The organism is Capnocytophaga sp. HP1101 (assembly GCF_054772415.1).
Genome location: NZ_BPUU01000012.1, coordinates 1 through 53873, shown reverse-complemented (window position 1 = coordinate 53873; position 53873 = coordinate 1). Strand labels below are relative to the sequence as shown.

The window sequence follows — 53873 nt, the reverse complement described above, 5'->3', positions numbered from 1 at the left end:
CATTTTTTAACTAACTTGCCCGTTGTGCTACGACCGTTTTCTTTCGCCTCGAAACCCTATTTTTGGCATTTTTAGTATTATTGTATTACAGTATTAATCAATTACTTATACACCCTTTGTATAACAATCGTCCAAGATTCGTATAAGCTTCCTATAAGCTTTGTATAAGCTAACCATGCCCATTTTACCTTTTATCTTTTACCTAAAAACATCCTTCCGATATTCTTCGTTATCTTTCTGCCTCTTCATCTCTCTTTCTCTTGAGCCCCCTCAGAGTTTTCCAGAGTTTCTCCAACAAGTCCAAAATATCCGACTTGTCCGAACAAGTCCAACCAATCTCCCCTTTCATCGCTATTATTACTGTATTGCTATAATTATAAATTCTACATTAAAATTGGTAACATTTGGTTTATAGTGAGTTATGATGAGCATCCTAATTCCCCCTCTCTGAGGGGGCTAGGGGGAGGTTATCCCCTTTGGAGGGTTGTCCGCTATAGCGGAGTAAGTGAATTAGGGGGATGTTTATAATCAACAAACTTGCTAATTCCCTAATTTCTTCAATCCTTTCACTTGTGCCTTGTCGGTTACGGGGTACAAGCTAATGGCATACCCTCCGCCTTCTACTGAGTGTAAACTCAACTTACTTTTATGGGTTACCAATACTTTAGTAATGGTATAGGCTTGAGGGTTGGTTTTGTAATTCGCGTCCTTAGCATCGGCGTAGATGGTGGCTACGTAGGTAATTTTAGGGTCTAAGAAACTGAAGTTTACCTTAGAAGTAAAATCCTTACCTGCGGTATTGCCTACAAACCAATTGCGGGTGCCTTTGGCTTTGCGCGCCACGGTTACATAAGCCCCTGGTTCGGCTTCTAAATACCGACTCTCGTCCCAATCCAAGGCTACATCCTTGATAAACTGAAAAGCATCAGGGAAACGGCGGTAGTTCTCAGGCAGGTCGGAAGCCATTTGCAACGGACTGCTCATCGTTACGTACAAGGCTAATTGGTTCGCCAAAGTAGCGTTACAATGCGAATGGTTGTTAGGGTTATTTTTGCTGATATCCATTTCAAACACCCCAGGGGTATAGTCCATAGGACCGCCAATAAGTCGGGTGAAAGGCAATACACACACGTGGTTGGGCTTGCTACCGCCAAAGGCTTGGTATTCACCCCCGCGCGCCGATTCGTTGCCTATAAGGTTCGGATAGGTGCGACAGAGTCCTGTAGGGCGTACCGCTTCGTGAGCATTGACCATAATGCGGTAATCAGCAGCTTTTTTAATGGCGTAGAGGTAGTGATTGTTCACCCACTGACTGTAATGATTTTCGCCTCGCGGAATGATATTGCCCACATAGCCACTTTTCACCGCAGGATAGTCGTATTTATTCATCAACTGATAGGCTTTATCCATAAAACGCTCATAATTGCGAATAGAAGAAGAGGTTTCGTGGTGCATAATCATCTTTACGCCTTTGCTTTTGGCGTATTGGTGAATGCCTTCGAGGTCGAAATCAGGATAAGGGGTTTGAAAATCGAATACGAAATCCTTAGAATGTCCAAACCAATCTTCCCAACCGATGTTCCAACCTTCTACTAACACCCCATCAAAACCATTTTCGGCAGCAAAATCGATGTATTTCTTCACATTTTCGGTAGTTGCCCCGTGTTTGCCGTGAGGTTTCACTTTAGTGTAATCCGTCTGACCGATATGCACATTTGGCAAATCGTAGGTATACGACCATTCTTTCATACCAGTAATCATTTCCCACCACACCCCAACGTATTTCATCGGTTTGATCCACGAAGTATCGGCAAGTGCGCAAGGTTCGTTGAGGTTCAAAGTGATATCCGAAGCCAAAATATCGCGAGCATCATTACTCACTATCACGGTGCGCCAAGGCGTTTGAGCAGGGGTTTGCAAATAACCTTTAGCCCCATTGGCATCGGGAGTAATCCACGAACGGAAAGTAAAGGTTTTGTCGTCTAAATCGAGGTGCATCGCCCCGTAGTTTACCAAAGCCGCTTCGTGCAAACTGATGTATAAGCCGTCATCGGTTTTGAGCATCAAAGCCGTTTGTACGCCAGTATCTGAAAAACCTGTCTGTGCTAAATTTGCTTGGCGACCTTGCTGGTTGATCGCGCGAATTTCGGAGAGGCGTGAATGGTGATAATCGTACTCTTGAGTGTCGTAATCGCCAGGAATCCACCACGCTTGGTGATTGCCTGTGAGTGCAAAGGCAGTGCGTTCTTCTTTAATCACAAAGTAAGGCATTTCCTTTTGTAAGGGGAACTCATAGCGGAAACCTAAGCCATCGTCAAACAAGCGAAAGCGCAAGTACATTTGTCGGTGAGAGCCTTTTTGTTTGAGGCTTACTAAGAGTTCGTTGTAGTGATTGCGAACAGTTTTGCTTTCGCCCCATACTGGTTGCCAGGTTTCGTCAAAAGAGGTGTTTTGGCTACCAACCACTTCAAAATCGCTGTATAAAGACGTGTTTACGCCTTCTTTTTTAGTAATTTCAGCGCCGAATTTCACTTCGTTGGAACTGAACAACTCCAAACCTAACTGACTCGGTTTTATCACCTCTTTGCCTTTATACGAAAGGGTATAGAGCGGAGTACCTTCAGCATTCAATGAAAACGAGAGCCTCAGCGCTTTGTTAGGCGAAAATAGCTCCTGCGCCACAGTTGTGGCACAGGAGAGGATAGTTATTGTTATGAAAGTAAGAAATCTCATAGGCTTAATATTCAATCACCACCATATCCCAATAGGTAAGAGAAGGGAGGGTGAAGGTTACTTGGTTATCGCTATAGGTAAATTCTACGGCGCGAGGGGCACCGCCAAAAAGGTCGGGGGTAGCGAACCACACTTTTTTAGGTTGGGCAGTTACGGCAACCGTAGTTTTAAGATCGGATAGTACGGTAGGTTTCTTTTGAGTACCGTTAGTATCGCGCCAATCCATAGAGGTAACGCCATTGAAATTGATGAGGTGCACCACTTCTTTGCCATTTACGGTTTTGGTGAGCGCTGCTACTTGATCTTTGGCAGCAGGCCAAGCCGCTACAGTAGTGTTTTCGGCAGTTACCTGTTGGTTAGTATAGCTACCGCCGTCGCGCAATAGGTTCTGGTAAGCCACCAAAAAGTCGTAATAGGTGATGAGTGCTTTTTTGAGTTCGGCTTTCATTTGGAGGTTTTGATTAGGGAAATACTCATTGGCGAGGTAGTGTTCGCCTATCTCCAAATGTGCGCCTCCAAAGGCAAAAATTACGGCATTGGCGAGCAATACCCCCGGTTGATTTACGTAACCTGCATTCTTAGATTTTTCGTAATCCATATAAGCAGCGAGCACCGTTTTGAGTTGGTTATTGCTGCGGTTGTAGTTGTCGAGGATAATTTTAGCCAACTGGTCATACGTTTTTTCGTCCCATACTTCAGTATAGAGAAAGTCCACTTTGTTAGTGCCTGCAATTTCGGTTTGACCGTACTGACCTACTGCATTCATCACAAGGCGTTTATCGGGGTGAGCGGTTTTCATCGCGTTGATAAATGAAGCGTACTGAGGCAAGAGGTTCACACTGTTGCCGTTGTAGTCGTACACCGCACCACGACCACCGAGCTGGTCGATGTGGTAACCGTCAAAAGGAAATACGGCGTATACATCGCTGTTTTGTTTGGCTAAGTAGTTTTGCCAATTCGCATTACCAGGATTGGTGATATAGATGCTACTGCGAGCAAAGTCGCCTAACTTATGAGCGTCTTTTTCTTTATGCTGATTGTCCTTGTACAAGAACCATTCGGCTGAAACGCCTTCGGCTTCCGCATTTTTGAGTGCGCCGAAAGCCAAGTTGTAGAACATTGCTTTCATTCCTTTGGCGTGAGCCGCATTGATATAGCCGCGCACGGTGCTGAGGTAAGTAGGGCGTTTGAAAAGGTCAGGCCATTCAGCGGCAGGACTTTGTACGGTTCCTGCCAATGGTTTGTGGTGGTCGTACATCCAGTCGTAGAACTGAATGCCATTGATATGACAACGACTCATAAAATCGATATTGCTTTGTACAGGGTCGTTTTTGCCATAGCTTGACAAGAAACCATAGCGAGGGAAACGCGTCCAATCGGAAGAGACATCTACGGCGATACTGCCGTAAGTATCTTCTTTGCCATTGGCCACTTGATAGATTTCTACCAAATAGCCTTGAAAATCATCGGCAGGAAGTGTCCATTGCCAAGATTGACTGCTAAGAGGTTCTTCTTTAATCACTTCGCCTAAATGAGAGTAGCGCACTTTGTAGCTACCTGAGGGCATACTCGCCAAGGTGAATTGTACCGTACTACCAGGGGTGTAGACCGCCTTATCGGTACTGATATCTATTTTCAAATAGGTTTCGCCATAAGTAACGGGGTTGTTGCTCGGCGTGTCGTTCTTCTCACAGGAGAACAGACTGAGCGTAGTGGCGAAGAAAAGGGTGTATAAGGTTTTCATTACAATGAACAATTAAAAATTGACAATTAACAATTCCTCTCCCCCGTTCCCCCTCTCCCAAGGAGAGGGGGGCAAGCCATAAAGGCGATGAGAGAGGTTATTAACATTTATAAAGACAAGTTTTTAAACATTACTGTTTCTTAATAATCACGGTTTGGGTGAGTTGGTTAAGGGTAATTTTATAAGTGCCTACATCGGTGATTTTCCACTTGTTATCGGGTTCAGAACCACGTGGACTGAAGAGCATTGGCTCTTTTTCACCTGCAGGAGCTTTATCGCCTTCGGAAGCTAAGAACCAAGCGCCTCCCCAATCGCTTTTCTTGTCGCAAGAGAATTTGAGTTCGCCTGCTTTCAAGTCGCCTTCCCAAGTGAAAATATTAGGGTTTGCGTTATCGGCGGTCATCACAACAGGGTTGCCGATGTCCCAACCTGCATCGGTGGCACTACCTATCATATACATTGCTGTATAAGGAGTGAAAGGTACAATGTCGATTTTCATCGTGCGGGTGTTAAGGGTAATCTTGTAAGTACCTGCCGATATTTTCCATTTGTTATCGGGGTCTCCTGCCCATTTTTTCACGGGGAGGTCGGTACCTTCAGGAGTATTTGCTGTTTCAGGGCGGAAGAATACTGCTGACCAATCGCCTTCTTTAGTGCCTATTTTGAACTCACCACCATTGCCTAAATCGGCATTGTAGTGGAATACAAATGGGTCGAGAGGGTCTACAGTCATCTTCTTGAAACTCCAACCTGTAGGTTCGCCTACGAACCACAATTCGGTATATTCAGGGGCTTCGCCTTTTTCTATACTTACACTAAGGTTAATAAGGTTTACTTTGATAGTATAGACACCTCCTTTGTCGATAGTGAATTTATCATCGCTGGTATCGGCGTCCGTTTTGCGGTAATGTAACTCACTATTGTTACTACCTTTACCATACGATGGGACAAATTTGCCTTTGGTAGTGATAAACTTGAGTTCGCCCGCTGCCAATCGGCCTGACCAACTAAAGGTTTTAGGGGAGCCATCTACCGCCTTCATTTCTTCAGCATTATCGGCACTCCATCCGTTAGGTGCTGCTGACCCGATGATATAGAGCGTATTGCTAATAGGTTCGTGAGTTTTGAACACGACAGTTTGCACATTGGTATGCTGTTTCATTCCTTCACCTGACGAAACTTGAGCGATGGTGCGCACTTCCATAGTTACTTCGGTGCCTACAGCCACATTGAACGTATTGAGTAAAAGGTTGTTCAATTCTTCGTTCTTATAGCTGCGTTCATATACTTCCCTGCCTACATTTTCGGAAATACCCCCTGCAAAGTTATTACCTTGGATATCCATTTGGAAGGTATAGGTAATGCCTGCATTGGTACCGTAGTTAGAGCCTGCTGTCCAAGTGAACTTAATAGCTTCTTGTTCAGGATTGGCGGCATCTAATGCTACGTGCTGCTTTTGAGCCTTGATTTCAAAGGGTTTACCTTCTTTGAAAAGCTCCATATAGTCCTCTTTTCTACAACCCGTAAGGAGCAAGAGGAGCGAGATGATTAAATAGTATGGTTTCATTTTAGTTAAAAGTTAAGAGTGAAAAGTTAGTGGAACGCCCGTGTGGCTCACACTGCCCGTGTGGCTCACACTGCCTGTGCGGCTCGCACTACCACCCTGGGTTTTGGGTAAGGTTAGGGTTGGCATCACGGTCTTTTTGAGGAACGGGGAACAACAGGTGTTTCTCGCGGGCGTTAGTTTTGCCGATAGAGTGCAAGAAATTGAGCGCATACTGTCCGTTGTCCCAGCGAATCATATCAAACCAACGATGACCTTCAAAAGCGAGTTCTATGCGACGTTCGTGGCGTATTTTCTCACGCATTTGCGCTTGAGTAAGTCCTTGTACATCGGCGTGATTGGTAAGCCCTGCACGGCTACGCACTTGATACAAAGGCGCTTCAGCTTCAGTAGTACGACCGAGTTCATTGAGAGCTTCTGCTTTCATTAGGAGCACATCGGCAAAGCGGAGGGCTACGAAATTCGCAGGGTTCGTATTATAATCGGCTGACTGGCTAAGAGGTACTAAGAACTTGCGTACGTTGTAACCTGTGGTCGACATATTAGCGCGGTAGGCATTGCCTTCAAAATTCGGACAACCTTCATAAAGAATGGTTTTATCCTTGCGGAGGTCGCCTGCTTCGTATTGGTCAACAAACTCTTGTGTAGGCTGATTCCAACCGTAAGCACCACCTACCCAACCGCTATTGCGAGGCCCCATAAAGGTACTGAGCCAAGAGGCTTGGTTTTCTTCACCCCAGAAATCGGCTTTGGTAAGTCCGTAATACTGAATTTCAAAGATAGATTCTGCGGTGTTCTTGTTGCGTTCGGCAGCGCCAAAACAATCGGAATAATCAGGGTTCAAGGTATAACCAAGGCTTTCTACCATTTGACACATTTCAAGCGCTTCGCTATAGCGACCTAAGGTGAGGTATACTTTGGCGAGCATACCCGCAGCTGCCCCTTTGGAAGCACGACCTTTGTCGGCATCGCTATACTGTTCGCGTGGAGGCAAGAGGTTGAGCGCATCGCGAAGGTCAGGAATGATAATCTCGTTGTACACCTTCATTTTATCTTGGCGGTAAGGCATAAGGTCTTCAATGCTCTCTTTAGGTGTGAGCTTGATAGGCACATCGCCAAAGAGCTGTACCAAAAGGAAATAGTAGTGCGCGCGGAGGAATTTAGCTTCCCCTATACAGCGGTTTTTGATGTTTTCGGGGATATTGGCACTGGGCAAACTCGCCAAAGCAGTGTTGCAGTATAAAATACCAGGGTTACAACCGCGCCATATCTCAAGCGCCAAAGGGTTATCGGCAGTGGCATTGAAGTTGGACATTGTGATGGTTTCAAGACCATCGGTACCGCCACCCGCACCCACTACGCTGTTGCCTGCTACAATATCAAGCGTCCAAAGGCGCATATTGTAGAGGTTAGAGCGTTGCAAAGGTTTGTAGGCCGAATTGGTAAGGGCAATAGCTGAAGCCGCATCGCCTATATTTTCAGAGCTCGAATCTTCATAAGGGGTCTTGTCTAAGAAGTTAGAACAAGCAGTGAAGAATGGGAACGCTAATAAGGTTATGTATAATATCTTTCTCATAATTGTTGATTTTTAGACTTTGACAAAGTGTATACTAAAACTGTACATTGAGTCCAAAACTTACAGTGCGTGTTACGGGGTAAGTACCGCCATCTACGCCCCCTGTACCTACTTCGGGATCCATACCGCTGTATTTGGTAAAGGTGTAGAGGTTTTGACAAGAGAGGTACACGCGCACCATATCGGTGTGGAATTTCTGACTGATATCTTTAGGAATGGTATAGCCCAAAGTTACGTTCTTAACGCGCAAGTACGAACCGTCTTCCACAAAGCGGGTGGAGTGGCGTGAGTTCTGGTTAGGGTCGTTGTACACAGCGCGCGGAATACTGTTGCTGGTGCCTTCACCTCTCCAGCGGTCTTTTACTTTAGCAATTTGGTTTTGTGGTACCGACATACCTTCTTGCCATATACGGTTGGCGTTGTAAATATCGTTACCTGCTACGCCTTGCAAAAAGATTTGCAAATCAATGTTCTTATAGTTGAAAGTGTTGTTCATTGAGAACGTCCATTCAGGGAACGGATTACCTATGTAGGTACGGTCATCGGCATTTACTACCCCGTCGTTGTTCAGGTCGCGGAACTTCACATCCCCAGGAGCCGTACCGTTTTCCACTTGGGTAGCGTAGTTATCTACCTCAGTTTGGTTTTGGAAGAGTCCGTTCATTACATAGCCGTAGAAGGAGTTCACAGGGTGACCTTCGGAGAGGATTTGCAATTTGGTAAGGAATGCCTCAAAGCCAGTGAATAATGGCACGCCGTCGTTCATCTTCACAATCTTGTTGCGGTTGTACGATACGTTCAAATCGGTGTTCCATTGGAAGTCTTTTTGGTTTACATTCAATGACGAAATAGTGAGCTCCATCCCTTTGTTTTCCACCTTACCCGCGTTGATGCTCGGTACAGCTATATCCGAATATCCTGAACTTACTGATACTGCCATTGGCACCAACATATCGCTGGTGTTCTTGAGGTAAGCATCAAAAGTGAGGTGCAAACGGCTTTTGAGGAGTGCTAAATCCAAACCACCGTTGAATTGCTCTACGGTTTCCCATTTCACATTAGGGTTGGGCATTACGTGAGGATAAAGGGTAGAGACGAGATTGTTGTTAAACACATATTGTCCTGAGCGCAATTTGGTGAAATACGCATAGTTGTCAATACCGCCTTGGTTACCAGTCATACCATAGCCCACGCGCAATTTCACATCGTTCACCCAGTCGTTTTTGGGGAAGAAACTTTCGTTGGAAGCGCGCCACGCCAAAGAGAAAGAAGGGAAAGTACCCCAGCGGTTTTCTTTGGAGAAACGCGAAGACCCATCGCGACGTACGGTAGCGGTAAGCAAATACTTGTCGTTGTACGTATAGTTGAGTCGCCCGATGAAGGAGAGGATAGCCCAATCGTTCATAGTACCGCCTACGGTAGGGTTTTCCAAACCGTTGCTGAGTTGGTTTTGCTGGTCGCTCAAGAAGTTGCTCACACTTGCATTGATTTTGTTGTACACGTTGTTTTGCGCACTGGTGCCTACCATTACGTTGAGGAAGTGCTTTTTAGCAAATGTATTGGTGTACGTAAGGGTGTTATCCCAAAGCAGGGTGGTACTCTTGTTAGCATCTTGATAGAGATTGGACAGCGGATTAGGTATCGGTTTCCAATCGTATTTAGGAGAAAAACTGCGGTTGTCCCAGTATTTAAAATCGAGACCGCCAGTAGTCTTGAACACTAAATGTTGTACAGGAGTAATTTCGGCAAAGATGTTACCCAACACGTTGTAACCACGGGTAGTGTTTTGTCCGTTGATAAGGGCAGTACCCACCACGTTGCGGATATCGCTGTACTGGTAAGCAGGTGAATCAGGACCTGAATAGCTACCGTCCTCGTTGTAAATAGGTTGGGTAGGGAGGGAAGCCATCGCCATACGAATGTTGTAGTCGCCCGATTTCTTCTCGTCGTGGCTGAGGGTAAGGTTGTTACCGAATTTAATCCACGGTTTCACGCGCGATTCGCTGTTGAACTGCACGGTGTAACGGCGGTAAGAAGTGTTGAGGATAATCCCGTCTTGGTCAAATACCCCACCCGATACGTAGTAATTGCTCTTGTCGTTACCACCTGAGTATGAGAGCGAATAGTTACGCATAAACGCCGGACGGAAGAGCGCTCCCAGCCAGTCGGTGCCTTCACCCCAGGCACCAGGGTCGGCAAAGTCAGGGCGTTGCAAGAGGGGAGTAACCCCAGGAGTGCGGTTGTAGTTGGCGATCATCTCGTTGTGATAAGAAGCAAACTCGCGAGCGTTGAGCATTACGGGCAAGTTGGTCGCCTCTTGAAGGGCAACGTTAGTGCTGAATGAGAGTTTTCCTTCTCCACTTTTACCTTTTTTGGTAGTGATGAGCACCACGCCATTGGCACCACGCGAACCGTAAATAGCGGTAGCCGAGGCATCTTTAAGCACATCGATATTCTCGATATCATCTACATTGAGGGCGTTGATACCCAAGTCGGTAGGCACACCGTCGATAACCAGTAGCGGTTCACTGTTGTTAATAGTGCTAATCCCGCGAATGCGAAACGACACGTTGTCACCTGGTTTACCTGCTGAGGTTACTTGCACCCCAGCGGCACGACCTTGCAAAGCTTCCCCCGCATTGGCAAGCGGTTTTTCTTTGAGGGCTTTGCTCGATACCGAAGTAACCGCACCGGTAAGGTCTTTCTTGCGCACGGTACCGTAACCCACTACCACTACTTCATCAAGCTGCTCCTGTTCTTCTTGAAGCACGACAGTGAGGTGTGTTTGGTTACCTACCACCATATTCTGAGTGTGATAACCGATGAACGACACCGAGAGGGTCGCTTTGGCGGGTACCTCTAAGGTAAAATTCCCATCGAAATCGGTGGTAGTACCTTTGGTAGTACCTTTTACGATTACCGAAGCCCCCAGTACAGGTTGCTTTTGTTCATCGACGACCTTTCCGCTAATCTTTTTGTTTTGGGCAGAAAGGGCGGTAGAAAGCAAGCTAAAAAGCACCAGCAAGCTGAGCTTGCAAATGCTGTTTAATAAGGTTCTTTGTTTTCCTTTCATAATGGCTTTTATTTAGGTAAGAGATAAAAGGTAAGAATTGCGAGCGCAAAAGTAATACTTTTTTTACCTTTCATCTGATTTCGTCGCAAAGATAAAATGTGAATCGTTTCTTAAAACATCAGATAGTAAAAATATAGATACTTAAAAACACAACCTTTTCATAAACAACACAATAAAAAGAAAACAAGCGTAAAAAATATAAATCAGATGTAATGTTTTTTAACTCTTTTTGTTTTCTATATCATTCGTAAAGATATGTATTTTGTATCAAATAAGTTTCTTTTTACTCCTTTTTACCACTTTTCTAATCTGCTAATTTTTTAATCCCTCCTGCCCGTTCAGCTCACACCATCTTTGCGTTCCTACACTTCCCCCTTTGGAGCTTGCCCACAAGAGTAGAGTATCTGAATAGGGGGAGGTCTTCTCCATTTTTTCTCGCATCCTCTCCATCGCATCTCCCCCTTTGAAGGGGGCAGGGGGGATGTTTTTTCAAAGGATATATTTTTTTCCGTCCCTACAGTTCTCCCTCCACGAGGGGGCTAGGGGGAGGTTGTTCATACCCTTTGCGCCAAATTTTCCACCCACCTGCCCGTGCGGCTCGCACCGTGCTACGACCTCGCACCTCATTTTCTCAATTAAAACAACCCTTGTACCTGAAACACACAACCCTTGTACTAAAAACTTACAACCCTTGAACAACAATTTGCCAGTAAAAAAATATCACCGGAATTTTGCACCGTAAAACTTGATAAGGAGAAAAGACAAAAAGAAAAGGTAAATAAAGTCGCGCGACGCCTGATATCTTTTAGTACTTAACTTCTTATCTTAAAAATCATTTTATTATGGCAAAAAGTAAGGATAACGTAGTAATCAAAGGATTGAGCGGTATGTTAGCCCGCCAACTCGTGTTCCGCCAACGCGCAGGACAAACCATCGTAGGGAAAGCCCCTGTTCGCTCCCAAAAGGCAACCGAAGCACAAAAAGCACATCAGCAAAGGTTCGCCCGAGCAGCTTTTTATGCTAAAAACGCTTTGCAAAATAGTGCACTCAAGCAAAGTTACACCCAGGAAGCCAAAAAGCACGCAGGAACTACCCCCTATAATATGGCAATTGCCGATTATCTCAAAGCACCAGTCATTGAAAGCGTAGATACCTCAGCTTATAGTGGAGCTTCTACCGGAGAAAAGATTGTCGTACAAGTGTCCGACACTTTTAAAGTAACAGCCGTGAAAGTCAAAATCACCGACCACGATGCTACACTCGTAGAAGAAGGTAATGCTACCTTTGAAGAAGGTAATTGGGTATACACCACCACCGTGGCAAATGCTTCCCTTACCGGTGATAAGGTAATAGTAACTGCCACCGACCGTCCTGCCAATGTTACCACGAAGGAAATTACCCTTTAAAAGTAGGTAACAATAAGAAAGAGGTTTTTTAAGAAGGAATAATTCCGGATTGTCCCCCTTTGGAGGGGAAAGTCTGCGATAGCAGAGTATGTGAGGGGAGGTTAGCATAAAACCTCCCCTTATTTATTTGCCAGTCGCAACACTTTGCCAAAGTTAAAGACTTTGGCAAAGTCTATTACTCTAATAGTCACTTGCTTTTTTGCTATGTCGTAGGGGCGATTTGTAAATTGCCCTTACAAAACAAAACTTTTTCGGGCAACCTCTTCTTTTTTATCTAAAAAACCACTGCAATATTATTCGTATTACAAATTAATTCGTACCTTTGCATCGTTTGTTACCTTTTACCTAAAAGGTAATCATTTGTATCCTGTACTTTGTTGTACGTTTCACTCTTTAGTAATATGAATCAAGAGTTAAAAAATAATGATATTTGATTTATAGTGAGTTATGATGAGCGTCACTAATTCCCCCTTTGGAGGTTGTCCGCGATAGCGGAGTAAGTGAATAGGGGGAGGTTTATAATCAATAAGCTTTCACATTATATGCTCTTTAAATGAGTCATTTTCTTTGTAATCTAATTTTATTTAACTGAAAAAATCAAACTAACATTAAATAATCATCAATATTATGGAACATTCACACCACCATCACGACCACGAACATCATCACCACGACCATCATCATCACCATACGGTAACCGACCTCAGTGCCCTCAATCGCGCCTTTTATATAGGTATTGGGCTCAACCTGCTCTACACTATCATTGAGTTTGTAGTAGGTTTCCGTGTCGATTCCTTAGCCCTTATCTCCGATGCAAGCCATAATTTAAGTGATGTTGCCAGCTTGGTAATTTCACTCATCGGTATGAAACTTGCCCATCGTACGGCTACTCAGCTTTATACCTATGGCTACAAAAAAGCATCTATCCTCGCATCGCTTGTCAATGCGGTACTACTGATGTACATTGTGATAAAAATCTTCATCGAAGCTTTCGAGCGTCTGGCTAATCCACCCGAAATGGTAGGTTCAGCCATTATGATTACAGCTTTCATAGGGGTGATTATCAATGCCCTTTCTGCATTTCTCTTTTATAAAGGACAAAAGACTGATATCAATATCAAAGGCGCTTTCTTGCACCTAATGCTTGATGCCTTAGTGTCAGTAGGCGTCATTATCTCAGGGGCAATCGTCTATTTTACCGGTTGGAACTTAGCCGACCCTATCAGCAGTTTTATGGTAGGCATCGTCATTCTCTTCTCCACTTGGGGGTTGCTCAAAGAAAGTGTGAAGCTCATCTTAGACGGTGTGCCTCACGACATCAATAAAGATCATATACAACACCTTATAGAAGAACATCCAATGGTAGAAAGTGTTCACCATTTGCATATTTGGGCACTCAGCAGTGCACAAAACGCCCTTACCGCTCACATCGTACTCAAAGAATGTATTACTTTAAAGGAATTTATGACTATCAAAGCCGAATTAAAGCACACCCTGTCTCACGAAGGGATTACCCACAGCACTTTTGAAGTAGATACTGAGAATTGCCATTGCCAAGAAGAAAAATGTGATTAATTGGTATTATTAGTATTAGAAAGGATACCGCCACTAAGGGCAAACTCCATTGCTTTTTGGGCAGTAAAACCTTCAGCAGGTTTTACGTTGTCTTTAGAAGTAACAATCACCCACCCAGAGATAGCATAGGAGTGTGGAAGGTAAACACTTACCATTTCGCTCAGTTCAGCAAAATCCATAGAAGGCTGGGTGAGGAAACCAATACGCCATATTTCGGGCGTTTCATTCACTCGCACCCACACAGGGTTCGTAAACTTCCGCTTATCACCTACAAACGATGCTAATATATCTTTAATTGAAGAATAAATGATTTTTACACCGGGAATATGCGCTACTAAATAATCTAATAGCCCCACAAACAGTTTCCCTAAAATAAGTCGGCTACCAATAAAACCAACGATAGCCGTGCCCAACAGTACCAATACAAAAACCAACCCTGGGTAAGCCTCAGATATATGAGGAACAAGGTTATCTACACTCTTGAAAATCGACCAGATAATCCAAATAGTAGCACTCAGCGGACCTACGATAAGTATTCCCTGAAAAAAGTATTTGATAAAGGTACTGAAATAATGCTTTGACATATTCTTTATTACTAAAAGATAGAAGTATGTGTTTGAGCAGTAAATTCCTCTAAAAACTTCATTCCTCTGTACGAATTACCTTTGTTATTCAGCTTAGGGCTCCACACCCCAATGCAGTAATGATTAGGCAAAAGCGCAACAATACCCCCTCCTACGCCGCTCTTCCCAGGTAAACCTACCTTAAAAGCAAATTCACCCGACTCATCATAGAAACCACAAGTTTGCATCAAGGCATTTACGCGTTTAGTGCAAGTTTCAGTAAGGATTTGTACCCTATCGTGCATACGGATACCATCATTGGCAAGAAATGAGAAGATATATGCCATTGATTTGCAAGTAAGCTCTAACGAACAGAGCTTGAAGTAGAAATTGAGTACCTCAATCGGTTCATTCTCAATATTCCCAAGTGATTTAATGTAATAACATAAAGCAAAATTGCGATAACCCACTGATTTCTCCGATTCCGCTACTAATATAGAGTAATTTATGCTATCATCATTAGCTAATTCTCTCACAAAGGTTAAGAAATCGGCTTCAGCATCTTCCAAGATAGAGAGAAGAATATCACAAACTACAATAGCCCCCGCATTGATAAGAGGATTACGCGGGATACCGTTGTCAGCTTCTAACTGTACTAATGAATTGAAGGAAGTGCCCGAAGGTTCTACATCTACACGTTTCCATAGTTGGTCTCCTATGATACTATAAGCCAATGAGAGGGCTAATACCTTAGAAATACTCTGTGCCGAAAACTTTTCATCGCAATCTCCAATCCCATACGATTGCTTGTTCAGGCTATAAAAATACACTCCAAACTTGTCTGGGTTTACTTGTGCCAATTCTGGAATATAAGTAGGCACAGTTCCTAAATTATCAGCAGATAAAACAGATTGATATATAGAATCAATAATTTTAGAATATTTCATATGTACTTATTGGGGATTGTTCGTCCTAATAATCTTGATTTGCTTGATACGCTTTTTGTCGAAAGCCTCTACAATGAACTTGTAGTTGCTAAATAGAAGAGGTTTCCCTTTTTGAGGGAAATTACCTGAAATCTCTAAAAGGAAGCCTGCGAGGGTTTCCGCATCACCGCGGTTTTCATCAAAAAGAGCTTCTTCTTCATCGCTAAGGTCAAGTATGCGATAGAAATCTTTAAGTACTGTTTTCCCTTCAAAAACAAAAACATTATTATTGATTTTCGAATGAGTTACATCGTCGTCGTCAAACTCGTCGTTGATGCTGCCTACAATTTCTTCAATGATATCTTCCAAGGTAATCACCCCACAAGTACCGCCATACTCATCAACCACTACCGCGAGGTGTATTTTCTTCTCTTGGAACTCGCTGAGCAAGTCATCTAGTTTTTTGTTTTCGGGCACGAAAAAGGCCTTGCGCTTCACACTATTCCAGTCGAAATCGGTTTTTTCTAAATGCGGCAATAGGTCTTTGATGTAAATCACGCCCGTAATATGGTCTAAATTCTCTTGATACACAGGGATGCGCGAGTAGCCTATTTCCACAATTTCTTTGAGCAATTCCTCAAACGAAAGGTCTTCGCTTAGGGCAAAGATATCCACACGGGGCACCATCACTTCGCGGGTTTCGGTATTGCCAAAGGAGACGATACTCTCGAGGATTTTCTTTTCCTCGTTGGTCGTGTCCTCTTCCGAGGCAAGTTCCAAAGCCTGAGAGAGTTGGCCTACGGAGATATTGCTCTTTTGCTTGCCGAGGCGTTTCTGTATCCACACGGTAAAGCCTTTCATCGGCACGCTGATAGGGGTAAAGAAAGTATCGAGTGCATAGATAAAGTAGACCACGCGATGTGCGAACTGTAGGTTGTTACGATTGGCGTAGATTTTAGGTAAGATTTCGCCGCATAGCAAGAGCACAAAGGTAACCACCCCAATATCGAGCACGGCGCGCACCCAAGGCGTTTCGATACCACTAAAGAGGAAATCGCCGATATCCACAAACAGTAGCACAATAGAGATGTTCACCAAGTTATTGGAAATAAGCACCGTTGCTAAGAGTTTTTTAGGGTTGTCCACTAATTTGACGATGAGGTTGCCTGTAGGTGTATTTTCCTCTTTGAGGGTATTCAGCTCAACAGGAGTAATAGAAAAGAGCGCCACTTCGGCGCCAGAGATGAGCGCCGAGCACAATAATAGTATGAGATACACTGCGAATTGAATCGCGAGACTCAGGGAAATATCCATTTTGTTAGATGTTTAGAAAGGCGGTTCCGTACTCACGGGCGGTTCATACGGTTTTTGATCCGCGGTTTTTGGGGTAGGTTTAGGTTGGCCGTCGCGTTTAGGGTTTGGTAAGAAAGTCACATCAGTAGCGTGGATTTCAGTCATATAGCGCATAGCGCCGTCTTCCGTTTGCCATTTTCGCGTTTTGATGCGCCCTTCCACATAGATAAGGTCACCTTTATGGGTAAATTTCTCGACGAGTTCAGCGAGCTTGTTGCGCACAATAACAGTGTGCCATTCGGTACTGGTAACGCGCTCGTTGGTGGCACGGTTGGTGTACTCATCATCAGTAGCTAAGGGGAACTGACCGATGCAGTTGCCTTCGCTGAAATACGTAAGTTTGATAGCGTCGCCCATACGACCTATAAGAATTACTTTATTTAAAGTTCCGTTCATTGATAATATAATTGTATAAAGTTGATAATCTAAAATATTCACCAAAAGTACAACTTTTTTCGTATCTACCAAAATTTTGTGATGAAATTTGCGGTGAGTGCCGAGACGGGATAGTTGTGTATATCACTGATAAGTATTGCATTGTCAAGGGATTGGGGGATGGTGAGTATCCAAAATGAGGTGTAGAGGTGCTGATGGGTGAGCTTGTGAATCACAGGGGTTTCGTTGTACAAACTTACCGAGGCGGTGGGGTGGAGGGCAGCTATTTCGCTAAGCGTGGCAGGGGTGAGAGTTTCGAGTAGTGGAAATTCATAGAGTCCGTGCCAGATGTCTTTGCCTTGGCGCTTTTGCAAGCGGGTTTGCCCTAATGGGTCAAGCCATACGAGGTAGTTGAAATAGCGTTTTTTGATAGTGATTTTCTTCAGTTTTACGGGGAGGTCATTTACCTTATTGTGGTGGAATGCCCAGCAGTGGTCGCGGAGTACGCAGGTATTACAATCAGGAGACTGGGGGGTGCATTGTAGGGCACCAAACTCCATTAGGGCTTGGTTGTAGGTGCCAGGATTGTGGAGGTCTAAGCACTCGTGCGCTAAGGTTTTGAACTCTTTAGCGCCTTGAGGGCTGTTGATAGGGGTGCTAATGCCAAAAAGGCGCGAGAGCACGCGATACACATTACCATCGACGACGGGGCAGGGTTCGTTATAACAGAATGAGGCGATAGCACTAGCGGTATAGTCGCCTATGCCTTTGAGTTTGAGCAGACCGGCGTAAGTTTGCGGGAACTTGCCTCCCAGTTCGGCAGCGATGTATTGGGCGGTATGGTGTAGGTTTTTGGCGCGGGAGTAGTAGCCTAAGCCCTGCCAAAGTTTGAGTACTTGTTCTTCAGGGGCATTGGCTAAATCAATCACGGTGGGGTATTGAGCGATAAAACGCTCGTAGTAGGGCAAGCCTTGTACTACGCGCGTTTGCTGTAGGATGACCTCTGAGAGCCATACCTTATAGGGGTCGGTAGTGCCACGCCAAGGAAGTTGCCTTTGTGCGACACTATACCAAGAGATTAATTTATCAATAAGCCAATTTGTCAATTTGTCAATTGAAATGTTAAAAGTCTCGCACGGATTTCACGGATTTCACGGATTGAGACGCAGAGATTTTTTTTGTTATGTTTATTAGTTCCACGGATATTAGCCGCAAGCGGCTTGGATTTCACAGAATGTGATGGTGCACTACTTATTGGCAAATCTACTAATTTTCTAATTTTTCAGTGGGTTCTTTTTTCTTGTCGGTATCACTATTTTCTTTTTCTTTGGTGGCGTCCTTAAACTCACGGATGCCGGTGCCCAGACCACGCATTAGTTCAGGGATTTTTTTGCCGCCAAAAAGCAATAGCAACAATACTACAATGATGACCATTTGCCAGGGTCCTACGACCCCGAGGAATATATTTTGTATCATAGGTGTTAAGGTTTAAGTGTTAGGGATTAGGTGTTAGTGGGGCAAAGATAGTAAATATTTGTGAATTACAAAATATTTTTTCAAAAGGGTAGTTTTTCAGGATTATCTCTATTGTCAAAAAAGAAAACAATTTCTATCTTATCGTGGAAAACTTCATAGAATAATGAAAAATTGAGAAGTACTATTGCTCTGCGAATTTCTTTTTGAGGTGTTTGATATGCAATAGGATTTGAATAGGGGAACTGCATAATTCTTATTTCAGTAGCTTCAACTTCTGCTATAATTTTTTGAGAATAAGCAGAGGATTTATTGTGTTCAATCCAAAAATCTAAGGTAGAAAGATATTCTAACTCGGCTCTTGGAGCCCATACTACTTGTTTGCACATAACAATCTTGCTTTTTTGTGAACTTCAGCACTTGGAATGCCTCTTCCTTCACGCAATTCTTGCCAACCTTGCTCGATTCCTTCGATTACTTGCAAAGGCAAAGAAAGGGCTTCGTTTTTTTGCACGTCTAATCCTATGGCTTCTAATACACGAACTGCCATTTGGTATTGTTCAGTGGTGAGTTCTTGATTGAATTGTATGTTTCTCATATCTTTTATTTTTTTGGCAAAGGTATGAATAATTAGCAAATTAGCAAAAAAGGCTATTTCTTAAATTCAATTGACTTGATAATGGCTTCGAGTTCAAAGAGCATATCGCGTTTGGCTACACCTGGGGCGTATAGGAAACCTTCGGCTACTACCAAGCGGTTGTTAGGTTTATCTTCGATGATATAATTGATGTAGGGTCCGCCGAGGGCGAAATCTTTTACTTCCCACAATCCTTTGCTTTCAATTGTTTTACGGTTTTTTATTTGTACTTCGCTGATACTGGGAGCGAGATAGGTTTCGGTAACCATATACATACCTTCTTTAGGTCCTGGAATATATTTTTTGCCTATAGAGTCGCGCATCTTTACGATGGCTTTTGCGCGTCCTTCTTCATCGGTAGGGATACTTCCCAGAGGCATTTCGTATAGGATAATACTGGCTCTACCGCCTTTGATAGGGCGTTCTATCCAGAAGAAGTTATCGCCATACTTTCTCACTTCGTAGACGGCTGGCATCACGAATTTGAAGCCTAAGGTTTGTTCTACTTGTTTGTCTTTGCTGAGTGCATTATTAAAGCGGAGGCGTGTTTCTTTGAGGTCGTTGTTTTTGAAGGCGTACAAAAACTGGTCGTGGTATTCTTCGACTTTGCAGGCTATATCGCGTACTTGTTTTCCTTGTACTTGACATACTACCTGTGGTTTGGCGTATACATCGTTACTGATGGTTGCTTCGTTTTTATTACCGCGGTGCACAATAAGGATATTGCGGCTGTTGCGGGTATTGCCTTCAAACACTTGAGGGGGTATTTGATGTAGTGAAAAGATGGGTTCTTCGGTAGGTAGCCCATCGATAGGGGCGGCGAAGTAACGGCGAATGGTATCGCCTACGGCGCCTTCCCATAGGTCGTTATCGATGACTACGGCGAGGGTGTTAATTTGTCCTACGGAAGGGGGCAGATAAGTTTCTCCGTTTTTACTGTTGTTATTGTTACAACCGAATAGGAGCAGGGAGCATACGAGGCTCGCAAATAATATGCGTTTCATGAAAATAACTAATTATTTCTTTATAGGAAATGATACAGCTAAAATCGTTCCAAAGTTGTTTTTTCAGTAAAAAATGTTGTTTTTTGTTGTAATATGGATTCTTTGGATTTCTCAAGTGGGGGGGTGATTTTTCGGATAAGTCGGATTTTTCTGGAAATTCTGAGGAACTCTGAGAATAGCCTCCGACTCATTTACTTGACAAGTGCCGACAACCTTTGAAGGGAGATAACATCCCCCTAATTCACATACTCTGCTCTCGCAGACTACCTTCAAAGGGGGAAATGCGATGCAAAAGAGATGTATTAGAGCTTTCGGAAGATAGCGGAGGGGAACGGAAGGGACTTTTAGGTAAAAGATAAAAGATAAAAGGTAAAATGGGGATATGAGAGATATGGGGAGCTTATACAAAGCTTATAGGATGCTTATACGAATCTTGGACGATTGTTATACAATAGCTATATAAAGAGTTGATTCATAATATAATACAACAATGCCAAAAATGCCAAAAACAGGGTTTCGAGCCGAAATAAAAAGAAAGGAGAGTAGCGGATGTTGTGGTGATGATATATAGATAGGGGCGTTTATTACATTGCGAAAATTAGATTCCGGAACAGTAACAACAGAGAGAGTTGTGGTAAAACGCCAATGAGCCAACTAAAGAACATTAGCCAAGCGGACTTTTGGTTGAGGTAAGCTTGTGCTGAGATGGAGGCACCACTTAGGAAAAGGAAAAAGGCTACTGAGTAGGTCATATCTTTTTCTAAGGCGATACTGAGCAATACGGTGAAAGCGGTAAGGGCTCCCATTCCCATAGCGAACATATTGACTTGCAATCGCAGAAAGTGCAAAAATAAGACAATAAAACAGCTGATGGCTAAGTTCATCACATAGAAGTAGAGAATAGGGTAGGGGTCGATGGGGGTAATGCCGAAAGCGACTCCTAAGAGCATTACGATATAGCCGTACAAGAGCCATTTTTGTTTTTCTAACGAGATGATGAAGGGGTTTTGCAACCAGCCAACAACAAACAAAATAAGGTAGATGAGTGTGGGGACGGCAATGGTGACTATCAGCAATAATAGCCACGTAAACTTCATTTGTTCTACGGGGAGAGGGAAGGGGATATTAAAAAGCACCACCATAGCGCCGTAGATAGGGAGCCAGATGGGGTGGGTGAAAAAGGCTATGATGTAACTTAGAAAGCGCATTGTATTCTTCTTTTTTTGCAAAGGTAGTACATAATTGGCAAATTAGCAAATTTGAGAAGAATCAAAAAAAGCCCCTCGCGTGAGCGAGGGGCTTTTGAATTAAGGTGTGTAAATAATGTTTTCAACTAAATCGTTGTCGGCATTCTTGGCGAGAGGGGAGCTCTTTTCGCTGAAAGGGCTTGTGTAGAGAAATTCTTCGCTACTTAGATGTCCTGTGGGCATCTCGTCGGGGTTTGTCTCGGCAACTCTGTTGGTTCCAGACATTTCAATCAATTCTTCGGAGACAATTCCCTCAAAGAAATTGTCTTTCCTCTTTTTTTCATTTTTCATTTTGTCTGCTTTTAAATTATTATTAAACTTCTTTCAGGGGGTAGCTTTGAGGTTTCAAGGGTTGGACTTTGTCAAAGTCTGAGAACTTTGACAAAGTTTATACCTTAAAAATTACTTATTACTTTTTTCTTGCGTGGCTTTTTCCTTTTGCTACCTGTTTGGTTTGCACCTTTTTGTCCGTAGGGCTCGTACCTTCTTGCTTGTGCGGCTCGCATCTTTCGATGAAATCGCTGAGCACATTCATATAGTTGATGAAGGCTTCGTAGGGCGAATCATAAGGGAGGATGTACTTGTGATAATCGGCACCTGAGAACAGCTTCGTACGCATAAAGTAGAAGTGTTCACTGGCTTGCAAACGGCTGTAATCCTCAATGAGCTCGGCGTTCTTTTGCTTTCTCACTAACGGTTGAATCTTGAAGAGCTCATTAAAAGCTTCTTTTTGCAATTCATTACCCAGCCAAGAGGTGATGTCGCGCTCTTCGTCAGTCCACGAAATAGGATAAGGCACGGGCAACACATCTTTGGCAGGGTGCTTTTTGGCTACTTCCTTAGGCAAGAGGAATTGATAGTTGGGGTTTTCGGCCATTGCCTTGATGAAATAGCGCAAGAAATCAAAAATACCGCTTTGAGCGTTGTTGTAATAGCCTATCACCTCGTAGTTCATAAAGAGGTTGAGCACATCGGTATCCTGCAAACTGCTTTCTACCCAAGAGGCGTATTTCTCGGAAGTGAGGGGGTACTCACTCCAGTTGTGGTCAGAAAAGCGGATGGCGATATCATCGCTGAGTTTGCTGTTCTTGAGCAAGAGGTTGAGGTTCTCGTCGAGGGCATTTTTGTACACGAAATTCGGACTTTTCCAGCCGAGTACGTGTTTCGCGCCATCGGTGAGCATCGTTTTGAAACCGAGTTTGGCCACACGCTCGCCTATCGCATCCGAATAGATGAGAGAGGTGTTGCGGAAGGTTACTGGCTTTTTGCCAAAGAGCTGCTTGATGGCAGTGCTATGGCGTTTCACCTGTTGTTCAAACTCATCGGTATCCGCCGATAAGGAAGCCAACGAATGCGAATAAGTCTCGGCCAAGAACTCCACATTACCTGTAGCAGCGAGCTCTTGGAAACTGCGAATCACCTCGGGCGTGTGCATTTTGAGTTGGTCAATAGCTGAACCTGAGATAGAAAACGCTACTTTGAACTGACCTTTGTACTTGTTGAGAAGTTCGAGCAAGAGCGCATTAGCGGGCAGATAGCAATTTTCGGCCAAGTCTTCAAGCTCTGAGCGATTGGCGTAATTATCGAAATAGTTGTGCTTCTTGCCTATATCGAAAAATTGGTATTTTCTCAGGCGTTCAGGGTGATGGATTTGGAAATAAATACAAATTGACTTTTTCATCGTTGGTGCATTATATTAAAGATTCGTAAATGTTTTTAAGTTTGAGAGAGGCGTTTTCCCATTTGAGTTGGTTTACCTCTTCATAGCCTTCGCGCTGCATATAGTTTGCAAGCGTAGGGTAAGCCAAGATGCCGTATATTGCATCGGCTAAGGCGTTGATATCCCAATAATCTACTTTGATTGCGTGGTGGAGCACTTCGGCAACTCCTGATTGTTTGGAGATAATCGTAGGTACACCCGAGCGCATTGCTTCCAAAGGAGAAATTCCAAAAGGTTCGGATACTGAAGGCATTACGTACACATCGCTGTACTGGAACATCCGCTGTACATCGTTACCGCGCAAAAATCCTGTGAAGTGAAAGCGTGTGCCTAAGCCCAATTGCGCTACACGGCGCACCAAGGGGTTCATCTTCTCACCGCTACCCGCCATTACAAAGCGCACATTAGGCATACGCTTCATCACTTTGGCAGCAGCTTCCACGAAGTATTCAGGGCCTTTTTGCAAGGTGATACGACCTAAGAAAGTAACGATTTTATCGGTGATGCCGCGTTGTTCTTTAGCATCGGTTTCGGCTTTGAAATCCACGGCGTTGTGCACAGTGATTACTTTTTCGGCAGGGATGCCGTATTTTTCAATCACGATATTGCGCGTCCAGTTGCTCACGGTTACCACCCTATCAGCGGCTTCCATACCGCGTTTTTCGATGTCGTACACTAAGGTATTGCGGTTGTACTCGCCCCCACGGTCGTACTCGGTAGCGTGCACGTGTACGATGAGGGGTTTGCCCGAAATCTTTTTGGCGATAATGCCCGCGCTATAGGTAAGCCAGTCGTGAGCGTGAATCACATCAAAATCATAGCGTTGGGCAACGGTGCCCGCTACTAAGGCATAGCGGTAGACCTCTTCCATCAGGTTGGCGCCGTACTTGCCCGAAAATTGGAATTTGTTGTGATATGAAATGCGCTCGCGGTGTTCGCCCTCTTTGAGGTAAGCATCGCGTTCGCGGGCAAAGGTTTCGGGGTCGAGATAAGGCACGAGGTTTGAGCCTATCTCCATAAAGTTAATATGTTTCCAGAAATCTTCGATTTTTTCGGTGTTTTGCAACATCTCTACATCGCTGGCGTTGATAATTTTCGCCACGCTGCCATCCTCATCACCAGAGGCTTTTGGCATTACGAACAGCACTTTCACGCCGTTCTTGGCCAGCCCTTGGGCGATACCCAAACAGGCTGTGCCTAATCCCCCGCTGATATGAGGGGGTAACTCCCATCCAAACATTAATACTCTTGCATTCTTCATACGCTTTTATTTAGGTTGCTTTTCACTGAGAGTTGTCGCTTTTGCGGTATATACTTTGACAAAGTCTTCTCAGAGAAAAGCTATTTTTCTTATAATCTTTTAGACTTTGACAAAGTTTCAAACTTTGTCAAAGTGTGCGATACTAATCAAAATCAAATCTATAGAGACTTTCTTTACTATGGCAATACTCAAAGTTCTCAATTCCTCCAAAAAGGTTTAATACTTCTTTCCTTTGGATAGCTGTAGACGATTGAGATAAAGTGCTTTTATATGATGAATATAAATATCCTTTCATATCTTCACCAATATCTAACGGATTTCTATTGACATATACAATTACTTGTTGTAAATACTCGGTTGTGGTAATACGTTTGCGCTTAAAAGGCTTTTCGAGTAACGCTCCGTATCGCTCATAACGCTTATTAAAAGCTTGTGTGTAACTGCTCATCAACTTACCTAATTGTTTGCTCACCATACATTTATCAGAATGTAACCCTTTTTTGTTTTTAGACTTTGACAAAGTTTGAGACTTTGGCAAAGTATCGGGCTCTTTTACTTTTATCACTAAGTGATAGTGGTTAGGCATCAGGCAGTAAGCATAAACTTCAACGTAATCTAATAGATATTCTTTCATTTTCTTGCAGAAGAACTGTCTATCTCTATCATCTTTAAATATTTCACAGCCGTTAATTCCACGATTATAAATATGATAGAAACAACCTTCTTCTAAGAAATCAAGCCGTATATCCATAGTATTGTTATTCTTTTAGATTTTTATGGCTTTAGACTTTGTCAAAGTCCTAAGACTTTGACAAAGTGTGTGACGCACTCGCTGACGTTACTTCTTATCTTTTACCTGTTTCAAAGCCCATTGTGCGCGGAGAATTTCGGCTACGTTCTTGGCGTTGGAAATACAGCCGCGGGGGTTGAAAGGTGGATTGCCGTCGTAAATGGCGGAAATAAGTCCTACCCCGTGAGAGTTGAACTCTTCTTCAAAGGTTTCTAAGAAAGCTTCGCCGTCGGGGATATAGGCATTGCCAAAGAGCTTGAGGTTGGCTTCTACATAGAAACCTACAAACCAAGGGTGTACCGAACCGTTGAAAGTGGCTTTATCACGCACATACACAGGGCCTACGCTCTCTCCTTCGTAACGCGGACTCTCGGGTGACAAGCTGCGCAAACCGCGTGGGGTGAGCAACTCCTGAGTGATGATTGCCACTACTTTGCGTTGGCGCTTTTCACTGATAGGTGAATAGTCGAGTGCACAAGCGAGCAATTGATTAGGGCGCACTTCGGTGTTTTGGTGGGTGTGATTGGCATAGTCGGCTAAGTATTTTTCTTTTTCAATCCAAAATATTTGGTTGAAACTTTCGGCAATGGTTTCAGGCAACATTGCCCATTCGGAGATAAACTCTTTATCCTTTGCTTCTTCGGCCATTGCCAAAGCGTAGCACACGGCGTTGTACCATAGGGCGTTCACCTCTACCACATAGCCATTGCGCGGCACGATAGGACCATAATTGCCTTCAGCATTGAACCAAGTAAGCGGACGGCTGAGGTCGTCGCTCCATATCAATCCGTTGTCGTCCATACGCACATTCTTGTGGGCGCGGCTTTTATAGGCCGCTAAGATCGCTTTGAGGGTAGTGCCGTACTCTTTCCAAAGTTGTTTTTTGGTTTTAGAGGTCTCTTTTTCATACTGCTGGAGTGTCCAGAAGAACCACAAGGAGGTGTCGGCATCGAACACTGGATTGATTACGTGGGTGCTGATTTCGCGAGCAAACCGACCGTCATAGCAATATTTGAGTGCCGACTTAATCACCTCGTCGAAAATCTTGTCAGTTTTACCTGATAGGGCGATACCAGGGAGGGCGATAAAGGTGTCGCGGGTGGTGCTGTCGTACCAGTGATAGCCCGCTTTGATGCGCGTTTCACCCGCTTTCTGGATGATAAACTGAGAAGCGGTGTACTGCAAGCATTCTTCAAATGAATTGCGGTCGGCGCGTTCTTTGAGATATTTGGTAAAATCCTTAGCGAGGTTTTTGCTATTAGCTTCTTCCAAGCTGGCTGAAAATACGATGCTTTCGCCTTTTTTAAGGTTTACTTCAAAAGCGCCTACGCTTAGCAAATCCTCTTGGAAGTCGTAGCCGCGTTCTTTTTCTTTGGTGTAATAGATATTGTTATTCCAATAGGCAGCGCCACCAAAATCGGCAGGCTTGCTGAGCTGCATATATAGATAAGGGAACTCAGGGTAGAGTTTTACGCGCACGCCCCCATCTACGGGTTCCGCTTGGGTGTTGGCTACAGGATTTTGCTTGCTGAGCGAATGGATATCGCGGAACGCCAAGAGTGGGTTCAGGCGCAAGCGCGTAGCCGAATGTGCCTCTTCCAAAGTATAGCGGATGAGCACTTGAGGGGCGTTGTGCATCATCAAGATTTCTTTTTTGAGCACTACACCGCCCACTTGATAGGTAACGGTAAAGGCTTTTTCGTAAGAAATATCCACGATGTACTTATGGCCGCGAGGTTCATAAGTGCCTTCGTACTTGTGTACGCCGAAATTAAAATCACGGCCGTGTTGCAAGATGGTCTCATCGAGGGAGGAGAGCATCACGTAATTTTTGCCTCGGAATTTTTCGATAGGCACTACGAGTAACCCGTGATATTTACGGGTGTTGCAGAATACGAGGGTAGAGGAGCAGTAGCCTCCACCGCGGTTTGTACCGAGAAACTCTCTGTCGAGAGAATACTCAAGGTTAATTAGTTGATCTTTTTTAAATGAAAGGTATGACATACGCAATTAGCTATTAGTCGTTAGTAATTAGTCGTTAGGTCGTAGCGCGACGGGCGTTAAGGTCTTTGGTAAAGTTGATGTTTTTTTATTTTATTTCGCACGGATTCCACGAATTTCACAGATTGAGGCGCGAATATTTTTTTGTTGTGTGTATCAGAGCCACGGATTTAGACGCAAGCAGCTTGGATTTTAGACTTCATCTTCCTCATCTTCTTCCTCTAACGCCTCCATAAAGGGTAGGAATCCTTTTGTTAAATATTTGATAGATTTCTCTGTAAAATCTCCTAAATCTATCAATAACAAAACGATTTCATTTGTTTCCAAATCTATTGAAAAGAGATTTCCTCCCCAATCTATAGCAAAAGGAAGGTATTTATTAGGAATTCCTTTACTAACAAGATGACTATAGCTTGTAGCGACATCTATATTGCCTAAATCGGCACTTGGGTACTTTATGGGAATGAAAAAACTCACTTCTACATACCCATCATCATCTTCCACATAAAAATAAGTTTTATCTGCAACACCTCCATTGAAATGAAGGTATTGATTTATAAAGTCGGAGGGCAAGCTATATCCTACTATTTCTTCTAAGGATTTAATATCAGCTTGTGTTAATAGTTTTGATGATTTTGAAAACATAGTTCTGTTTTTAACTTTGTATTATTTTCCTATTGTATATTTCCTTTGATTCTTAAAAAACAGAGTTACAAGCTCGCGCTATCTTTGCTTAGGGCGCACTCATTTGCTAATTTTCAAATTTGCTAATCTGCTAATTTCAATACAAATCCTACTCTCGCGGGTATGTACAACGATAGTAAATTCTCTTTGCCAGTGTATTGGGTAAAGTGCTCTACGCTTTCGTCAATGCGGTTGTCGCCACCGAAAGTGGGGCTATCGGTGTTGAGTACCGTGATGTATTTACCCGGGCGCACATCAAACTGGTAATCGGTGAATGAGGTGGTGGGGTTAAAACTGAATACGAACAGATAGCCACCGCGTTCATACACTAAGAGTTGGCGCTCAATATCGCGCACCAATACGTGAGGTTCATAGTCTAAGATTTGGCTCTTAGTAGCAAAGTGAATCATCGCGCTATCAAAAGCGTTGAGAAAACGGAACTTCAGGTCGGGGTTATCAACCAAGCTCCACAAACGTCGAGCGTGGGCATAACTCCAATCATTACCCGCACGCGGAAAGTCTATCCACTCTGGGTGTCCCCATTCATTACCCATAAAGGTGAGATATCCCCCGCCTGAAGTTGTAAGTGTGATGAGGCGTATCATCTTGTGCAAAGCGATAGCACGATCGATGACCAGATTCTGGTCGAATACGCTCATTCCTGTATAAATTTCTTTATCGCCTAGCCAAAAGAAAATGGTTTTATCGCCCACGAGGGCTTGGTCGTGGCTTTCGGCATAGCTAATGGTGCGTTCTTCAGCGCGTTTGTTGGTCAGTTCGTAGTAGATATCGCCCACGTGCCACTGCTGGTCGGGCACTTCTTTGAGGAGTTTGATCCAGTAATCGGGGATGCCCATACTCAGTTTGTAGTCAAAGCCGATGCCCATTTGGGCAATAGGCGAAGCGAGACCAGGCAGACCGCTCATTTCTTCGGCAATGGTGAGCGCTTCGGGGTAGAGCTCGTGAATAAGTTGGTTAGCGAGTGCGAGATACACCAAAGCGTCATCGTCCTCATTGCCATCATAATAGAAACTATAATTCGTAAAGGCTTTACCCAAACCGTGATCGTAGTAAATCATACTGGTAACGCCATCGAAGCGGAAACCGTCGAAGCGGTATTCTTCCATCCAGTATTTGCAGTTGGAGAGCAAGAAGTTGAGCACCTGTGGTTTGCCGTAGTCGAAGCAGCGGGAATCCCAAGCGGGGTGCTTGCCGCGGTCGCCACTGTGGAAGTAGAGGTACTCGGTACCGTCAAAATTGCTAAGACCTTCTGCCTCGTTGCTCACCGAGTGTGAGTGCACAATGTCAAGCAGCACGCGTATGCCCAATCCGTGAGCCGCATCGATGAGTTCTTTGAGTTCTTCGGGGGTACCGAAGCGGGAGCTTACCGCGAAGAAGTTGGCCACCTGATAGCCGAACGAGCCGTAGTAAGGGTGCTCTTGGATTGCCATCAGTTGGATAGTGTTGTAGCCCAGCGCCGCAATGCGAGGGAGCACATAGAGGCGGAACTCTATAAAGGTGCTCACGCGCTGGTGCTCGGTGCTCATCCCTATATGAGCTTCATAGATGAGCGGGTGTGCAGGTGCTTTAGGACGCGGGTGTTGCCAGTGATAAGGGTGCTCGGGGCACCACACTTGAGCGGAAAACACCTTAGTATAATCGTCCTGCACAGCGCGGATGGTATGTGAAGGGATGCGCTCGCCGCTGCCGCCTTCCCATTCCACGAGGAGCTTGTAGAGCATTTCGTGGCGGAGGATATTAGCAGGAACGCGCAATTCCCAGTCTTGGTGGTTGATTTTAGTGAATGAAAAGTGATTGTTTTTTTGCCAGTCGTTGCTATCGCATAGAAGAAAGATAGCTGTTGCGTTAGGCGCCCACTCGCGTAGCACCCATTCTGTATTAGTACGGTGCAGACCGTAGTACAGGTGCGAATTACAAGCATCAGCAAGGCGCAGAGCGTCCCCTTGCACACGTCGTGCAACATTCAGGTAGTGCTGATGCCTCCCCTCAATGATAGGGAGAAATGGTTGCAATAGTGGGTCGTTCATAACGTTTAGTATTCTGGCTACGGAAAAGTCAATAAGTTGGCTTTTGAGTAAGTCAATTAAATTTGCGGTAAAATTAAAATAATATTTTGATAATTGCAAATTTTTTCGCAATTATTTTAAAATAATTTTATGGTATAACGCCATAAATACTCGTATTCCAAATAAATACAAGCACTTACAGAATAGAAGAAAATGTTAAGAAACCGAAGAATTCACTGTTAATACAGCCTAAAAACAACTTTTTTACTACTTTTTACCCACATAAATGTACCCTAAAGTGCCTATCAACAGTAAATGTAGGTAAATAGCATACATCACTAACTGTGGGTAATCTATCGTATCCGCAAACTTATAAAGCGCAATTACCTGTGCTCCATACGGGATAAGCCCCTGCGCATAACAAGAGAAAATATCCAATACCGATGCCGCACTGCGCAACGGGATCTTAAACTGTTCTGCAATCGTTTTGCTCGTCTTCGAAGCTATCAGTATAGCCACTGTGTTATTCGCCACGCACACATCGGCTACTGTCACCAAAAAGCCCATCCCTAAAAGTGCGGACGCCCCACTCTTAATGCGCTGGATAATCAAATTCATCAAAAATCGAATGCCCCCAAAATGCTCTACCAAAAACGCTAATCCACCTATGATAAAATATAAGAAGAAGGTGTCAGCCATTCCCATAAAACCTTTGTGAATGTCGGTGGCAAACTGCAAGAAATGAAACTTGCCATAGGCAAACCCTATCACCCCCGAGAGCACAATCCCTAAGAAAAGTGATACAAATACGTTTACCCCAAAAAGCGCAATCACCACTACAGCTATATAAGGTAAAATTAGTATTGCGTTAAAATCGCTATACGCCTGATTGTGAAGGTGATTTTCAGCCTCAGGATTACCTATTAGTAACAGTATAACAACCGTAAGTAAAGCCATTGGCAACGCTATCTTAGCATTCGCCTTCATCTTTTCGTTCATCTGGCATCCAAGCGACTGTGTAGCGGCAATCGTCGTGTCCGAAATAAGAGATAAGTTGTCACCAAACATCGCCCCCGAGAGCAACGAAGCTCCTATCAGTGCCGTGTTCGATTGGCTTTGGGTAGCAAGGTCAAACACTATCGGCGAAAGCGTCATTATGGTACCCACCGAAGTCCCCGTAGCAAATGAAAGAAACGATGCAATGATAAAAATCCCTACCGGGAAGTACTCCGGCGAGATGTAATACATACCCATATTCACAATACTCTGCGTACTCCCTAAAGCATCAGCCACTGTAGCAAATGCCCCAGCCAAAAGCGCAATCACGCACATTTGTAGCACATTGCTATCACCCGCCCCTCTGAAGAATAAGCCTATTTTCTCTTTGATAGGTGCTCGGTAAATAAGCAAAGCCACTACCACCGAAAAAAGCGCAATAATAGGCGCAGGTAGTGAGTAGAAGTTGTCGAAATACAACCCACTTCCTAAAAATAATGCTACGAATACGAGCAAAGGAATAATACTGATGATAGAGGTCTTCTGCATAGCTATTGCTTGTTTTATAGTAAATCAAAATCAATTTATTGCGTCGCTCTTCCCCCTTTGGAGGTAGTCTGCGAGAGCAGAGTATGTGAATAGGGGGAGGTTATCCCCCTTCAAAGATTGTTGTCAATTACCGAGTAAGTGAGTTGGTGGTTATTCTCTGACTTCTCCTAAATTTTCCCAAGTCCTCAGAGCCTCTCCTACTTGTCTGATTTGTCCGACAAGTCCCCTGTCGCTTTTCCGTCGCACTTCCCCCCTTGAGGGGGGCTAGGGGGATGTTAATCTCCCTTTTCCGTCGCTACATTCCCCCTCTCTGAGGGGGTTAGGGGGAGGTTATCCCCCCTTGAAGGTAGTCCGCGAGAGCGGAATATCTGAATAGGGGGGGGGGGTAAACCAAATTTCTTTAGAATTCAGCACCTCCTCCTCCAACCCTAAAAAATAAAAAAGCCTTAACTCACCCACTGATGAATTAAGGCTTTGTGCGGGTGAAGGGACTCGAACCCCCACGCCGTGAAGCACTAGATCCTAAGTCTAGCGTGTCTACCAATTTCACCACACCCGCAAAATGATGAACGTTCCAATGATTGACGGTGCAAAAGTACAACACTTTTTTTTAACTGCAAAATTTTTCTGTGTTTTTTTACCCTTAATCGCACCTTAGCCCACCAATACATTAATTATCAGTTAAATTTATCAACTAAAAATCATTCCTTCATCTTGCCTCCCTTTTTTTATCACTACCCCTCTCTTTTTCCCGTCGCCACATTCCCCCTTTCCCGTCGCCACATTTCCCCCTTTGAAGGGGGCTAGGGGGATGTTTATACAATACTAAGGGGATATTTTCATCACATTTCCTTCGTTATTCGTCCCTCGTAATTCGTCATTTCTTTCTTTTTCCCGTCGCCACATTTCCCCTTTGAAGGTTGTCCGCAAGAGCAGAGTATGTGAATAGGGGGATGTTATCCTCTCTCTAAGGCTTATAAGCAAATACCGAGTAAGTGAGTCGGCGACTATACTCAGATTTCTTCCAAATTTCTCCAAGTTCTCAAAGCCTCTCCTACTTGTCCGATTTGTCCGACAAGTCGCCTGTCGCTTTTGCATCGCATTTCCCCTTGAGGTGTATCACATTTCCCCCTTTGAAGGGGGCTAGGGAGATGTTACCCCCTATTGCCTAATGCCTATTACCTCTTCCCTTTTCTTTCGCCTCGAAACCCTATTTTTGGCATTTTTGGTATTATTGTATTACAGTATTAATCAATTACTTATACACCCTTTGTATAACAATCGTCCAAGATTCGTATAAGGTTCCTATAAGCTTTGTATAAGCTAACCATACCCTTTTTACAGCTCATCTTTTTATCTTTTACCTAAAAACCCCCTTCTCTTTTCCTCCGATATATTTCACTTCTTCCAATTCCTCATCGCCCGTGCGGCTCGCACTGCCTGTCGTACTACAACCTCACCCCCAGAATAATCTGAATTATCTGAAAAATCTGACTCCGTCCTGTCAGTATTATTGGCATTATCAGTATTACTCGCTATTATTGGCATTTTTCAAATTTTCTCATTTTCAAATTTGCTAATTCCCAAATTATTTGTACCTTTGCACCCTCAAACACAACAACATCAATTTTCAACAACAAAAAAATGATTAAAATTACGCTACCTGATGGCTCTGTGAAAGAGTATCAAAGTGGGATTACCCCCGCCGAAATCGCCGCCTCTATCAGTGAGGGATTGGCGCGTAACGTATTGTCTGCCAGCTTTAATGGTAAAACAATAGAAACCGTTACGCCCTTGACGACCGACGGTAGTTTAACGCTATACACTTGGGATAGTCCCGAAGGTAAAAAAGCTTTCTGGCACTCCTCAGCTCACATTTTGGCGCAAGCGCTCGAAGAGCTCTACCCTGGCATCAAGCTCACCATAGGCCCTGCTATTGCCAACGGTTTTTACTACGATGTCGATTTCAACGGCAAACCGATTTCCGAAAAAGATTTTCCTGCTATCGAAGCTAAATTCTTGGAAATTGCGCGAGGCAAACACCTATTCAAAATGCGCCCCGTGAGCAAAGCCGAAGCCCTTTCGTACTACGAAGGCAAAAATGAGTATAAAACCGAACTTATCGAGGCACTCGAAGATGGCACTATCACTTTCTGCGACCACAGCACCTTCACCGACTTGTGTCGTGGGGGTCACATTCCTAACACAGGATTTGTGAAAGCCGTAAAAGTACTCAGCGCTGCGGGGGCTTACTGGCGTGGCGATGAGCACAAACCGCAGCTCACTCGTGTGTATGCCATTTCTTTCCCTAAACAAAAAGAACTTACTGAATATCTCGAACTGCTTGAAGAAGCCAAAAAACGCGACCACCGCAAGCTCGGTAAAGAATTGGAACTCTTTACGTTCTCTAATAAGGTAGGTCAAGGCTTACCGCTCTGGTTGCCCAAAGGCGCTGCCTTGCGCGAACGCCTCGAAGCTTTCTTGCGCAAAGCTCAAAAACAAGCAGGCTACGAGCAGGTGGTTACCCCGCATATCGGTCATAAGAATTTGTACGTAACTTCAGGTCACTGGGATAAATACGGCAAAGATAGTTTCCAACCTATCGCCACCCCTAATGAAGGTGAAGAGTACTTGCTCAAACCGATGAACTGTCCGCACCACTGCGAGATATACAACTCACACCCTTGGAGTTACAAAGATTTACCGAAGCGTTTCGCCGAGTTCGGCACGGTATACCGTTACGAGCAAAGTGGCGAGCTACACGGCTTAACCCGCGTGCGTTGCTTTACTCAGGACGATGCCCACATCTTCTGTACTCCAGAACAGCTCGACGACGAGTTCAAACACGTAATCGACTTAGTATTGTATGTATTCGGCTCTCTTGGTTTCGACAATTTTACCGCACAAGTATCCTTGCGCGACCCCGAAAACCTTAGCAAATACATCGGTAGCGATGAGAATTGGGCTAAAGCCGAAAACGCAATCATCAACGCCGCTAAAGAAAAAGGCTTGAACTACGTGATTGAAACAGGAGAAGCCGCTTTCTACGGACCTAAACTTGACTTTATGGTAAAAGATGCCTTAGGACGCAGTTGGCAATTGGGTACTATCCAAGTGGATTACAACCTTCCTGAACGTTTCGACCTTTGGTACAAAGGCGCTGATAATGAGATGCACCGCCCAGTGATGATTCACCGTGCACCTTTCGGAAGTATGGAGCGTTTCGTAGCTATCTTATTGGAACACACCGCTGGTAACTTCCCATTGTGGTTGAATCCAAACCAAGCTATCGTACTCTCATTGAGCGAAAAATACGAAAATTATGCTCAAAAAGTTTTGAGATTGTTAGAAAATTCCGATATTCGCACCCTGATAGACAATCGCGCCGAAACTATGGGCAAAAAAATACGCGAAGCCGAGACCCAAAAAATCCCGTATATGCTCATCGTAGGCGAAAATGAAGAGAAAGAAGGCACCGTATCCGTACGCAAACGCGGCGGTGAAGACCTCGGTTCAATGACCGTTGAAGCTTTTGCCAAACTCATCAACGACGAGATTGCAAAAGGATTTAAACAATTTCAATAACCCTAAGATAGAAGTATAGTGTCGCTTTTGCGTCACATCTCCCCCTTTCAAGGGGGTTGGGGGGATGTCAAGAATAAAATTTAAAATTTAAATAGCCATCATTAAAAAAAGTAACACACCAGGCAGAGACGACAAACAACCTCATCGTATCAACCGCGAAATCCGCGTTCCCGAGGTGCGTTTGGTAGGGGACAACGTCGAAAATGGCGTATACCCCACTCGCAAAGCATTAGAAATTGCTAATGAATTAGAACTCGATTTGGTGGAAATTTCACCAAACGCCACGCCTCCCGTTTGTAAAGTAATCGACTATAAGAAATTCCTTTACGAACAAAAGAAGCGTGATAAAGAGCTAAAAGCGAAAGCTACCAAAGTAGTGATCAAAGAAATTCGCTTTGGCCCTCAAACCGATGACCACGACTATGAGTTTAAGAAAAAACACGGCGAAAAGTTCCTCAAAGAAGGTTCTAAAGTAAAAGCCTACGTGTTCTTCAAAGGTCGTTCTATTATCTATAAAGACCAAGGGGAAATCCTCCTCTTGCGCCTCGCTACCGACCTCGAAGAGTACGGTAAAGTAGAGCAAATGCCTAAACTCGAAGGAAAGCGTATGACGATGTTCCTCGCTCCCTTACCCAAAAAGAAATAATAAACCTACCTAAAAAGTTATGCAAGAGTCTCAATTGTCGCTTTTGCATCACACTTCCCCCCTTGAGGGGGGTTAGGGGGATGTTTCCGGAATTATATCAATAAAAATCTAAGCAAATGCCAAAAATTAAAACTAAATCTGGAGCTAAAAAGCGTTTCAAGCTCACCGGCTCTGGCAAAATCAAAAGAAAACACGCGTTTAAAAGCCACATCTTGACTAAGAAAGCTAAAAAACGCAAGTTAGCACTTACACACGCTACCCTCGTTCACGCGAACGACGAAGCCAGTGTAAAGAAACAATTAGGCTTAAAATAATTGTTTTAACAGTAGGAAATTAATAACCGTGGAGTAGGTACCCCTAAGCGTTTGTTTTAAGCACAAACCACCTGCTACAAAAATTAAAAAAAGGAATTTATGCCAAGATCAGTAAATGCTGTAGCTCGTAGAGCTCGTAGAAAAAAAATAATGAAGCAAGCCAAAGGTTACTTTGGCCGCAGAAAAAACGTTTGGACAGTAGCCAAAAACGCTGTTGAGAAAGCAATGCAGTACGCTTACCGCGACCGCCGTAACAAGAAGAGAACCTTCCGCGCTTTGTGGATCGTGCGTATCAACGCAGGGGCTCGCTTGCACGGCTTGTCTTACTCACAATTTATGGGTAAACTCAAAGCTAATAACATTGAACTCAACCGTAAAGTTCTCGCCGATTTGGCAATGAACCACCCCGAAGCGTTCAAAGCTATCGTAGAAAAAGTAAAATAAACGTTTAACACACGATATAATTCCGTATAGAAAAAGCGACTCCTCAGGAGTCGCTTTTTTATTTTTCTTGTTACGGTCTTTCTGATATTCCACCTGTCCGTGCACTTATTTCGCCCATTTTCGCTTGTAATCAAAGCCGGCGCCTTGCAGGATTTTTTCCTTGTGGAGGTCTTCCAAATAGGCTAAATCGTTGTTGTAAAGAGGCTTGCTGAGGCATTCTATCGCTACGGGCTTGCCTTCTTTGGGCTCTAAGAGGATGTCGATAGTGTAACCGCCAAACTCGTAGTCCATCGTGATGTGCTGGTCGGGGTATTTTTCTTGTAGCTGACGATAGGTTTGCTCCTTGAAGGCACTTTGGCGCGCTTGGGCTATATCGGTGTGCTTGTGGCCGTAGAGGTCGAGTTCTGCCAAAATCTCACGGCGCAAAGCGTCATTGCCACTGCTTACTGCACGGGCGTAGGCGAGATAGGCGTAAAGCACTGCCCGACGGTTGTTGGCACCTTCTTGGGCTAAAGCCTCTTTGTAGCTGTTTAAAAACTCTTCGGGAATGGAGTTGCACACGTATATTTCTTCTTTCGCGCGGGTGATGATCACGTTCAGCAGTTTGTAGCCTTTGGTGAAGTTCAGCGGACCGAAACTTTGGGTGAACTTGCCTCCTTTCTTCTTGCCATAAGTTACTGATAAGATGATGATATCGCGCTCATCGCCTTGGATATTTTCTAAGTTCTTAACGAAAAGTCCCGCTTGTTCTAAGGCAGCGATTTTCTCGCGGAAAGCGATTTCGGCGGGGTCGTTTTGCTTTTGCAAGATTTGCTTGCGGATGTAGTTGCGCTGGGTGATATTGAAAGTCGCAATCCCCACCGATGGGTAAGTGCCATCTTCACGGGGCTGAATGTCAGAGAGAATGCGCAACACTTCGGTGGCTTCCTCGCGGTTGATATGGTCATCGAAAGTGCCGTTCACCTGCGTAAAGTGAATAGGCAGCCCGCCTTGCCGGCTGGGCAGCGGACGCAAACGGGCGTTGTAAAAGGCGTGGTTCGAGAAGTCGATGAGGTAGGGGTGTTTGGAACGGTAATGGAAGTCTAAATGGTTCTTACTGAATTGGTATTCAAGGGCGTAATCGAGCAACGACTCGATGTTGAGCATTGCGTTTTTGTAGGTGAGCACTTCGTCTTCCTCCTCGTTGTCGTCCTCATCTTCGGCGGTGCCTTCAAACACCTTGCTAAAGTAGTTGGACGGTGGCATTTGGTGTTCATCACCTGCGATAATCACGGTTTTGCCCTTGAGCATTGCCGGCAGGTTGTCTTCGAGTTTCAGCTGACTCGCCTCGTCAAACACCACATTGTCAAAATAGAAGTTTTTGCCCTCAAACAGGTTGCAACAAGCATCGGGGGTGGTGAGGATAATGGGGAAGAAAGTAGTGAACAAATCAGTGTCCCTCATTGCGATTTGTCGCAAAGGCAGACGGTTGTGTTTTTCGCTTTTGCGCTTGTTGTAGAGGTTGGCCACGGTGAGGTCTTTGTTCAGGTCTTCAAAAGCTTTCACGGCTTTGCGTTGTTGGGCATTCCAATAACCCTCGATAAAATCCTTTTGAGAGGACGCAAAGTGGCGCAATTGCTGTTTGAAATCGGCGTAATCACGCTCGTTGAAATTCAGTGTATCATCGGCTTTTTGTTGCAAGAGCAGGGTGTAATAGGCATAGAGGAAAGAGGCTTCCCAATGGCTTACTTTGGTGAGTGAGAGCACGATGCGCTCTTGAAAGTCGGTCAGTGACTGGAAGAAGGCGAACCATTCGTATTGAGCTACCAAGGGTTGTGAACCATCTGACTGATACTCATTGTAAGTCGCTAAAGTATTTGTAATGTAAGTTGCAAAATCTGCAAATGAGTTGCCAAAATTGACATTGTCGAGCCAGCGATCGGCTTCTATGCGGTTTTTGAGGGTTTTCACCAGACTCACGAGCTTGTCTAAATCGGCATTCGCAAAAGTGTGGTCGTAGTAATTCAGCAGGTCTAAGGCGGCGAAATCGTCGTTGCACTTGTGGTCAAAATCGGTTTGTGCTTGGGTAATGGCAGTGCTGTAATCGGCGATGACTGCTTTGTTGAGCAGTAGGTTATCCGAAATAGCAATCGACGAAAAGTTGCGGTGCATACACAGCGCTTTGATAGCCGTGCTGAGCTGCTGCAAGCGTTTTTGGGTTTTGAGTATTTGTTTTTTCTCGGAAGAAAACAGTGCGCCAAGTTTGTAGAAAAAGCCATTGGTGACTTCCAGTTGATAGACGGGCGAAGTAGGAGAGAGGGTTGCGGTAAGCAACTCATATTCATTGCGATATTCGGCTAAAACCGACAGTTGTTGGGTAAACTCCTCTTTGCGCTTGTGCAGGTAATAAGCCTTGTACACCTCTACTTGCTGCTGAATAGCCTCCCACTGCTGGGCGTACTGTTTGAAACTTTCAGCTACCTGCTGTTGGGTGTTGAACAGATTGGTAGCAGTGAGCTTTTGAGGGTTAAAAAGGTGATTTTGAGCGTAAGGGGCATACCGCTGATAGAGGGCTTCCCCTTGTCGCCACAGTGGTGTGAGTGCGGCGTACTCTTCCTCAGTAAACTGAAAGCTAAAGGCCGATAGGTCTAACTCTTCTCTCTCATTTTCAAAGCGCAATAGTTCTGCCATTACGTCCGTCCACGTGAGTTGGTTGAGGAGAGGCTCATTGAGTTTGTGGTGAATTGCGTTGATATTGCCTGTGAGTTGGCGCATCGCTTGCACCTGCTGGGCGAGCAGATTTTCGGGATAAGCCTGCGTTTCTTTCTTAAACTCAGCATTGTCGATGCAGTTGCGCACGGCATCTACGATAAACTTACGGTCGGCAATGGCATCTTTAATCATTGTGCAATACCTGCCCAAACCTTTGTTTTGCAAGGCGTTGTAGAGCACTTCCAAAGCCGTTTGCTTCTCGCATACCACAAGTGTTTTCTGTTTGTTCTCCAAGGCGTTAATCAGGATAGCCGTGAGCGTCTGACTCTTGCCAGTACCTGGAGGACCTTGAATGAGGATTTTCTGCTGACTTTTCAGCGATTCCAAAATCGACTGTTGGGAGGGGTCGGTTTCAATAGCGCTGAGCGATTGGAAAGCCTCATTAGGAGCGGACTCCAAAGGTTGGAACTCCTTTTTGAGGGTTTCGTAGTCGTTGATAATGTTCTGTTTTTGCACCTCAAAGAGCGAGAGGATGCCGCATTTTTCGATAAAAGCATCCCCTTTGTTGGGCAGCAGTTCTTCATATTCCGCTTTGGTTTTGAGGGGAAGGATTTCAGTGTAGTTGTTCAGCAAGAAATCCAAGTTTTGGGTTACCTTCAGCTGAGAGAGGATATCCGAACAAAGGGTATGCAGTTCCGGCTTGTCGATTTTGCCGTCCTCCAGCATCTCATCGGGAATGGGTTTGAGATTTACGCCCGAATCGTTTTGCAGGTGGTTGATGAGCACCTCGTTCAGGTAAATAGGGTCGTCCTCATTACGACTAATCACCCACGTGTTCATTTGGGTAGCGGGTTTGATTTTCACCTGCCAAATCAGCACAGGAGCCGCCGTAAGCTGACCGTCGCTCATATCGCGACGCAACAGTATAGGGAAACCAAAACCCAAGGTGTTCACCCCTTTTTCCGAAGTTATTACCTCGTTTTGGAACATCAGGTTCTCGATGCTATCCACGAGTTTTTCAAGCGCAGCTTCCCGAGTCCCTTTCTTAGAGGTAGCTATTGAGATCTCAAAGTTAGGGGTGTTATCGTCACCCATTCCCCCCTTGAGGGGGGTCAGGGGGATGTTACTCTCTGTTTTTTCATTCACTTTATAGGCTTCTCTTCCTGCCCCTCTATGGTCAATATCTGTACTTTCGGTATCGTGAATAGAAAACGAGAAATTGAGGTTGCGCAGGGTGAGCAAGTCGAGGATAAAGCGCTCTGGCAGACTCTTGAAGATAGCTGAGAGTCGAGCAATGTCGAACTTATAGCGCGAAGCTCCAGGAATCACATTGAGGTGTACGCCCCGGCGGTTACCTACTTTCAGTTTGTTTTGGAATGTGGTAAAGATTTCTTGGTTCATTTTCTGTGAAATGCTAAAATAACGAGGCAAAGGTAGTGTATAATGAATAAATAAGCAAATTCACTTCTTGATTCATATTAACAATATGTTTCTTTACTTCAAATATTCTCAAGGAACTTCTTCTTCACTTTCATAACTAATCTATATACTCCTCAAACCACTCTTGCACCTTCTCTTCTTTAATTGCAAAAGGAGCACAGGCAGCCAACTGCTGTAGAGCTTCGGCGGTATCGGCACGTTCTTCAGTTTCGATGTTAGGCAGGCTGTTTATCACCTGCATAAGCGCTACTAATAACTCTTTAGCCTCTTTTTCATCTTTAGCCTTTTTAATAGCTTTGAGCGCAGCTTTGTAAGCTTTCATCGCTTTTTTGTTTACTCGCTTGTCGTGCTACGACCTTGCACCGTCTTAGCTTTGGTGAGAGTAGGTCAAAAGTAAAAGATAGTAAGCAAAAAGATATATTGATTGTTAATGATTTCTATTCAATGGTCAGATTACCCCCTTATCACGAATTCCTAACCCCTATTTCCCAAATTCAAATAAAAATCCTGTGTAAGAGCCCTATACGCCTCAGTATAACCCCCTCTTTCTTCTTCAATGATAAGCACATCAATCGGGTAGGAGTCAAGCTCCTCCCTGCCTAATAGCAACATACTGCGCTTTAGTTCGCTCTTGGTATTCCCTTTCGTATGAGTGATTTTCTGAGGGTAGAGCTCGTAACCCGACGCAAGAGTGATAAACCCTTCCGTCTCGGTATAAGGCAAGATAACACTAAAAACACCCCCGACCGATAGTAATTTGTTTACCCCCGCTAAAAGCTCCGAGAACGAAAGCGCATCGGTAAACCGAGCCGTGTTCCGTGCTTTCTCAGGCGTCTTATAGTCGGTAGTGTAAAACGGCGGATTCGAGATAATAAGGTCGTAGCGCTCGTCCATTTCCATAGCAAACTCCTGAAACGAAGCGTGATAACAAAACAAGCGGTCGCCCCACTCACTCTCCTCAAAGTTCTCCGTGCACTCTATATAAGCCTTTTCGTCAATTTCCACCGCATCAATCACAGTGGCATCACAGCGTTGCGCCAACATCAGCGCTAATAGACCCGTTCCCGCCCCAATATCCAATATACTTTCAGGCTTCTCCACAGGAGTCCACGCCCCCAATAGCACACTGTCCGTGCCAATCTTCATCGCACTGTGCGTTTGCTTTACGCTAAATTGCTTAAACTTAAACACCATTTATTGTTTTATCTTGTATAGTATGATTTCACTGTATAATAACTGTCGCACATTCCCCCTTTGGAGGTAGTCAGCGAGCTGGCACAGCTGAGTATGTGAATAGGGGGGAGGTTATCCCCCTTTGGAGATAGTCTGCGAGAGCAGAGTATGTGAATAGGGGGAGGTTATCCGAGTTTATCTGAGTCCCTCAGAGATACCCTAATTATCCTCCCTTTCTCTCTTTTATAGTTAATCATAATCAATCGCTTTTTCGGTATCTGTAGGGGCAAATCGCAATTTGCCCTCAAGGAATAAGTCTTTTATTCACCAATTACCCTTAAAAATAACCCATTTAATTCGCAATCTACTTTTGCCAGACAGTAAACTTAAGCAAAAATACAAAATAATAATCAATAACCAATCTTTTACTCCACATTTTTTCACCTTCAGAATAGCGCTTACTCACTTCGGAAATATATACCAAACAACCACCGTTAAAGCAGATTATTTTTCCATCAAAACCTCATTTCGCAGATGCCCACCTTTCAAAAATCCTACTTCTATCCTATAAGGTTCGTCCAAGATTCGTATAAGGTTCGTATAAGGTACCTATACCCACAGTATATTTTTCTTTTAATGAAAGTTCCCCTAACGGAAGAAAAATCAATAGAAAATTAGCAATATAAATCAAGAGTTGAAGAATAATTATCACTGATATATGCACACTGTCGCTTTTGCATCGCTAATTCCCCCTTTGGAAGGGGTTAGGGGGAGGTTTATAATCAATGAATTAATCCAACCCTTTGAAAAAGCAAATCCTTTATCCTTCTTTAATTTCTGTAGCGTAAACTACACTTTTTTAACTTAACTAATTTCGTGCGTTTGACCCATTCTCTAATCCCCTAATTTTCTAATTCTCTAATTTTAAAATTTGTATATTAAAAATTGTTTTTGTAGTTTTGCGCCCTCAGTGAAGAATTATATAATAAAATAAGCATACAATGATATATTATTCTATTCTCGCAATAAGCGTAGCATACCTCATCTATATACTTGTAATGCAGGGAACTACAAACTTAAAAAGAGAAAAATCCATTGAAGAAAAACGCCAAAAATGGCAAAATGCCTTGGTAGACGAAAAAGATACTAAAGATAGAATTATGGAGCTCATCAAAAGCGAATATGGTGAGCCCACTACAAGTTCCGTTGAAAAAGGCGTATACACCGAAGGTATGCCCGACTTTTTAGTAAAAATGGCTCTCGGTAAACCTTTAGAAGTCCAAAGTGCAGGCTTTAAAGGCTCTACTACCGAGCGTTGGCACTACAAAACCTTAGTGCTCACTTTCCAAAATAACAAACTCATCGGCTGGGAAAGCCACGATAATACCACTCAAAAAGCAAGATTATAATGTTAAAGGATTACTACGAAATATTAGGCGTTAGCCAAAAAGCATCCGATAATCAAATCCGTGATGCTTATAAAAAACTCGCCAAAGCTTATCACCCCGATAAACATCAGGGCGATGATTTCTTTGCCGAAAAATTTAAAAGCTTGCAAGAAGCTTATGCTGTCCTTTCTGACCCCGAAAGTCGTAAAGACTACGATGCCGACCTCGCCGCCGAACTAAAAGGACAAAAGAAACCTGAAGAACCTAAAAAGCAAGCTAAAAAGAAGACAGCACAAAAAAATAACGATAGTGCTTCCTCAAAAGCCCGTACCGTAAAAGATTTACCTTCTTTGATAGATATTTATTTCGAACAGAAAATCGCTACCGTTAAAACCCGTAAAGAGTACGACACTTTCTTAGCCTCTCCCAAAAAACACTACACCTCTTGGGTGAAAATTGTGCTTGTACTCCTTATCATTATTTTAAGCACTATCTTGTTAAACCCCTTTTTCGGTCTCCTAAAAGGACTTTTGCCTTAATATTGAAGTTGCTTTGTGCTGTAATTCCACTCCTTAAAAACTAAACAACATTTATTACTCAATTTCTGAGGCGTAAGCCTCATTAATTTTTTATTCATTTTTGTTCAATTTCTATAGCGTAAGCTATACTTCTTTTACAGTTGATTTTTTATTGAATTTCTTTTCAGAAAATACAGATTTTATCACTCTTGCCTTAGATACTTTTCGGTATCAATACGAAAACAACGAGGTATATCACCGTTTTTGTACCTTGCTGAAACGTACGCCTGAGCAGGTGCATAGCTTAGAGCAAATTCCCTTTCTCCCTATCGAATGTTTCAAAACTGAAAAAGTGTACTGCGGTGAAGGCGAACCTCAGCAAATCTTCACCAGCAGTGGTACGACAGGCGTGCAAACCTCCCGTCACTATGTGAAAGAACTTAGCTTCTATCAGCAAAGCTTTCGCAAAGGTTTTGAACTCTTCTATGGCAACATCGAAGATTATGTGGTGTTGGCATTGCTTCCCTCGTATTTAGAACGTACCGGCTCCTCGCTTATCACAATGGTAGATGACCTTATCAAGCGTTCCAAAAACAAATACAGTGGCTTTTACCTCAATGAATATGACCTCTTAGCTGAACGCTTGAAAGCATTAGACACTTCAGGTAAAAAAGTACTTCTCATAGGAGTTTCATTTGCGCTCCTCGATTTAGTAGAGCAACATACTTTCTCCTTAAAAAATACAATTGTAATGGAAACAGGAGGTATGAAAGGTAGACGCAAAGAACTCGTGCGTGAAGAGCTGCACGCTATCCTTTGCAAAGGGTTTGGTGTAGAGACCATTCACTCGGAATATGGAATGACTGAACTGCTTTCACAGGCATATTCATCAGGGAAGGGCGTTTATAAAAGCGTACCTTGGCTAAAAGTGCTCGTACGCGATACAAACGATGCGCTGAGCTATCTGCCTATAGGCAAAACCGGCGGACTAAACATCATTGATTTGGCTAATAGAGAGTCGTGTAGTTTTATTGCTACTCAAGATTTAGGAAAGCTACATCCCGACGGTAGTTTTGAAGTGTTAGGTCGTTTTGACAACGCGGATATTAGAGGCTGCAATTTGCTAATTAGTTAATGAGAAAATAAGTAAATTTTCTAATTCTCTAATTTGCCAATTGTTTCTTTCATCTTCTCAATTTCCTTTTGTGTATCTTCTACGATAGTGGTATCAATGCCTGAGCGTTCGGCACCGCGTTGTATTTCAGTTTTAATCTCATCGGTGGCGTCTCGCAATTGACGCATCGCTTTACCTAAACTGCGTGCGATACTTGGGAGCTTATCAGCCCCAAACAAGATGAGAACCATAAATAGGATAAATATAATTTCTGAAAAACCCATAAATTCAATTGACAATTAACAATTAACAATTAGCAAATGATAGCGGCACTTTCTAACGACTAATTACTAACGACTAAACCACTGCAAAATTACATTTTTTTCTTCATAAAAGAGCAAATATCATATTTTTTTTATACTTTTGCCCGTATGAAAAAGATAAAATATTATTATGACCCTGAAACGCTATCCTATAAACGGATTCATAATAGGAAGCGTACTAAGGTGCGCAATGCCTTGATATTCCTTACGGCAGCAGCACTTTTTGGGATTTTATTTTCTTTTATAATGATTAACTCGCGCTTGTTTTTCACCCCTCGCGAGGTGGTATTGGCGCGCGAGATAAAAACCTATGAGACCAATTACCAAATTCTTAACAAGAAAATGGAATTGGCTGAAGAGGTGCTTGCTGATCTTCAAGAACGCGATAACAATATGTACCGCCTTTACTTTAATGCGCCTATTATTCCTGATAGTATTCGCAAGGCGCTCAAAAACCCGAACCGCTATAAGGATTTGGAAAAATATGGCAACTCTAAGCTTATTGCAAGCACTAGTGAACGCTTAGATGTGCTCAGAAAGCAGTTGGTTGTACAATCAAAATCATTAGATGAGATTACTAAACTTTCAAAGGCAAAGGAGAAGTTTTTATCTTCGATTCCTGCCATTCAGCCTATTAATAATAAGGATTTAAAGCATATGGCTTCGGGCTATGGGTGGCGTACTGACCCTTTTACTAAAGCGCGTAAGTTTCATTACGGTATGGACTTCACGGCTCCTCAAGGTACGCCTATCTATGCTGCGGGCGATGGGGTAGTGGCACGTGCTGACAGCAATGCATCGGGTTATGGTAACCACATTCGCATTGACCACGGTTATGGTTATGTGACTCTTTATGGGCACTTATCAGCCTATAATGTGCGCGCCGGTCAGCACGTGAAGCGTGGCGACCTTATTGGTAGGGTAGGGAGCACGGGGCGTTCGGAAGCCCCCCACTTGCACTACGAAGTGATTAAAAATGGCGAGCACATCAACCCTATTCACTTCTACTACGGCAACCTTACCCCCAGCGAATACGCCGAGATGCTACACGTTTCGACTCAAGAAAATCAATCGCTTGACTAAGATGGGTAATAGTTAAGGGGAGTTGTAGAAAGGTATCGAAGAGATTCGAAAGAGAGAAGAGGGGGTTTTTGATGAGGAAAAGCTATTGGAAGGATACTCTTAGCTTATACAAAGCTTATACGAACCTTATACGAATCTTGGACGATTGTTATACAAAGGGTATATAAGTAATTGATTCATACTATAATACAACAATGCCAATAATGGCAAAAACGGGGTTTCGAGGCGAAAGAAAAAGGTCGTAGCACGACGGGCAGGAGGGAAATAGTATTTTGTTATATTGGATGGATATAGGTTATTGATTATAAATTGTTAATTTAACTCATATGACACAGAAAAATCTTCCGCAGAATTGGGATTTCTTTATGTGCCGTATTGAAGGCGTTCCGGCTTCTATACGGACGAATTTAGCGTTGTTTGAGATAGCTCCTCTTGAGGGGTTATCGGAACGGTTGCAGTTTTGCATAAAAATGAAGAGCCCAACGCCAGACGGTTTTCCTTCTAAAGAAGAATATCCTATACTTTGTGATATTGAAGATGCTATAGGCGACAAAGCAGAAGCTACAGGAGCGGTATTGGCAGGAGTGGTAAAAACTGAAGGTGTTTTGGAGCTTTGGTTTTACTGTGAGAATGCTGAAACCTTAGCAGAGACTTGCCAAGAGGTGTTGAGGACTTTTGAGGGGTATTTATTTCAATATTTTACTGCTGAAGATGCTCAATGGGAGGATTATTTTGACTTTCTTTATCCTGATGAGTTTTCTTACCAAACGATGCAGAATAGAAAAGTGCTAATGCAACTTGAGAAGAATGGTGATAAGATGGACGTACCTCGTGAGATTGACCATTTTATTTACTTCAAAAGAGAGGCGCAACAACAAGATTTTGCTAAGGAAGTGGAGGCAAAAGGCTATAGAGTGCGTTTGAGCGATGAGAAAACGGTAGAAGAACGAAAAGCTGAAGGTTATGCGCAACCTTATACCGTAGAGGCTACTCGTGAAGACAGTCCGTTAGATATTAACAATATTGTATGGGAGCTGATAGAGCTGGCGAGACCTTTTGAAGGGGAATACGACGGCTGGGGTTGTGTGAATGTAAGCGATAACTGATAATTTCTTAGAGGAATGGAAATTGTATTACCCGATAAACTGTATTACACTATAGGAGAAATAGCCAAGGCGTTTAATGTGAATGCATCGCTTATTCGCTTTTGGGAGAAAGAGTTTTCTATTATTAGTCCGAGGAAGACGACTTCGGGGAGCAGGAAGTTCTCTACCGATGATGTTAAGAAGCTCCAGCTGATTTATCATTTGGTAAAAGAGCAAGGCTATACTCTTGAGGGGGCACGACAACGCCTTAAGGAAGAGAAGCAGAAACCGCTTACAACTCTTGATGTGGTGACGAAGTTAGAACACGTAAGACAAACGCTTATTGATATTAAAGAGAGTCTTGAATAACAAAAAAGCTGTACGAATACACTTGTATTGTACAGCTTTTTTTTAGGAAAAAACATCAATGCTAATTGTATCTATTTCCAAAGAATCACCAGTGTTTCTTCGGAGGATAGGCGTATGGTATTACTTGTTGCGCTACCTCCCTTATCGGCAAATACTACTGAAGGGGTAACGCCTTTGGGGCAGCGCAATGCCAGCGAGGTAGCGTCAGGGCGTTTGTTAATGAGAATGGTGAGGTACTCATTGCCTTTGCGCATCGCGTACATCTGCACGCCTTTTTGGTAGCGTTCAAACTGAAATGGCACTGTGGGTTGTGTTTCGGTGAGTAGTAGGCGAGAAAGGGCTTCACTGTTGCCACTGCGCAAAGCGCCCAACCCTAAGAGCGATGGGAACCAAAAGGTCTCTCCCTTCACAAAGGAGTGTTTAGTTGCGAGAATGCTATTACCTTCTTGAGTTACGATTTGCCCTTTTGTATTGTATATACTGCCTTTCCAAAGGTGAGCAGGCAGAGGGTTGTTTTGGTAAGGTATGCTGAAATCGGAGGGGAGGCATTTTACTTCTTTGAGCGCTCCGCCCAATACGTCTTGCAAAGGAAAGCCCGTGTGGTGCAAGGCAAACATATTTTCGTCGTAAAAGCCACTGAGTCCTTCCATTATGAGTTTGCCACCTTTGCGTACAAAGTTGTGCAGAGGTTCCCAATAGCGCGATGGGAGGCTTATTTGTCCTGCTAAGACAATAGTTTCGCCTTTATATGAAGGTTGGTTCCAGTTGAACTCATCGAAGCTACCCAAATGGCTATTCACCCCATTTTCAAGCAAGGTTTCGTACATAGCAAACGCCGATTTCATCGCGCCCCCTGTATTGCGACCCTCGTAATCATTATCGGTATTGTTACTGAGTTGGGCTTTGTGTTCTACCCAAAGGGTTTCGCGGGTATAGAGAATATGAATATTCGCTACCACAGGTTGAAACCTACCAATGTTGATTTTTCTAAGTGTTTTGGCAACTTCGGAGGCAGCTGTAAGCCGGTCGGTAGGTTGGTTTTGGAAATCTACCAGTGCCCATTCGCCCGCTTCATCGCCCACGGCACGCGGGTTCAAGCACCAAAACAAGATGCGTTCCGCCCCGTTGCCTACGCTCGTCCACAGCCATTGGGTGATTTCTTCTTTGGTAGGGCAGAAGGCTTTATAACCGCTATAGGTGTTGTTGCCCCCTTGCAATTCGGTGACCCAAAAAGGCAGGTCACCAGCTCCTGAACGTATGATCGCGCAATTTGCCCCCAGCGCTGTAGCGTATTGGTTACGGCGGAACATCGTATAATGCCAACTGGGGTGTGCGGAAGCGCCTAACGAATGGAGGAAGCCACGCCACGCAGGGAAGTTGTATTCGGCGATGTTGCTAAATATTTGGTGGGAATTGACGTGCAAATAGGCTTTAGGGTCGTACTTTTTTACCTCATTCGCAATCCATTGCAGGTACCAAGTATTGTAGTAGAGCAAGAACTGTTGGGAGGTGAAATCTACTATCTTCGGATAACCTTTACTGTTGTACACAGGAGGGTTTAAGGATTTGAGCCATTCGCTTTTTTGAGCGTTTGCCAAAGCATCGTTGGGCACCCAACCCCCTGTACCTGGTTCGTTCATCAGCACCCAGCCGTAGAGGGCAGGTGAGGTTTTGAAATGAGTTACTACTTGCCTGATGTAAGTGGCAATTTCTTGCAAATGTGCTTCGGAATAAGGATGCTTAAACCCTCCTAATGAATTGTCTGGGGCAGCAGGAAAGAGCGTGCCTATAATCTTCACATTGTAGCGTTCGGCGGCTTTAAAAGCCTTGTCAAAGAGAGAGAAGTCCCAACTGCCGTCGGGGCGTTTCATATACGTTTCGAACATACGAATGCGGCAACAGTTCATCTGGTGGTCGCTTAGCAGTTTGAACCACGTATTGATTTGTTCATCAGTTTGGCCAGGTTCAATAAACACCTGAGCACCAATAGGTGAAACGGATGGTTGCGCTTTCACCGTGGTAGTGAGAGAAGCAACCACAAGGAAAAAAAGCCATATATAACTTCTCGAAAACATACAAATACTTTTTTGGTGGTACATTTTGTGGTGCAAAGATAAAGCTCTATAGTGTATAGATACTTATCATTTCCTTTAGAAAACTTATCAATATAGCTTAGGTGCTTTACTTTTCACTTTTATTTTTTAAATATTCTCGTGGCGAGACATTATAAAACTTCTTAAACGAGCGACTGAAGTTTGATAGCTCTTGATAACCTACCTTATATGCTACTTCCGAAATATTCAAATTACCTTGTTTCATCAGTTCGGTAGCGGCGGTCATACGTATTTGCACAATCACATTGTAAGGGGTGGTGTTCATAATCGCTTTTACCTTTTTAAACAACTGATTGGTGCTCATATTCAACTCAAAAGCGAGCGCATCAATACTGAACTCAGGGTCGCTGAGGTGCTCCATTACGATGTTGCTAATCTTATCGACGAACTCTTTCTTCCAAGGTTGCCCTACGAGTTTTTCGCGGTACACATTTAGGTTGGGGGAAGAACTGTACTGCTCCCACAGCTTCTTGCGCGAGAGTAAGATGTTCTCAATGCGCTTGCTGAGTATCTTTGCCGAGAAAGGTTTGGTGATGTAATCTTCCACTCCCAAACTGTAACCCTCTACCACTTGAGATTCCTTGTCCAAGGCAGTGAGCAGAATGATAGGGATATGGTTTGTTTTCTCGTTGGCGCACAGTTCTTTTACCATTGAAATACCATCGCGTTTGGGCATCATAATATCCGATACGATCAAGTCGGGGATATGAGCGATGGCGAGTTCTAATCCCTCTTCGCCGTCGCGCGCCAATAGCACGTGATAATGCTCGCTGAGGATATTTTGGATATAATTGCGCATATCCTCATTGTCTTCTACTACCAAGATGCTCTCTTCCTTATCGGTTGTAGCTTCTTCAGGAGGAGTCTCTTTTGCAGTTTGAGAAACGTCAATTTGCTGTAGGGTGATAGAAGCCTCATCGTGGAGCTGAGGTACGTCTAAAATAGGCAAGAACACGGTGAAGGTAGCGCCTTGTTGTTCTTCGCTTTCCACTTCGATGTGTCCTTTGTGCAAATCGACGAGGTCTTTGGTAAAGGCGAGCCCCAAACCCGCACCCTCGTTGTGGATTTCTTTTTGGCGTTTGCCTTGCAAGAAAGCGGTAAAGAGCTGTTGTTGTTCTTCTTGAGAGATGCCAATGCCCGTATCGGCTATTTTTATTTGCAAGTATTTTTGTTCCTGTTGTACTGCCGTGGAAATGAGCACGGTGATAGCGCCTTTTTCGGGGGTGTATTGGAAGGCATTCCCGATGAGATTGTAGAGAATTTTGTCTAACTTATCAGCATCGAAGGGCATCCACAGGCTGGGTACCGTACTTTTGATGGTGTACTGTATTTGTTTTTCCAAAGCGAGATAGCCAAAGGTTTCGCACACGCCTTTCACAAATTTCACCACATCGTCATACTGCAAGTTGAGCTCTAATTTGTTCTTCTCCAACTTTCTAAAGTCGAGTAACTGGTTGATGAGGCGCATCAGTTTTTGGGCATTGCGCAACATCATCGTGTATTTTTCTTTGTGTTGCTTAGGTGAATTCTCGTCGTCTACCATTTGGTTCAGCGGACCTACAATCAGCGAGAGCGGGGTTTTGAACTCGTGAGAGATGTTCGAGAAAAAGTTGGTCTTCATCTCGTTGATTTCGTACATTCGCTGGGCTTCCAATTGTGAGATGCGCAAGTTCTGTTTGTCTCTTTCCTTGATAGTGTAATACTTCACGATGAGCACGAGCAAGCCTATTGCCAAAAGGGCGTAGAGCATATAAGCCCAAGTAGTGCGCCAAAGCGGAGGGGCAACAATCAGCTTTATAGTAGTAGGTTGCTGGCTCCACACCCCGTCGTTGTTCGTAGCTTTTACTTTGAACACATAAGTGCCAGGGTTGAGGTTCGTATAGGTAGCGATGCGCTCGGAAGTGTCGTAAATCCAATCGTTGTCAAAACCTTCAAGCATATAGGCGTACTGGTTCTTGAACGATGCACGATAGTTCAATGCCGAAAAGCGGAACGAGATGACCGATTGCCAGTGCTTGAGGTGAATGCTTTGGGTCTCGTCAATTACCTTAGTGAGTACGCCTCCTTCTTCTGGCCGTACTGATTTGTTGAATATTTGAAAATCCGAAATGACTACTTTGGGCTGGGTTTGGTTCAATGTGAGTCGCTCAGGGTAGAAGGTATTAAAACCATCTTTTCCCCCAATGAGCAGTTCGCTGTCCTTAGCTTGGGCAAAAGCCCCTAATTCAAAACCTGAGTTCTGCAAGCCGTCGTACTCGTTGAACACTTGGAATTGCTTGTTTTGAGGCGTATACTTCAGTATTGCCGACGGAGTGCTCATCCACAGATTGCCACGGCTGTCCTCTGCCAAACCGAAGATAGGGTCGCCGTAGTCATTGCCTTTGCGGAGAATCAGTTCAAAGTGTTGCGCTTTTTTGTCGAACTTGTGTAGCCCCCCTTTGGTGCCTATCCACAGCGTGCCGTCTTTGCTCTCGTGTATAGCGGTGATAAAGTCGTTGCTCAGGGCGTGCGGGTCGTTTTTCAAGGCTGTAAAAGTGTGCTTGAGTTTCAGGTCGCGGGTGTAACAGCGCAAGCCTTTTTCGGTACCTACCCACAAAAGGAGGTCTTGATCGCGATACACTACGTGAGTTTTGTCTTCGGGGTAAATAATATTACCACTCTCAAACAAAGGGCTAAAAACCCCCGTAGCGGGCTGGTAGTTCATCGCCCCCAGCTCGGTAGCGAGCCAAAAGGAATTGTCCCAGTCCTTTGCTATTTGATAGACATTGCGGTAAGTGTAATTAGTTCCGGCAGGGGCAGGTATGGGCACTTCGCTAAAACGATTCGCTTGTGGACTGTACTTCACGAGGTAATTGGCATAATTGCCTATCCAGATATTGCCTTCTTTGTCCTCACAGAAAGCCTGATAGAGTTGCGTATTAGGGTTGTAGTTTTGGTTGCTAAACGCTTGCAAACTCTTCCTGTCGGGGCTCAATTTATCAATATGGTTGAGTCCGCCTATCCACAGGTTGCCCTTGCTGTCCTTAAAGATAGTGCGCACTTGTTTTTCCGAAAGAAAATTCTTGTACTTCACCCATTTGAACTGCGCCGGTGTCGGACTGAAATAGTAAATACCCGAGGCGGTACTCACCCACATCAGCTGGCTTTTATCTCGGTAGATGTGATTCACACTCTCATTGGCGAGTTGCGGGTTTGGTAAGTCGGTAATAGTGCGAGTGTGCTTGTTGAGCAGTTTGATGCCTTCGCTGGTTTCTATCCACAGCTTGCCTTGATTGTCGTTAGCTACCGAACGCACATTTACATTATGTGAACAGTTCGGCGCATTGCAAACGGTGTAACGCTGGTAATGCTTCTTTTTCTCATCTAAGCTGTACAAGCCACCGTGCGCTGAGGATACCCACACGTTGCCTTCACTGTCCTTATAGAGGTTGAAGATGTGTTTGCACACCTGCTCGTCGGTTGCGGTAGTTTGCCAATAAGGGTGTAACTTAAATTGTTTTTCCTTACGGTTGAAAGTATATACCCCACCGCCCCACGAACTGAGTACTAATGTGCCATTGGTGGCTACCATACCCGTGAGCGCGTTATTCAGCGGTTGGGAAGTGTTTTTGTCCTGAATGTCGTAATGGGTAAAGGTATCCGTTTGCGGGTTCAGCATATCCAATCCGCCACGGTCTACCGCTATCCAAATCATACCTGCCTCATCTTCTACAATTGCCGCCACATCGTTATAACACAAGCTGTTCGCGCCTTTTTGATGTTTGTAAGTCTTGAAAGCCCCCGTGCGCAAATTCAGTTGGCAGAGCCCTTCGCCCTTTAAGCCTATCCAAAGGTTGCGATGGCGGTCTTCAAACAAGCATCTAATGGAGTTTCCTCCTATGCTGTTCGCTGCCTGTGCATTGTGTTTGTACACCGTGATGTCATAACCGTCAAACTTGTGCAACCCGTCGTCAGTTCCTATCCAGATAAAACCTTTAGAATCCTGCAACATACTGGTTACCTCATTGCTCACCAAGCCGTTGTGGGTAGTGATTTTAGAGAGATACGCCAAATCCTGCGCACTCCCCGCCACCGACAACAAAACAAACACTATGTAAAATAGTTTCTTCATTTTTATATTTTGATTTTAACCTTTCTCCCTCCCTACATCTCCCCTTTTTTCTCTCGCTTTTCCGTCCCTACACTCCCCCTCTCTGAGGGGGCTAGGGGGAGGTTTCTCTCGCTTTTCCGTCACTAATTCCCCCTTTGAAGGTAGTCCGTGAGAGCGGAGTATGTGAATAGGGGGATGTGTCCTGTCCTAAAAAAGGTT

The 53873-nt window shown here is 44.0% G+C and carries 41 protein-coding genes and 1 tRNA gene; 12 read left to right on the top strand and 30 right to left on the bottom strand.

The window, feature by feature from the left end:
• Positions 1 to 540: 540 nt before the first annotated feature.
• The 5 genes from RCZ04_RS08870 to RCZ04_RS08850 all read right to left on the bottom strand — a co-directional run bounded on the left by RCZ04_RS08870 (position 541) and on the right by RCZ04_RS08850 (position 10690).
• Complete coding sequence (locus tag RCZ04_RS08870; protein WP_460485682.1) at positions 541 to 2733, bottom strand: glycoside hydrolase family 97 protein; 2193 nt, start codon at positions 2731 to 2733, stop codon at positions 541 to 543.
• A gap of 4 nt (positions 2734 to 2737) precedes the next feature.
• Positions 2738 to 4477 (bottom strand): glycoside hydrolase family 66 protein, encoded by a 1740-nt coding sequence (locus tag RCZ04_RS08865; protein WP_460485681.1) that lies wholly within the window; start codon positions 4475 to 4477, stop codon positions 2738 to 2740.
• A gap of 130 nt (positions 4478 to 4607) precedes the next feature.
• Positions 4608 to 6044, bottom strand: a complete 1437-nt coding sequence (locus tag RCZ04_RS08860; RefSeq protein WP_460485680.1) for a SusF/SusE family outer membrane protein — start codon at positions 6042 to 6044, stop codon at positions 4608 to 4610.
• Positions 6045 to 6132: 88 nt separating this feature from the next.
• Positions 6133 to 7617, bottom strand: a complete 1485-nt coding sequence (locus tag RCZ04_RS08855) for a RagB/SusD family nutrient uptake outer membrane protein (RefSeq protein ID WP_460485679.1) — start codon at positions 7615 to 7617, stop codon at positions 6133 to 6135.
• 34 nt (positions 7618 to 7651) lie between these two features.
• Entirely contained in the window at positions 7652 to 10690 is a 3039-nt protein-coding gene (locus RCZ04_RS08850) for a SusC/RagA family TonB-linked outer membrane protein (protein WP_460485678.1), read from the bottom strand.
• 842 nt (positions 10691 to 11532) lie between these two features.
• Here RCZ04_RS08850 and RCZ04_RS08845 point away from each other — a divergent pair.
• Together RCZ04_RS08845 and RCZ04_RS08840 are read left to right on the top strand one after the other, a co-directional pair.
• Positions 11533 to 12096, top strand: coding sequence for a hypothetical protein (locus tag RCZ04_RS08845; RefSeq protein WP_460485677.1), 564 nt, complete (start codon positions 11533 to 11535; stop codon positions 12094 to 12096).
• A 627-nt stretch (positions 12097 to 12723) separates the two neighbouring features.
• Positions 12724 to 13671, top strand: coding sequence for a cation diffusion facilitator family transporter (locus tag RCZ04_RS08840; RefSeq protein WP_460485676.1), 948 nt, complete (start codon positions 12724 to 12726; stop codon positions 13669 to 13671).
• On the opposite strand, the gene RCZ04_RS08835 is transcribed toward RCZ04_RS08840, so the two are convergent.
• From RCZ04_RS08835 to RCZ04_RS08745, 19 genes are all read right to left on the bottom strand, one after another.
• Entirely contained in the window at positions 13668 to 14255 is a 588-nt protein-coding gene (locus tag RCZ04_RS08835) for a DUF502 domain-containing protein (protein WP_460485675.1), read from the bottom strand. The two genes, RCZ04_RS08840 and RCZ04_RS08835, sit on opposite strands and share 4 nt — an antisense overlap.
• A gap of 11 nt (positions 14256 to 14266) precedes the next feature.
• Positions 14267 to 15181 (bottom strand): glutaminase, encoded by a 915-nt coding sequence (locus tag RCZ04_RS08830; protein WP_460485674.1) that lies wholly within the window; start codon positions 15179 to 15181, stop codon positions 14267 to 14269.
• Positions 15182 to 15187: 6 nt separating this feature from the next.
• Complete coding sequence (gene gldE / locus RCZ04_RS08825) at positions 15188 to 16474, bottom strand: gliding motility-associated protein GldE (protein ID WP_460485673.1); 1287 nt, start codon at positions 16472 to 16474, stop codon at positions 15188 to 15190.
• Positions 16475 to 16486: 12 nt separating this feature from the next.
• Positions 16487 to 16909, bottom strand: coding sequence for a single-stranded DNA-binding protein (locus RCZ04_RS08820; protein ID WP_460485672.1), 423 nt, complete (start codon positions 16907 to 16909; stop codon positions 16487 to 16489).
• A gap of 65 nt (positions 16910 to 16974) precedes the next feature.
• Complete coding sequence (gene mutY / locus RCZ04_RS08815) at positions 16975 to 17994, bottom strand: A/G-specific adenine glycosylase (protein ID WP_460485671.1); 1020 nt, start codon at positions 17992 to 17994, stop codon at positions 16975 to 16977.
• A 160-nt stretch (positions 17995 to 18154) separates the two neighbouring features.
• A complete protein-coding gene (gene tatA / locus RCZ04_RS08810; RefSeq protein WP_460485684.1) occupies positions 18155 to 18361 on the bottom strand; it encodes a twin-arginine translocase TatA/TatE family subunit in 207 nt (68 codons plus the stop codon).
• Between the two features lie 83 nt (positions 18362 to 18444).
• Positions 18445 to 18750 (bottom strand): type II toxin-antitoxin system RelE/ParE family toxin, encoded by a 306-nt coding sequence (locus tag RCZ04_RS08805; protein WP_460485670.1) that lies wholly within the window; start codon positions 18748 to 18750, stop codon positions 18445 to 18447.
• Positions 18735 to 18959, bottom strand: a complete 225-nt coding sequence (locus tag RCZ04_RS08800; RefSeq protein WP_460485669.1) for a hypothetical protein — start codon at positions 18957 to 18959, stop codon at positions 18735 to 18737. The genes RCZ04_RS08805 and RCZ04_RS08800 overlap by 16 nt, the downstream gene beginning before the upstream one ends.
• A 53-nt stretch (positions 18960 to 19012) precedes the next feature.
• On the bottom strand, positions 19013 to 20002 hold the full coding sequence (locus RCZ04_RS08795) for a DUF4837 family protein (protein ID WP_460485668.1): 990 nt from the start codon (positions 20000 to 20002) through the stop codon (positions 19013 to 19015).
• Between the two features lie 584 nt (positions 20003 to 20586).
• The gene (locus RCZ04_RS08790; protein ID WP_460485667.1) at positions 20587 to 21210 is read right to left on the bottom strand and encodes a hypothetical protein; all 624 of its coding nucleotides are present in this window, start codon (positions 21208 to 21210) and stop codon (positions 20587 to 20589) included.
• A 99-nt stretch (positions 21211 to 21309) separates the two neighbouring features.
• Complete coding sequence (locus tag RCZ04_RS08785) at positions 21310 to 21540, bottom strand: hypothetical protein (RefSeq protein WP_460485666.1); 231 nt, start codon at positions 21538 to 21540, stop codon at positions 21310 to 21312.
• 118 nt (positions 21541 to 21658) lie between these two features.
• On the bottom strand, positions 21659 to 22930 hold the full coding sequence (locus RCZ04_RS08780; RefSeq protein ID WP_460485665.1) for a glycoside hydrolase family 57 protein: 1272 nt from the start codon (positions 22928 to 22930) through the stop codon (positions 21659 to 21661).
• Between the two features lie 10 nt (positions 22931 to 22940).
• Positions 22941 to 24230 carry a glycosyltransferase family 4 protein gene (locus RCZ04_RS08775; protein WP_460485664.1) on the bottom strand — a complete coding sequence of 430 codons (1290 nt, stop codon included), beginning with the start codon at positions 24228 to 24230 and terminating at the stop codon, positions 22941 to 22943.
• A 142-nt stretch (positions 24231 to 24372) separates the two neighbouring features.
• Positions 24373 to 24981, bottom strand: coding sequence for a transposase (locus tag RCZ04_RS08770; protein ID WP_460485663.1), 609 nt, complete (start codon positions 24979 to 24981; stop codon positions 24373 to 24375).
• Between the two features lie 87 nt (positions 24982 to 25068).
• Positions 25069 to 27024, bottom strand: a complete 1956-nt coding sequence (locus tag RCZ04_RS08765; RefSeq protein ID WP_460485662.1) for a glycogen debranching enzyme N-terminal domain-containing protein — start codon at positions 27022 to 27024, stop codon at positions 25069 to 25071.
• A 189-nt stretch (positions 27025 to 27213) separates the two neighbouring features.
• On the bottom strand, positions 27214 to 27666 hold the full coding sequence (locus tag RCZ04_RS08760) for an SMI1/KNR4 family protein (protein WP_460485661.1): 453 nt from the start codon (positions 27664 to 27666) through the stop codon (positions 27214 to 27216).
• 122 nt (positions 27667 to 27788) lie between these two features.
• Complete coding sequence (locus RCZ04_RS08755) at positions 27789 to 29753, bottom strand: 1,4-alpha-glucan-branching protein (RefSeq protein WP_460485660.1); 1965 nt, start codon at positions 29751 to 29753, stop codon at positions 27789 to 27791.
• Positions 29754 to 29999: 246 nt separating this feature from the next.
• Complete coding sequence (locus RCZ04_RS08750; RefSeq protein WP_460485659.1) at positions 30000 to 31277, bottom strand: Na+/H+ antiporter NhaC family protein; 1278 nt, start codon at positions 31275 to 31277, stop codon at positions 30000 to 30002.
• A gap of 477 nt (positions 31278 to 31754) precedes the next feature.
• Positions 31755 to 31836: transfer RNA gene (locus RCZ04_RS08745), tRNA-Leu, on the bottom strand.
• A 1085-nt stretch (positions 31837 to 32921) separates the two neighbouring features.
• On the opposite strand from RCZ04_RS08745, the gene thrS reads away from it, so the two are divergent.
• The 4 genes from thrS to rplT all read left to right on the top strand — a co-directional run bounded on the left by thrS (position 32922) and on the right by rplT (position 36266).
• Positions 32922 to 34862 carry a threonine--tRNA ligase gene (thrS, locus tag RCZ04_RS08740; RefSeq protein WP_460485658.1) on the top strand — a complete coding sequence of 647 codons (1941 nt, stop codon included), beginning with the start codon at positions 32922 to 32924 and terminating at the stop codon, positions 34860 to 34862.
• A 148-nt stretch (positions 34863 to 35010) separates the two neighbouring features.
• Positions 35011 to 35508: a translation initiation factor IF-3 gene (infC, locus tag RCZ04_RS08735; RefSeq protein WP_460485683.1), complete on the top strand. Its 498-nt coding sequence runs from the start codon at positions 35011 to 35013 to the stop codon at positions 35506 to 35508.
• A 116-nt stretch (positions 35509 to 35624) separates the two neighbouring features.
• Entirely contained in the window at positions 35625 to 35822 is a 198-nt protein-coding gene (gene rpmI, locus RCZ04_RS08730) for a 50S ribosomal protein L35 (protein WP_315050738.1), read from the top strand.
• Positions 35823 to 35921: 99 nt separating this feature from the next.
• Positions 35922 to 36266, top strand: coding sequence for a 50S ribosomal protein L20 (rplT, locus tag RCZ04_RS08725; RefSeq protein WP_460485657.1), 345 nt, complete (start codon positions 35922 to 35924; stop codon positions 36264 to 36266).
• A 105-nt stretch (positions 36267 to 36371) separates the two neighbouring features.
• Here rplT and RCZ04_RS08720 read toward each other — a convergent pair whose 3' ends face one another.
• The 3 genes from RCZ04_RS08720 to RCZ04_RS08710 all read right to left on the bottom strand — a co-directional run bounded on the left by RCZ04_RS08720 (position 36372) and on the right by RCZ04_RS08710 (position 41591).
• A complete protein-coding gene (locus tag RCZ04_RS08720; protein ID WP_460485656.1) occupies positions 36372 to 40358 on the bottom strand; it encodes a DEAD/DEAH box helicase in 3987 nt (1328 codons plus the stop codon).
• Between the two features lie 136 nt (positions 40359 to 40494).
• Positions 40495 to 40719, bottom strand: a complete 225-nt coding sequence (locus RCZ04_RS08715) for a hypothetical protein (protein WP_460485655.1) — start codon at positions 40717 to 40719, stop codon at positions 40495 to 40497.
• A gap of 152 nt (positions 40720 to 40871) precedes the next feature.
• Entirely contained in the window at positions 40872 to 41591 is a 720-nt protein-coding gene (locus RCZ04_RS08710) for a tRNA1(Val) (adenine(37)-N6)-methyltransferase (protein ID WP_460485654.1), read from the bottom strand.
• Between the two features lie 980 nt (positions 41592 to 42571).
• On the opposite strand from RCZ04_RS08710, the gene RCZ04_RS08705 reads away from it, so the two are divergent.
• The 3 genes from RCZ04_RS08705 to RCZ04_RS08695 all read left to right on the top strand — a co-directional run bounded on the left by RCZ04_RS08705 (position 42572) and on the right by RCZ04_RS08695 (position 44611).
• Complete coding sequence (locus RCZ04_RS08705) at positions 42572 to 42979, top strand: hypothetical protein (RefSeq protein WP_460485653.1); 408 nt, start codon at positions 42572 to 42574, stop codon at positions 42977 to 42979.
• On the top strand, positions 42979 to 43497 hold the full coding sequence (locus tag RCZ04_RS08700; protein WP_460485652.1) for a J domain-containing protein: 519 nt from the start codon (positions 42979 to 42981) through the stop codon (positions 43495 to 43497). The genes RCZ04_RS08705 and RCZ04_RS08700 overlap by 1 nt, the downstream gene beginning before the upstream one ends.
• 151 nt (positions 43498 to 43648) lie before the next feature.
• Positions 43649 to 44611 (top strand): LuxE/PaaK family acyltransferase, encoded by a 963-nt coding sequence (locus RCZ04_RS08695; RefSeq protein WP_460485651.1) that lies wholly within the window; start codon positions 43649 to 43651, stop codon positions 44609 to 44611.
• A 20-nt stretch (positions 44612 to 44631) separates the two neighbouring features.
• Here the strand turns inward: RCZ04_RS08695 and RCZ04_RS08690 are convergent, their stop codons facing one another.
• A complete protein-coding gene (locus RCZ04_RS08690; RefSeq protein ID WP_460485650.1) occupies positions 44632 to 44874 on the bottom strand; it encodes a Sec-independent protein translocase subunit TatA/TatB in 243 nt (80 codons plus the stop codon).
• A gap of 147 nt (positions 44875 to 45021) precedes the next feature.
• Here RCZ04_RS08690 and RCZ04_RS08685 point away from each other — a divergent pair, with 147 nt between their 5' ends.
• From RCZ04_RS08685 to RCZ04_RS08675, 3 genes are all read left to right on the top strand, one after another.
• Entirely contained in the window at positions 45022 to 45996 is a 975-nt protein-coding gene (locus tag RCZ04_RS08685) for a peptidoglycan DD-metalloendopeptidase family protein (protein WP_460485649.1), read from the top strand.
• 326 nt (positions 45997 to 46322) lie between these two features.
• On the top strand, positions 46323 to 47102 hold the full coding sequence (locus tag RCZ04_RS08680; RefSeq protein ID WP_460485648.1) for a DUF695 domain-containing protein: 780 nt from the start codon (positions 46323 to 46325) through the stop codon (positions 47100 to 47102).
• Between the two features lie 15 nt (positions 47103 to 47117).
• Entirely contained in the window at positions 47118 to 47450 is a 333-nt protein-coding gene (locus RCZ04_RS08675) for a MerR family transcriptional regulator (RefSeq protein WP_460485647.1), read from the top strand.
• A gap of 71 nt (positions 47451 to 47521) precedes the next feature.
• On the opposite strand, the gene RCZ04_RS08670 is transcribed toward RCZ04_RS08675, so the two are convergent.
• Together RCZ04_RS08670 and RCZ04_RS08665 are read right to left on the bottom strand one after the other, a co-directional pair.
• A complete protein-coding gene (locus RCZ04_RS08670) occupies positions 47522 to 49525 on the bottom strand; it encodes a beta-galactosidase (RefSeq protein ID WP_460485646.1) in 2004 nt (667 codons plus the stop codon).
• 106 nt (positions 49526 to 49631) lie between these two features.
• Positions 49632 to 53675, bottom strand: coding sequence for a hybrid sensor histidine kinase/response regulator transcription factor (locus RCZ04_RS08665; RefSeq protein WP_460485645.1), 4044 nt, complete (start codon positions 53673 to 53675; stop codon positions 49632 to 49634).
• Between the last annotated feature and the right edge of the window lie 198 nt (positions 53676 to 53873).

Bases quoted from the DNA above. Each gene is read 5' to 3' on its own strand.
- RCZ04_RS08870 (WP_460485682.1), bottom strand. From the start codon at position 2,733: ATGAGATTTCTTACTTTCATAACAATAACTATCCTCTCCTGTGCCACA.
- RCZ04_RS08865 (WP_460485681.1), bottom strand. From the start codon at position 4,477: ATGAAAACCTTATACACCCTTTTCTTCGCCACTACGCTCAGTCTGTTC.
- RCZ04_RS08860 (WP_460485680.1), bottom strand. From the start codon at position 6,044: ATGAAACCATACTATTTAATCATCTCGCTCCTCTTGCTCCTTACGGGT.
- RCZ04_RS08855 (WP_460485679.1), bottom strand. From the start codon at position 7,617: ATGAGAAAGATATTATACATAACCTTATTAGCGTTCCCATTCTTCACT.
- RCZ04_RS08850 (WP_460485678.1), bottom strand. From the start codon at position 10,690: ATGAAAGGAAAACAAAGAACCTTATTAAACAGCATTTGCAAGCTCAGC.
- RCZ04_RS08845 (WP_460485677.1), top strand. From the start codon at position 11,533: ATGGCAAAAAGTAAGGATAACGTAGTAATCAAAGGATTGAGCGGTATG.
- RCZ04_RS08840 (WP_460485676.1), top strand. From the start codon at position 12,724: ATGGAACATTCACACCACCATCACGACCACGAACATCATCACCACGAC.
- RCZ04_RS08835 (WP_460485675.1), bottom strand. From the start codon at position 14,255: ATGTCAAAGCATTATTTCAGTACCTTTATCAAATACTTTTTTCAGGGA.
- RCZ04_RS08830 (WP_460485674.1), bottom strand. From the start codon at position 15,181: ATGAAATATTCTAAAATTATTGATTCTATATATCAATCTGTTTTATCT.
- gldE (WP_460485673.1), bottom strand. From the start codon at position 16,474: ATGGATATTTCCCTGAGTCTCGCGATTCAATTCGCAGTGTATCTCATA.
- RCZ04_RS08820 (WP_460485672.1), bottom strand. From the start codon at position 16,909: ATGAACGGAACTTTAAATAAAGTAATTCTTATAGGTCGTATGGGCGAC.
- RCZ04_RS08805 (WP_460485670.1), bottom strand. From the start codon at position 18,750: ATGTGCAAACAAGTAGTATGGGCTCCAAGAGCCGAGTTAGAATATCTT.
- RCZ04_RS08800 (WP_460485669.1), bottom strand. From the start codon at position 18,959: ATGAGAAACATACAATTCAATCAAGAACTCACCACTGAACAATACCAA.
- RCZ04_RS08795 (WP_460485668.1), bottom strand. From the start codon at position 20,002: ATGAAACGCATATTATTTGCGAGCCTCGTATGCTCCCTGCTCCTATTC.
- RCZ04_RS08790 (WP_460485667.1), bottom strand. From the start codon at position 21,210: ATGCGCTTTCTAAGTTACATCATAGCCTTTTTCACCCACCCCATCTGG.
- RCZ04_RS08785 (WP_460485666.1), bottom strand. From the start codon at position 21,540: ATGAAAAATGAAAAAAAGAGGAAAGACAATTTCTTTGAGGGAATTGTC.
- RCZ04_RS08780 (WP_460485665.1), bottom strand. From the start codon at position 22,930: ATGAAAAAGTCAATTTGTATTTATTTCCAAATCCATCACCCTGAACGC.
- RCZ04_RS08775 (WP_460485664.1), bottom strand. From the start codon at position 24,230: ATGAAGAATGCAAGAGTATTAATGTTTGGATGGGAGTTACCCCCTCAT.
- RCZ04_RS08770 (WP_460485663.1), bottom strand. From the start codon at position 24,981: ATGGATATACGGCTTGATTTCTTAGAAGAAGGTTGTTTCTATCATATT.
- RCZ04_RS08765 (WP_460485662.1), bottom strand. From the start codon at position 27,024: ATGTCATACCTTTCATTTAAAAAAGATCAACTAATTAACCTTGAGTAT.
- RCZ04_RS08760 (WP_460485661.1), bottom strand. From the start codon at position 27,666: ATGTTTTCAAAATCATCAAAACTATTAACACAAGCTGATATTAAATCC.
- RCZ04_RS08755 (WP_460485660.1), bottom strand. From the start codon at position 29,753: ATGAACGACCCACTATTGCAACCATTTCTCCCTATCATTGAGGGGAGG.
- RCZ04_RS08750 (WP_460485659.1), bottom strand. From the start codon at position 31,277: ATGCAGAAGACCTCTATCATCAGTATTATTCCTTTGCTCGTATTCGTA.
- thrS (WP_460485658.1), top strand. From the start codon at position 32,922: ATGATTAAAATTACGCTACCTGATGGCTCTGTGAAAGAGTATCAAAGT.
- rpmI (WP_315050738.1), top strand. From the start codon at position 35,625: ATGCCAAAAATTAAAACTAAATCTGGAGCTAAAAAGCGTTTCAAGCTC.
- rplT (WP_460485657.1), top strand. From the start codon at position 35,922: ATGCCAAGATCAGTAAATGCTGTAGCTCGTAGAGCTCGTAGAAAAAAA.
- RCZ04_RS08720 (WP_460485656.1), bottom strand. From the start codon at position 40,358: ATGAACCAAGAAATCTTTACCACATTCCAAAACAAACTGAAAGTAGGT.
- RCZ04_RS08715 (WP_460485655.1), bottom strand. From the start codon at position 40,719: ATGAAAGCTTACAAAGCTGCGCTCAAAGCTATTAAAAAGGCTAAAGAT.
- RCZ04_RS08710 (WP_460485654.1), bottom strand. From the start codon at position 41,591: ATGGTGTTTAAGTTTAAGCAATTTAGCGTAAAGCAAACGCACAGTGCG.
- RCZ04_RS08705 (WP_460485653.1), top strand. From the start codon at position 42,572: ATGATATATTATTCTATTCTCGCAATAAGCGTAGCATACCTCATCTAT.
- RCZ04_RS08700 (WP_460485652.1), top strand. From the start codon at position 42,979: ATGTTAAAGGATTACTACGAAATATTAGGCGTTAGCCAAAAAGCATCC.
- RCZ04_RS08690 (WP_460485650.1), bottom strand. From the start codon at position 44,874: ATGGGTTTTTCAGAAATTATATTTATCCTATTTATGGTTCTCATCTTG.
- RCZ04_RS08685 (WP_460485649.1), top strand. From the start codon at position 45,022: ATGAAAAAGATAAAATATTATTATGACCCTGAAACGCTATCCTATAAA.
- RCZ04_RS08680 (WP_460485648.1), top strand. From the start codon at position 46,323: ATGACACAGAAAAATCTTCCGCAGAATTGGGATTTCTTTATGTGCCGT.
- RCZ04_RS08675 (WP_460485647.1), top strand. From the start codon at position 47,118: ATGGAAATTGTATTACCCGATAAACTGTATTACACTATAGGAGAAATA.
- RCZ04_RS08670 (WP_460485646.1), bottom strand. From the start codon at position 49,525: ATGTTTTCGAGAAGTTATATATGGCTTTTTTTCCTTGTGGTTGCTTCT.
- RCZ04_RS08665 (WP_460485645.1), bottom strand. From the start codon at position 53,675: ATGAAGAAACTATTTTACATAGTGTTTGTTTTGTTGTCGGTGGCGGGG.